Source organism: Paenibacillus tundrae, assembly GCF_030812775.1.
Lineage (GTDB): Bacteria > Bacillota > Bacilli > Paenibacillales > Paenibacillaceae > Paenibacillus > Paenibacillus tundrae_A.
Map to the genome: position 1 here is coordinate 57672 of NZ_JAUSTI010000011.1, position 57671 is coordinate 115342.

40 protein-coding genes (2 of these 40 cut by a window edge) are annotated in these 57671 nt (G+C 43.9%); 38 read left to right on the forward strand and 2 right to left on the reverse strand.

Features of this window, described 5'->3' with window-relative positions:
* The 31 genes from J2T19_RS19150 to J2T19_RS19300 all read left to right on the forward strand — a co-directional run.
* On the forward strand, window positions 1–2573 hold the 3' portion of the coding sequence (locus J2T19_RS19150) for a hypothetical protein (protein WP_307218505.1). Its footprint begins 43 nt before the window's first position; only the last 2573 of its 2616 coding nucleotides appear in the window; its start codon lies off the left edge, out of view; it ends in the stop codon at window positions 2571–2573.
* Between the two features lie 167 nt (window positions 2574–2740).
* Complete coding sequence (locus J2T19_RS19155; RefSeq protein WP_307218508.1) at window positions 2741–3340, forward strand: hypothetical protein; 600 nt, start codon at window positions 2741–2743, stop codon at window positions 3338–3340.
* A gap of 148 nt (window positions 3341–3488) precedes the next feature.
* Window positions 3489–3764, forward strand: a complete 276-nt coding sequence (locus tag J2T19_RS19160; RefSeq protein WP_239293209.1) for an alpha/beta-type small acid-soluble spore protein — start codon at window positions 3489–3491, stop codon at window positions 3762–3764.
* Between the two features lie 255 nt (window positions 3765–4019).
* Window positions 4020–5222, forward strand: a complete 1203-nt coding sequence (metK, locus tag J2T19_RS19165) for a methionine adenosyltransferase (RefSeq protein ID WP_128103769.1) — start codon at window positions 4020–4022, stop codon at window positions 5220–5222.
* Window positions 5223–5426: 204 nt separating this feature from the next.
* The gene (locus tag J2T19_RS19170; protein ID WP_307218512.1) at window positions 5427–9227 is read left to right on the forward strand and encodes an Ig-like domain-containing protein; all 3801 of its coding nucleotides are present in this window, start codon (window positions 5427–5429) and stop codon (window positions 9225–9227) included.
* Between the two features lie 352 nt (window positions 9228–9579).
* Complete coding sequence (locus J2T19_RS19175; RefSeq protein ID WP_307218514.1) at window positions 9580–12939, forward strand: hypothetical protein; 3360 nt, start codon at window positions 9580–9582, stop codon at window positions 12937–12939.
* Between the two features lie 32 nt (window positions 12940–12971).
* Window positions 12972–17660, forward strand: coding sequence for an RHS repeat-associated core domain-containing protein (locus J2T19_RS19180; protein WP_307218516.1), 4689 nt, complete (start codon window positions 12972–12974; stop codon window positions 17658–17660).
* Window positions 17661–17670: 10 nt separating this feature from the next.
* Window positions 17671–18159, forward strand: coding sequence for a WapI family immunity protein (locus J2T19_RS19185; RefSeq protein WP_307218518.1), 489 nt, complete (start codon window positions 17671–17673; stop codon window positions 18157–18159).
* A 137-nt stretch (window positions 18160–18296) separates the two neighbouring features.
* A complete protein-coding gene (locus J2T19_RS19190) occupies window positions 18297–18566 on the forward strand; it encodes a hypothetical protein (protein ID WP_307218520.1) in 270 nt (89 codons plus the stop codon).
* Between the two features lie 277 nt (window positions 18567–18843).
* On the forward strand, window positions 18844–21573 hold the full coding sequence (locus J2T19_RS19195; protein WP_307218522.1) for a stalk domain-containing protein: 2730 nt from the start codon (window positions 18844–18846) through the stop codon (window positions 21571–21573).
* A gap of 47 nt (window positions 21574–21620) precedes the next feature.
* On the forward strand, window positions 21621–22781 hold the full coding sequence (locus J2T19_RS19200) for a sensor histidine kinase (protein WP_128103763.1): 1161 nt from the start codon (window positions 21621–21623) through the stop codon (window positions 22779–22781).
* A 4-nt stretch (window positions 22782–22785) separates the two neighbouring features.
* On the forward strand, window positions 22786–23508 hold the full coding sequence (locus J2T19_RS19205; RefSeq protein WP_056693769.1) for a response regulator transcription factor: 723 nt from the start codon (window positions 22786–22788) through the stop codon (window positions 23506–23508).
* Window positions 23509–23880: 372 nt separating this feature from the next.
* Entirely contained in the window at window positions 23881–24261 is a 381-nt protein-coding gene (locus tag J2T19_RS19210) for a hypothetical protein (protein ID WP_307218524.1), read from the forward strand.
* A 614-nt stretch (window positions 24262–24875) separates the two neighbouring features.
* Window positions 24876–25172 carry a hypothetical protein gene (locus J2T19_RS19215; RefSeq protein WP_307218527.1) on the forward strand — a complete coding sequence of 99 codons (297 nt, stop codon included), beginning with the start codon at window positions 24876–24878 and terminating at the stop codon, window positions 25170–25172.
* An 88-nt stretch (window positions 25173–25260) separates the two neighbouring features.
* Entirely contained in the window at window positions 25261–25449 is a 189-nt protein-coding gene (locus J2T19_RS19220) for a hypothetical protein (RefSeq protein WP_307218530.1), read from the forward strand.
* Window positions 25361–27220, forward strand: a complete 1860-nt coding sequence (locus J2T19_RS28175) for a helicase-related protein (RefSeq protein ID WP_370874905.1) — start codon at window positions 25361–25363, stop codon at window positions 27218–27220. Before J2T19_RS19220 ends, J2T19_RS28175 begins: the two co-directional genes overlap by 89 nt.
* A 44-nt stretch (window positions 27221–27264) precedes the next feature.
* Window positions 27265–28380 carry a ComFC family protein gene (locus J2T19_RS19230; protein ID WP_307218533.1) on the forward strand — a complete coding sequence of 372 codons (1116 nt, stop codon included), beginning with the start codon at window positions 27265–27267 and terminating at the stop codon, window positions 28378–28380.
* 337 nt (window positions 28381–28717) lie between these two features.
* The gene (locus J2T19_RS19235) at window positions 28718–34192 is read left to right on the forward strand and encodes a fibronectin type III domain-containing protein (protein ID WP_307218537.1); all 5475 of its coding nucleotides are present in this window, start codon (window positions 28718–28720) and stop codon (window positions 34190–34192) included.
* 262 nt (window positions 34193–34454) lie between these two features.
* Window positions 34455–34862 carry a TIGR03826 family flagellar region protein gene (locus tag J2T19_RS19240; RefSeq protein ID WP_307218539.1) on the forward strand — a complete coding sequence of 136 codons (408 nt, stop codon included), beginning with the start codon at window positions 34455–34457 and terminating at the stop codon, window positions 34860–34862.
* Window positions 34863–35127: 265 nt separating this feature from the next.
* The gene (gene flgM, locus J2T19_RS19245; RefSeq protein ID WP_128103754.1) at window positions 35128–35412 is read left to right on the forward strand and encodes a flagellar biosynthesis anti-sigma factor FlgM; all 285 of its coding nucleotides are present in this window, start codon (window positions 35128–35130) and stop codon (window positions 35410–35412) included.
* A gap of 11 nt (window positions 35413–35423) precedes the next feature.
* Window positions 35424–35927, forward strand: coding sequence for a flagellar protein FlgN (locus J2T19_RS19250; RefSeq protein ID WP_307218541.1), 504 nt, complete (start codon window positions 35424–35426; stop codon window positions 35925–35927).
* Window positions 35928–35945: 18 nt separating this feature from the next.
* Window positions 35946–37484, forward strand: coding sequence for a flagellar hook-associated protein FlgK (flgK, locus tag J2T19_RS19255; RefSeq protein ID WP_307218543.1), 1539 nt, complete (start codon window positions 35946–35948; stop codon window positions 37482–37484).
* A 24-nt stretch (window positions 37485–37508) separates the two neighbouring features.
* A complete protein-coding gene (gene flgL, locus J2T19_RS19260; RefSeq protein ID WP_307218545.1) occupies window positions 37509–38429 on the forward strand; it encodes a flagellar hook-associated protein FlgL in 921 nt (306 codons plus the stop codon).
* A 15-nt stretch (window positions 38430–38444) separates the two neighbouring features.
* Window positions 38445–39014 (forward strand): DUF6470 family protein, encoded by a 570-nt coding sequence (locus J2T19_RS19265; protein ID WP_251383472.1) that lies wholly within the window; start codon window positions 38445–38447, stop codon window positions 39012–39014.
* A gap of 64 nt (window positions 39015–39078) precedes the next feature.
* Window positions 39079–39546 (forward strand): flagellar assembly protein FliW, encoded by a 468-nt coding sequence (fliW, locus tag J2T19_RS19270; protein WP_307218547.1) that lies wholly within the window; start codon window positions 39079–39081, stop codon window positions 39544–39546.
* 1 nt (window position 39547) lies between these two features.
* On the forward strand, window positions 39548–39793 hold the full coding sequence (gene csrA / locus J2T19_RS19275) for a carbon storage regulator CsrA (RefSeq protein WP_307218550.1): 246 nt from the start codon (window positions 39548–39550) through the stop codon (window positions 39791–39793).
* A 144-nt stretch (window positions 39794–39937) separates the two neighbouring features.
* Entirely contained in the window at window positions 39938–41638 is a 1701-nt protein-coding gene (locus J2T19_RS19280) for a flagellin N-terminal helical domain-containing protein (protein ID WP_307218552.1), read from the forward strand.
* A gap of 124 nt (window positions 41639–41762) precedes the next feature.
* Window positions 41763–42143, forward strand: a complete 381-nt coding sequence (locus J2T19_RS19285; RefSeq protein ID WP_307218553.1) for a flagellar protein FlaG — start codon at window positions 41763–41765, stop codon at window positions 42141–42143.
* 14 nt (window positions 42144–42157) lie between these two features.
* Window positions 42158–43747 (forward strand): flagellar filament capping protein FliD, encoded by a 1590-nt coding sequence (gene fliD, locus J2T19_RS19290; RefSeq protein ID WP_307218555.1) that lies wholly within the window; start codon window positions 42158–42160, stop codon window positions 43745–43747.
* Window positions 43748–43760: 13 nt separating this feature from the next.
* On the forward strand, window positions 43761–44153 hold the full coding sequence (gene fliS / locus J2T19_RS19295; protein WP_251383480.1) for a flagellar export chaperone FliS: 393 nt from the start codon (window positions 43761–43763) through the stop codon (window positions 44151–44153).
* Window positions 44146–44481 (forward strand): hypothetical protein, encoded by a 336-nt coding sequence (locus tag J2T19_RS19300; protein ID WP_307218558.1) that lies wholly within the window; start codon window positions 44146–44148, stop codon window positions 44479–44481. Before fliS ends, J2T19_RS19300 begins: the two co-directional genes overlap by 8 nt.
* 416 nt (window positions 44482–44897) lie before the next feature.
* Here the strand turns inward: J2T19_RS19300 and J2T19_RS19305 are convergent, their stop codons facing one another.
* Window positions 44898–45218, reverse strand: coding sequence for a hypothetical protein (locus tag J2T19_RS19305; RefSeq protein WP_307218560.1), 321 nt, complete (start codon window positions 45216–45218; stop codon window positions 44898–44900).
* Window positions 45219–45934: 716 nt separating this feature from the next.
* On the opposite strand from J2T19_RS19305, the gene J2T19_RS19310 reads away from it, so the two are divergent.
* The 5 genes from J2T19_RS19310 to J2T19_RS19330 all read left to right on the forward strand — a co-directional run bounded on the left by J2T19_RS19310 (window position 45935) and on the right by J2T19_RS19330 (window position 53694).
* Window positions 45935–46132 carry a cold shock domain-containing protein gene (locus J2T19_RS19310; RefSeq protein ID WP_024631599.1) on the forward strand — a complete coding sequence of 66 codons (198 nt, stop codon included), beginning with the start codon at window positions 45935–45937 and terminating at the stop codon, window positions 46130–46132.
* 714 nt (window positions 46133–46846) lie between these two features.
* Window positions 46847–47410 carry a ribosome hibernation-promoting factor, HPF/YfiA family gene (hpf, locus tag J2T19_RS19315; protein ID WP_145051417.1) on the forward strand — a complete coding sequence of 188 codons (564 nt, stop codon included), beginning with the start codon at window positions 46847–46849 and terminating at the stop codon, window positions 47408–47410.
* A gap of 1268 nt (window positions 47411–48678) precedes the next feature.
* On the forward strand, window positions 48679–51183 hold the full coding sequence (gene secA / locus J2T19_RS19320; protein ID WP_251383484.1) for a preprotein translocase subunit SecA: 2505 nt from the start codon (window positions 48679–48681) through the stop codon (window positions 51181–51183).
* 364 nt (window positions 51184–51547) lie between these two features.
* Window positions 51548–52661, forward strand: a protein-coding gene (gene prfB / locus J2T19_RS19325) for a peptide chain release factor 2 (protein WP_307218564.1) whose coding sequence is annotated in 2 segments (ribosomal slippage) — window positions 51548–51619 and window positions 51621–52661 — 1113 coding nt in all. Because the reading frame shifts where the segments join, the coding sequence is not laid out codon by codon here.
* Between the two features lie 121 nt (window positions 52662–52782).
* Window positions 52783–53694, forward strand: a complete 912-nt coding sequence (locus tag J2T19_RS19330; RefSeq protein WP_307218566.1) for a YitT family protein — start codon at window positions 52783–52785, stop codon at window positions 53692–53694.
* Between the two features lie 284 nt (window positions 53695–53978).
* Here the strand turns inward: J2T19_RS19330 and cls are convergent, their stop codons facing one another.
* Window positions 53979–55427: a cardiolipin synthase gene (cls, locus tag J2T19_RS19335; RefSeq protein WP_307218568.1), complete on the reverse strand. Its 1449-nt coding sequence runs from the start codon at window positions 55425–55427 to the stop codon at window positions 53979–53981.
* Between the two features lie 382 nt (window positions 55428–55809).
* Here cls and argC point away from each other — a divergent pair, with 382 nt between their 5' ends.
* Together argC and argJ are read left to right on the forward strand one after the other, a co-directional pair.
* Complete coding sequence (gene argC / locus J2T19_RS19340; RefSeq protein WP_307218570.1) at window positions 55810–56859, forward strand: N-acetyl-gamma-glutamyl-phosphate reductase; 1050 nt, start codon at window positions 55810–55812, stop codon at window positions 56857–56859.
* A 124-nt stretch (window positions 56860–56983) separates the two neighbouring features.
* Window positions 56984–57671: the 5' portion of a bifunctional glutamate N-acetyltransferase/amino-acid acetyltransferase ArgJ gene (gene argJ / locus J2T19_RS19345; protein WP_307218572.1), read on the forward strand. Its footprint extends 551 nt past the window's final position; 688 of the gene's 1239 nt are visible here — the first part of the coding sequence; it begins with the start codon at window positions 56984–56986; its stop codon lies off the right edge, out of view.

Genomic DNA, 57671 nt, shown 5'->3' on the forward strand with positions numbered 1-57671 from the left:
TGGTTTTGAGTTCAACTGCTGGAATTACAGCAGCAGCGAATACTGGTAATAATACTGATAAAACAACTACCAATAGTTCCAATACTACATCTAGTAAACCAGCATCAGAGAACAAGGTAGTACATACGCTAGGGAACTTGTCCCCTGTGAAGGTAACTGCACGTAGTTCAGTTAGATTAACTGACGTAAACATTCTCTCTCAAGATGATGGTAATGTGGTTACGTACACACTGACATATAAGAATAATGATAGCAAACCATTAATGATGCTTGATTACTGGAGCAAAGTGAAAACAAAAGGTGGAACTAGCTTCTCCCCCAAATTAATAGCTAAGGATCAAGAAAAGAAAACTGTCGCTGCTGGATCAAGTGTAGACCTAACCTATACAATGAAGGTTGGACGCGAAGTAAAGCTTAGTGATCTGAACTTCCTGATCGTAAAGTGGGATTTCAGTAAGCCTAACTATGAAAGTACACTCGGGAAATTTAATGTTCCTGCATCCTATAGCATTACAACACCTGTTGGTAAAACAAAAACAGTTCGTCTGAGTGACTCATCTGTAAAAGTGAAGGTATCAGGTATCAAAATTTTCCCTGGGGAAAACAAGAATCAATATGTCAAAGTCGGTGTTAACCTCAATAATATCAGTTATAAATTACTTGAAAACCCAAATATTAAGTGGATTTTGCGCACTCCAAGTGGAACCAATTATCCTTTAACTCCAGATAAAGATAGCGCAAGTATTAGTATTCAAGCTCAAGCGAACAAGACGCTTAGTTTGATGGCATCCTTACCTACATCGGTAAAGTTATTAAAATCAGAACTACTACTGGTGGAAGAACAGGGTGAAGAGAAGACAGTACTGCCTGTAGCAGCACTTCAACTACCAGAAGCAAGCACGTCAAAAGTAGAAACCACAGAAAATGAACCTAACATCATCTCTGTTGAAGGTCAAAGACTGTCAACGTTGCTTGAATCCGCGAAAATACGTGTAAATGACAGCGACTATGATTTAAATATGCAGTTTGTATTGAAAAACGAAGGTAAGAAGGCTATTAAAGTGCCTACTTACACCTTCGAAATTCGTACTGAGGATGGTACCGTTTATCCTATTGATACGAAAGCATTAGATTCGTTGAAGTTGAATCCAGGAGATATCAAGACGATTAAATTGAATACGACGATTCAAGGAATTGGTGATGTAAGTCAAATTAAGTTATATGTAATGAGTCCTTTAGACAAGAACGAGACTACTGAAAATACGAGTCCGTCTAATCCGTTTGTATTTTCTTACCCTGTTGGAGTCTATGCTATCCCAGAGTCTATATCAAGTGGGGACGGTCTAACAACGGAAACCGTGATTAAGAACAATAAAGGCACGTTTGGTGTATCTTTGGGATCGTTACAACGTTTACCTTGGCTAGATAGTGATATAGTTGCGGCAAAAGTTACGATTCGTAATGCTGGGACTAAAACAGTACAGCTTCCAGAGCTTGAAGCGATGTTTACGATTGATTCCGCTCAAATCGACGGAGATAAGAAACTAATCTACACTCAGAACGGAAAGCTCCTTGGGGCGGGTATGAGTACCGAAGCTTACCTATTGACGAAGATACCTTCTGAACTGCGTATGGGACGTTTAGAGGTGAGTCTGAATGAGAAGATAAGTGAAGAAGAAACGAATGAGTGGATTACTCTTAACACATCTGGATTGATTCAACCGGTATCATACGTTGGAGCTGGCAAGACTTACACAACTGGAGCTACGGATAAAGAGACTGAAATGAGTGTACGTAGAACAATCCGTTATCCTGGAACATCTTCAGATACTGTATATACTGAGTTTGAGATGACCAATAAATCACTCCGTCAGAATGGAATTGGCAAATTAGTAGGTTACTTTAAAACGTCAGATGGTCAGTATTACAAAGCAACGTCTAAGCAATCCGAACGTTCTCCTGGGCCGGGTCAGAAGTCAATTGTTACGTTCTCGGTTAAACTGCCGAAGTCAGTTACATTCTCAGATTTGCGTCTGCTTGTAGGTGAAGGTATTGCGGATAGCAAGTTTGTTACTGGTGACGGAGAAGCTACCGCTTATGTGAATGCAATGGCATTCGAGGTACCGCCTACTACTATAAGTGTTCAAGGTAACTTTACTAATATTGATCTTTATCCGTATGCATTAACTGCTAACAGCGTACGTGCTTATCTGGTGGGCAGCAATTCTGTACAAGTCGACATGAATTACACACTAGATCGCAGTGAAGAGATCGAGATGGCTGAGTACGAACACAAATGGATTCTTACCTTTACTGCTCAGAATGGGAAAGTATTTGAGAAAGAACTGACTCCAGGAACAGATGTGAAAGTAGGAAACAATCAGACATTAAGTTGGAGTGTAGAGGATAGCTTCTTCGAAAAATTAAGAGGCGGCTCTTATCGTTTAGCTTTGTATGATCAGTTCCAGGGACAACGTTTGCTTCTTGCTGAACAAGCTTATGGATATGATGTATCCAAGCTACCGAAAGAAGAACCTGAAACACCTGTGGTCCCTGAGGGTGGGGTTGAATAAGGTAATAAAACAAAGTTACTTGTATTAAGAGATTTTAGTTATCAATTGCCAAGCAGGCATCTCAAACCTCGTCTCTAGTGTAACGGAGACGAGGTTTTGCTTGTCGCATCGCGCTTTTTTCTCTATAGTAAATATTAGATAGATTACCAGAGGAGGAACATAGACAGATGAAACCTTATATGAAAGTATCCCTGGCGGCGCTCGCGATTGGTGTTGGCGTGTGGGTTGGGTCGGTATACAGCAACACGGCAATTGGTGCAGGAACAAGTCAGCCGGGAACAGCAGATGATCCCGTGGTGACCAAAAGTTATGTAGATCAGCAAATTCAGCAAGCCTTGGGCGGTAAAATTCCGACAGGTGGAAATACAAGTAGTGGTGATAACAGCAACGCTGGTTCAGGCAATACAGGTGGGGCGGGTACAGGTTCTACTACACCTTCTACAGGTAGCACAGGTGGAGATACGACGCTTCCTCCATTAGTATCCGGTGCTTCGGAATCATTGGAGATTGTGATGGTGAAGCCGGGTCAACAGCTTATCGGTGCAACTGGCGCGGAGTTCATTGTACGTAGCGGTAAAGCTGTGATCGTCAGCGAGGGTACGAATGGTGTAGCCGATCTGACGGACGGGGTAGACCTGACGAATGGTCAAGAGGCGCCGACTAATCATCTGCTTTCTTTTCCAAAGGATGGTCGTGGCATTGCCGTTCTTGACGGTAACAAATACAGCCTGACTGTAATGGTACGCGGCGGATATACTCTGAAATAGATTGTGCATAAGTAGTAGCAATTATTCATGATTATGTATAAACGATTGCGCAGATTAACCAGTTCTAACAAACATTTATACGGCTAGCCAGCCTGCTTCTGGATCAATCTATACCTGTAAACAACCAATAACCGGAGGTGCAGGAACGATGGCTAGAAGCAACCGCAAAGTGGTACCGGAAAGTCGACAAATGCTGGATCAGATGAAGTATGAAATTGCAGCGGAGTTTGGTCTGAATGTGGGGTATGGCGGTAGAGGTAGTCTTGCTGGTGCAGATACTGAATTTGGTTCTGAGCTAGGTGAGATCAATCATTCTTATGGTCAATACAAAGGCTGGGGACATCTGACTTCCCGTGAGAACGGATCGGTGGGTGGAGAGATCACCAAAAGGCTGATTCGCCAAGCAGAGCAGCACTTATTATAGATTTTCTTTCATATCGCGTAGTTTGACACTACTTGACAAATACGATAAGATGACTGTTAGGTATGCAACCTTTTCCATGGTAGGAGAAGGTTGATTTTTTATTGGGGCAATTACCTGAGAAATCCTTATCTTCGTAACGGAGGACCATCCGTCCTCATTCCGACTGGAAAGCTTCGAGGGTACAGTGAACGAACCACCGTAAATGTTTTGTTCGGGCAATCGCCATACTACTCGTTATGGGAGGTTGAAACTTCAATGTCTATTAAAGGCCGGCATCTATTCACATCGGAGTCTGTAACTGAAGGACATCCGGATAAAATTTGCGATCAGATTTCGGACGCCGTGTTGGACGCGTTCCTTGCGAACGATCCTAACGCTCGTGTGGCGTGCGAAGTTTCCGTAGCTACAGGTCTTGTACTTGTCATCGGTGAGATCAGTTCAGCGTCTGAATACGTGGACATTCCGTCCATCGTTCGTAATACGATTAAGGATATCGGATACACACGTGCGAAGTTCGGTTTTGATTATAACACTTGTGCCGTACTGACTTCTCTGAACGAGCAGTCTGCTGATATCGCACAGGGCGTAAACGCAGCTCTTGAGCACCGTGATCCAGAGCAAGTTGCGCGCGAAACAGAAAATATTGGTGCTGGTGACCAAGGTCTGATGTTCGGTTTTGCTACGAATGAAACACCTGAGCTCATGCCTTTGCCAATCGCACTATCCCACCGTATCGCACGCCGTCTGGCTGAAGTGCGTAAAGATGGTACATTAGAATACCTTCGTCCAGATGGTAAAACTCAAGTAACGATCGAATACGACGGCGACAAGCCAGTTCGTGTGGACACGATCGTTGTATCTACGCAGCATGCGGAAGAAACGACGCTTGAGCAGATTCAAAAGGATATCAAAGAACATGTTATCTTGCCTGTTGTTCCAGCTGAATTGCTGGATGAGCAGACTAAATATTTCATCAACCCAACAGGACGTTTCGTTATTGGCGGACCTCAGGGAGATGCAGGTCTGACTGGGCGTAAAATCATCGTAGATACCTACGGCGGTTATGCACGTCACGGCGGCGGTGCGTTCTCTGGTAAAGATCCAACAAAAGTAGACCGTTCTGCTGCATATGCAGCTCGTTACGTGGCGAAAAACCTCGTAGCAGCAGGTCTTGCAGACAAAGTAGAAATCCAGCTCGCTTACGCGATTGGTGTAGCCAATCCGGTATCGATCAACGTAGATACATACGGAACAGGCAAAGTCAGCGAAGAGAAATTGGTTGAGCTTGTACGTAACAACTTCGATCTTCGTCCGGCTGGCATCATCCGTATGCTGGATCTTCGTCGCCCAATCTACAAACAAACTGCTGCTTACGGTCACTTCGGCCGTACAGATTTGGATGTACCTTGGGAGCAAGTGGACAAAGCAGACCTTTTGAAATCTCAAGCAGGTCTGTAAGTCGTATTAGTTTGCTAATCAAAGAGCCTTAGTCCTCTAAAAGGATTAGGGCTCTTTCTATTTAGAGAGTGCTCTAATCCTTTATCTTTACTTGCTTTATTTTCCATATCACTAAAAGAAATCTCTGTTAAATCCGATATACAGAATAAGGTCTGTATAATGAAGATGTAGGTCAATTTGATTCGGATAAGGAGGAATAAGACGGTGAGTACAACAAGATTGGCTCGTAAAGGTATCATTTTTCTACTTGTTTTATTGTTGACTGTTCAGGGCAGTTTAGGGTTCTTGAGTAATAACAATAAGGCATATGCAGCAGAAGATGATCCGCGTTGGGAAGAGATATTATTTGAATCAACCGTTCCAGCAGTGAACGCTGTGGACGTAGATGGTAAGGAATCTTTAGTGATTAACTTCAAAGAAGCGGTTCGAAAGGGGAATTCCGACTTAAAGCTGTACATTGATCGTTATCAAGATAGTGTACCAGAAGAGGTAATCGTCGTTAATAGTGAAAATATTCTAATTGGAGATCCTTCTTCTGACCCGGCAGTTCCTGCTAGTAGTACGGGAACCGGAACACAGGTAACAATTAAACACAAAGAATTACCCGGTGGTACATATTATGTAATGTATGATGCAGGTGCTTTTGTTACGGTAGCTAATAATCAAGGCATAGGCTCTCCTTCATCGGGGCTATGGAAGTTTACGACTAAAGGGATAGGTACAGCAAAACCAACAGCATTTTCCCCTCTGAAAGGTGCCAGCTCCGTTCCTCTTGCTTCCAATATTCAACTTACCTACAGTGAAGCAATTAAGGCAGGCGCAGGTGAAATTCAGATTATGCTGGGAAATAACGTATTCGAAAGGTTCAATGTCAAAGATACCAATCGAGTTCATATTAATGGTAGCTCTATCACAATTACACCATCCAATAATTTCGAGAATAAGGGTACATACTCAGTTGTTGTTCCAGAAGGTGCACTACGAGATGTTAGACAAGGTAATGACGTATCAGCAATTGCACAAGGGGAATGGAGCTTTACAGCGTTTCAATCTGATCCTACTGCATTGACAGTAACGACCTTGTCTCCAGCTAATGGAGCCAGTGGCGTTCCCTTAACCGGAGATTTGCTTGTAACCTTTAACAAGGACTTAGATCAGAGTCTGATTGGAAAAGTTACTTTAAAGAATGCAAATGGTTCTGTAGTAGCCACTACTCCATCATTTGTAAGCTCGAACAAAAGGCAATTGCGGATTACGCCAAGTACAAGTCTTACTAGTAATACTAGCTATTCAGTAGACATTACAGGAGGAGCCTTGCAGGATTCAACGGGTAATTTGTTCGCTGGTTTGAATGGAGCAACATCATGGACATTCCGGACGCTCAGCCCAGATACCAAACCTCCTGTTATTAAGACAGCTAAAATGCACGACAATTCAACCATTCGTTTAACGTATGACAAATGGCTTAGTAGCATTAGCCCGCTGAGCAACAGTTATACGGTTACCGTTAATGGTGAGAATCGGAATGTTAGCTCTACTTACATTTCAGGTGATAGCGTATACGTTGTACTGGACACGGGTGTGGCCGTAGGACAGGTTGTACGGATTGCTTATGTTCCTAGTACGACAGGCAATCGCGTGACCGATCAGTCTTTTAATGCTGCGGCTGCATTTGGCGCACGAGATGTAGAAAATGGGTTGGATTCCGTTATGTCCAAGCCACGAGAAGGCAACGTGTACTACAACACACTTACGCTCTATTATCCTGAGACAGTCTATATTACTTCGAGTGATGCAGCGAGACAATTCAGTGTAACGGCGGATCAGTCGAATGTAGGGATTAATAGCATTTCAATCAATAATAGTTCTGTCGTGACTTTGAATCTCAGTCGCTCCATTACGGATGGCGAAGTAGTTCGTGTGGCGTACACACCAGGCTCCTGGCCTGTAAAAGATACACGTGGGCAAACACTTGCAGGATTCAGTGGTTTCTATGTTCGTAACGCAATTGATACCAAACCGCCTGAGTTCAAGAGCGCAGAGGTCAGTGGTAACAAATTATGGGTTCGCTACAATGAACCACTGAAAACGACAAATAAACCAGCGAATAGCCAGTACTCTGTTCTAGTCGACGGCAAGCCGGTCTTCGTAAATGATTCTGAGATTGAAGACGATCTGATTACGTTAACACTTGCCTCAGCTGTGAAGGATACACAAAATATTTCATTATCATATGTTCCTGGTGCGTTACGATTGACGGATCTGAATAATAATCCTGCAGGATATCTGAATCTAACGCCAGTAACGTATACCTACGGTAACGGCAAAATCCTGTCAGCTACGATCCAAGGAGACACGGTTCAGATTAATTTCCGGGATGCGATCCAGTCTCAGACGGCATTAACGGTTGCTCAGTTCAGTGTCGCATTGAATAATTCAAATGCAACCGTATTGTCTGCTTCTGCTTCCAACTCGGTGGTGACACTGAAATTGGATACATCAACTGTTGGGGTAGGATCTAGCACAACGTCACAGACAGGAACGGTGAGTTATGTCCCTGGCGCTGTACCCATCCGTGATATGTCCAGTGTAACTGTACCAGCGTTTGGGCCACTTACATTGCAGCAGACAACCAATAATAATGGTAGTAGTAACCAGACGGCAAGCCGTCCTGCTTGGTTGACTGAATTAGATGCATCAAACTATGGTCAGCCTCTACTTGTGATGAACAATAACACTGCCTCAGCTGCCGAATCTACGATGTCACGTAATAACCGTTCGACTCGTCAATTCAATATGGATGCAGCGAAATTGATTCAGGCTTTTGAATATGCTTCAACCGTTGGGAAACTTAATCAACCCGTGGTATTCGAGATTCCAGATAGCGAAGCCTCTGCGTTTGTTGGTTTCCCGTTGAATGCATTGACCCAGCTGGCTGCAAACTATCGTACAGGAACGATTGGAGTAAAATATGGTGATCGCCTCTGGACGATGCCATTATCTAATCTAGATCTAGCGGCGATGAGCCGGAGCGTGGGGACAATTGGAGCATCTACTGTAATTACGCCAATTAATACAAGCGTAACAACAGGATCGAGGGGGCCATTTTTCTATGTTCAGCTAGAGACAGTACCGGTACTGGCGTCAGGAACAATGGATGGAATGCTTATCAATTCAGGAGCACAGAAACTTGGTAATAACACGGATGTGTTCATGTTTGCTTTTAATAGTAATAATAATCAACGTATGGAATTGGATACTAGAAGCAATCTGTCTATGAAATTACCTACTAATACGCCTACAGCTACATCAGGGTTTACGTATATCGATCCAATTACTTTAATTTTATCTAATGTGCCTAGTTCTTTTAAAAACACTGCTGATGGACTAGTCATCTCAGGGCAACTGAATGGCAATCAGACAATCGTTCCTGTAAATCATATCGTTAGTTATCGGGATACAGCCTCACACTGGGCAAGTGAGGTCATTAAGGAACTCTCGGCTAAATGGATCATTAGTGCACCGAATGGCTCGTATTACCGCCCTAATGAGAACATCTCACGTGCAGAGTTCGCTGAATTAGTTGCTAGAGGACTAGGATTAAGCGGGGAACCAACCGCTGCAAGTCGTTTTCCTGACGTTCGTAGCGGAAGTATCACAAGTGCCTATATTGGTGCCGCTGCTGAAGCAGGAATCATTACAGGTAATACCGATGGTACGTTCAAGCCAGATCGTCCTATTACTCGTGAACAGATGGCCATCATGATGGTTCGTGCTTTGAATTACGGGGGTAAGCAAACGGTGCTGAACTCTTCATCGACGTCCATTTTATCGAAATTCAAGGACAACAAGAAAATCCAATCCAAGGATTCTGTTTCTAAAGCGGTGCAGGAGGGAATCATTCAAGGGATGACATCGAGAACATTCGAGCCCCAAGGCAATGCGACCCGTGCACAAGCAGCAGTAATGTTGAAGCGTGTGTTGGATAAGTTAGGGTATTTGTAAAAGGTATAGATTAACAAGTAGTAATACCATTCTTCGGTAGAGAAATTTAATCTATAGGGACACTTCAAGGAAGCATATTCCTTGAAGTGTCCTTTTTGTGTTGTAGGTTAGTTTGCATGTCTTTAGTATTTGAACAGTTACAGAAACCCTCATAGTCTGAATGTTTTTTTATGTCTATATGTATGATCAATTCTTGTTATACGAATTCAAAAAGGAGAATAATCCCAGAAAATAAGGACTATCTTACTATTACCTAAAATTAGGATAATGCCGATATTAATTATTCATAATCCATTTGAACATCTTTTTAGGGGTTAAATGGATAAAAAACATAAAGGAGGAATTTGATTTCATGAGTTTTAAAAAAGGTTTTATTGTTTTACTGATGGCTGTATTGTTGATTAGCACCATATATCCGACAACCGGTTATGCCCTTTCAGATCAATCAGATGAGATCATCACAATGGAGACTGACAACGAGGATCTCGATGTCCTTACAGAAGATCCAGCTCTAACAGACGAGGATAACTTGGATGTTACAGATCCGGATGTCTACGAAGAGTCAACAGGTGTAGGCGAATATAATGATGAGTTTGAAGATATAGAAGGAATTTACGAAGAACCAGAGGACGTAAACGAAATTATTGAGGAACCAGAAGGTGCATCAGAGGTAACTGATGGTACATACGAAGAAGATATTTATACTCCTCAATCTATGGCTCTGGCGGCTGAGGATATTTTGATCATGAACCCCGGAGATTCCTATACGTTTACGAATAACGGAAGTGCTGCAAGATCGTTAAGTACGAATGCGTCGACCTCAAGAAGCAGTGCTTACGATTATGTTGTTTATAGACCGGATGGGAGTATTATGGGCGAAAATATGAACTCTATTAACAATTTGTCAGTAGGGTCAGGTTATACAGCTGTAATTACCTCAACGGGGCAAAATCCGTTTACAGTGACAGTTCGTTCAGAATTTTCTTATAGCGTCTCAGCCAACCCGGCAATGCTTAGGGTTACTCTATCCAATGGGGAGAGTTATCGCTATTTCAATAATGGCACTCAGTCAAGAGCTTTAAGTGCTGATACTTCCACAGCTCAGGATAGGAGAATAGACTATGCTTCTTATAAAGAAGATGGTAGTCTCGCGAGTTCAAATTTCCGAACGACGGGGAAACCTTCACTTGCAGCAGGAAACGAAATCATTATTACTGGTGCTGGTTCACAGCCTGTTAGTGTTGGATTTCCCTACGAAGTTTATACCGGTGAGTGGAGCGATGAGCCAGCGTATACTCGAGTGACACTTAGCCAAGGTGAAAGCTACCAATTCACCAATATTAGCAGTAGATCCGATGCACTTCAGAGCGATGGTGCCACCAAAGATAAGCATGACTATGTCGTGTATCTTCCGGATGGTACGGAAAGCTCCACCGGAACGAATACATCCATTAAGCCTACGGTAGCTGCTGGGAGAACCGCTGTAGTGACTTTGGTAACAGCAACACCGGTAACATATGGTGTGCCGTATCGGACATTTGATGTTCAGAAAGCCGGTGGTGATGCCATTACTCGAATTACCGTATATCCCGGTGAATCCGTGATTTTTCGGAATAACGGTTCCTTGGCTAATCCGATAAAAAACAATGCAAGCAGCTCCAATGGAGCCGTTTTTGATTATGTCCTGTATACAGCAGAAGATGTTGTTCATTCAGATGGCTTCAACAAAACTACGAATCCGACCATTCGTTCACAAGGTTATGCAGTCGTGACAGTAGCTGGTCAAGTTCCGATCGAGTTCAGATATACCGATGATTTCTCCGTCGAAGAAAGCATGGAACCCGCCTATCATCGGGTAACACTGAATCAGGGAGAAAGTGTGACATTTTGGAATAACAGTACCGACCGAGAGTATCTCGACAGTGATGCGTCCGTCAGTCAAGGACGGTTATTTGATTACGTAACATATTACCCGGACGGTACTGAGCGGAGCACAAGAAAAGCAACGGCAGTTAGTCCTGTTGTCTTTTATGGAAATAAAGCTGTAGTTACGGGTGTATCTGCGGAGCCTGTGACCATAGGTGCAATTTATACGATTTTTGATGTAGAGGATCGACCAACTGAAGCGCTCAGTAAAATTACTGTGTCACCAGGCCAGTCGGTCAAATTCCACAACGGGGGTTCACTTAGCAACCCGATCCGCAGTAATGCCAAAAAAATAGGTGCAATGTTTGATATTGTCGTGTATAAGGCAGACGGCAGAGCACATAGCGACAAATTCAATAGCAATGTAAGTCTCGCTACCATTCCTTCTGGTGGTGAAGCCATCGTTACTGTAGGTGGAAGTACACCTGTGTTATTTGAATATACGGATGACTTCTCTGTAGTGGATAGCCAGGAACCGGCATATCTACGTGTAACGTTGAACAAAGGTGAAAGCTATGCTTATACCAACATAAGCTCTGATTCGAAGAGGCTACGAAACGATGCTTCCAGCAGTGCGGGGCGAGTGTATGATTACACGATTTACAACGTAGATGAAACAGTATCGAGCAGTAGATCAGCCACAGCAATCGAACCTCTTGTCCTGGGTGGCAAAAAAGTTGTTGTTACCAATGTCTCAGATCAACCCATCACGTATGGTGGCATTTACCGTGTTTTCCGTGGACAAGATGATCAAGTGCCTTCACCAGAAACGGAAATTACAATTAATCAAGGACAGAGCGCAGTATTTACGAATCCGAGTGCACAACCCGCACAGGTTAACCGAGTTGGAGTAACCGATTCTATTGTGGATTTCGTAGTCTACGAAGCAAACAATAAATATCAGTATTTAGTGGTAGGCTCAAGTCTTGATACATGGGAAATTCCAGCGGGTGGAACACTTGTCGTCACTGTACTATCTCCAGAACCGGTAACTATTCAATATAACGTTCCTGTGACAGCTAGTCCTAGTCAGGAGCCAGCGCTCATCAAACGGAGTTTGGAGCCAAACGCCACGATGTTGTTCTCGAACTCATCAACTTATTCATCAGTGCTCTTTACATCTCATGTAGAAGCATTAGCCTATGATTACGTTATACGGGATCAGAACCAAGTGGTTGTAAGGGAAGGTAAGAATGCGGTAGGGTCACAACACATACCTGGAAAGTCTGATATTCAGGTGCATAATAGGTCTTCCCAATCGCTGAAATTTGTAGCTGCTTACCGTCATTTTACTGTCAAGGAAGCAGAGGTCGAGTTTCTGACATTATATGAAGGTTTGGAAACAGCACTGCCTGATAAGCAACAAGGAAACGTGTACTATCGCTTTAATCCTTACGGTACTGGTAAGTATCGAATAGCGATTAAAGAGTCAAAAGATTTTTCCATTGAGCCTTGGCTTGAGTTATATACAGATAAGGAACTAAGCAGTCGATTAGCTGCTTCAGTCGAACAGGAGCAGGTGTATGGGGAACAGTATACCGTGCTGGAGTGGGAACTCGAAGGTGGACAGAACTATTATCTGAAGTTAGGCGAAAAGGATGGGAAACCAGTTCAAGGTGAAATTAAAGCAGCGGAAATGATCATGCGAAGTGATAACAGCTACGAATACGGCTATGGCAATCAACTACTTAAAGTAGTTTTATTTACAGGAGATCAAATTGTATTTGAGTATGACCGTAATGGTAATTTGACGAAACGAACGAAGAAAATCTTCCCGTTTAACTAAACGATTCTCTATAACTAGGTTGAGGTGATGAAGTGTTTAAGAAAATAACGATTATTTGGTTATGTGCGACTTTGATTTTTAGTGGACTTGCTTCTTTTGGATACGGAGGACAAGCAGCAGCGGCAGCAGCAGAAGGAAGGGATTCCCTCCCTTCCGCTACCTACGTTACAATCCATAGTTTACAAGAGCAATTTGGAGTTAAAGAAGACTGGATTGAACAGAAACTAGATCAAGGGTACTCGTTGTATCAACTGTACAAAGCTTTACAGACAGACCGCACAGGCGGCGAGGCTGCTGAGAAGTGGCTGAGAACACAAGAAATCAACGAACCGATTCAAATGGAGGGGCTGCTCCCTTCCAGATCATCGCTGCCTGAGTCATCGCAGTTAAATACATTTTCAACAAATGCGGTTGAAGATGAAGAACCAGGTACCGGGACGACTATAGACCAAACAGGTCTGGATCATGTCGATCTTCGCGATGATGCATCGCTGTATATGGCGTCTTATGGATCCGAATCAATCTCTGCTACTACAGGGGAGATGATGATTCAGAGCACTGACCTTTCTCTGCCTGGACTCATTCCGTTTAATCTAACACGTATCTATGATAGCGCTAGAGCCAGTGGAGAACTTGGTGTTGAATATGATGAAACGACACAAACGTACGCCAATGTGGTTACGCCACGTAAGGAAGGACTCTCTTCTGGATTGGGGCAAGGCTGGCGCTGGGACATCCCTTATATGGAGACGCGCGGAGATAATCAGTATATTCTGATTCCAGGCGTGGGCTATTACCGCTTAAACGCAAACCTGGAACTGGAAGGTTACGTATGGAATGACTTAACCATTAAGCGAGATACGACCGTTACTGTTAATGGCGTATCTAGCAGTTACCGTCTATCCATCCGTAACGGCTACGATTATCTTCTTAATGAAGCCGGGGAACTGTTGCAAATTACAGACGGCTACCGGAACAATGTGAATTTTTACTATACGACTTTGAATGGAAATCAAGTGATTTCAAAAATTGTAAATAGTGAGGGTCAATCACTGACATTTGCTTATGACAATCTGAAGGTTACCGTACAACTAGCTGGGACAGATCGGAAAGTAACCTATACACAACGTGAAGACGATGGGATTCGTATTTTGCGAGAGTTTACGGATGCATTAGATCGGACAACTACGTATACGTACTATTATCCAGAATCCAAATTCAATTTTCTGCCTGAGCTCCAAAATAATCAAAATGCCCAAGGTGTGATGCATACTGCACTATTGTCACGTATTACAAGCCCTTCATCAGCTATAACAGATTATGCATACATTCCTGCTTTGAAGCAGATCGGAGAAACTTCCGCTCATTTCGTATTTAAAGTCAGAGAGAGAAAGAGTCATTTTAGTACAACAGATGGTGAAGGCGTTCTGGACAAGGTTAACTTTGAGTACTCTGAGGAAGATCTTGACAGCTATGGACAATCTGCATCATGGACAACGAAAGTAAAAGCAGAGAACACTGTAGATACTTGGATGTTTTCCAAAACGTTTAACGCTGCAGCGCATCCAGATTTGGTTTATGCAGATAAGCACATGTTAACTGGAGATGACACAACTTTTTCCACGGAGTTCCAGTATGACAGTCAAACGAAGCGAAACCTTCCGATACAAATGACAGAGTGGGTTAGTGAGGGTGGCCGTAATGGCGAAAAACTGAGCACGACTTACACATATGATGAGAACGGAATGGTAACTTCCGAAAAGCTTAGTACGGGGCAAGAATCAGCGTATGCGTATGAAACAGGAAGAACGCCGTACCATTGGATCAAGCCTATTCGATCGACAACCAAGATTAATAGTTCATTGGAGAGATACACCGAAACAACGTATAACAGCCAAGGTACCGTCTTGAAAAGTACAACTAAAAATGGATATGGTGGACAGCTACTCTCTGAATCGGAATTGAAGCTGGACAGTAAAGGAAGAGTTATAAGCACCACAGATAAAGGCGGCTATCTGGCAAAAGACAGCGTAACAACACTAAGTTATGATACGAATGCGGGACATTTAGTCCAATCGAGAACCATCATTGTAAATGATGTGGCTGGCAAAGGAGAATCTTATGTGGACTCCTATGAGTATAATGGTGCCAGTGAATTGACCAAAACAACAGATCCTTCTGGCGAAGCAGAAGTATATCAGTATGATCAAGCAGGACGGATCCTTCAGTCCATACATGCCGACGGTACCAAATCAATGACATCCTATGATGATACCAAAAATATCATTATCAATACTGCACCAGACGGTATAATTACCAAAGAGCAGTACAATCCATTGGGTTTATTGGTTGAAGAACAAACGGCAGAAGCTACTTACAAGTATGCCTATGATCGTGAAGGTAATGTCACAGCTGTTGAAGATGCAGAAGGGAATGTTACAAGGTTTGTAGTTGATGCATTTGGACAAACGACCAAGACACAGTACCCAGATGAGTCAACCTCAACTACAGCCTATAATTTTGTCGATCAGATGGTAACCTATGAGGACGCGGCTGGTAACAAAACCCGGGAGAAAAAGGATCTATTAGGCCGCTTGACAGTGATGGAAGAATATCGAAATGGTGCATACGTTCCATTACAACAAAACGAGTACGATCTGGACGGAAACGTAATAGCATCCATTGATGGCAACGGAGAGCGGACGACTTATACGCACGATGCCATTGGGCAAATAACGACTGCGACTACACCAAAAGAAGAAACAAGTCGCTATTTCTACAGCAATCAGGGTCAAGTAACGCAGGTGGTATCGCCGAACGGACAGACGGTAACCAAACAGTATGATGAATTGGGAAGATTGATCAAGCAGACACCTCCTATTCTGGATGGTTCTGCAACCAGCTACTATTATGATAAACGAAGTAATCTAGTCAAGAAGCAAGATCGACTTGGACAAGTAATAGAATATACCTACAACAGTGACAACATGCTCACTAGCATGATGGCGCCGGATACGAGCGTATCTTACACGTATGATAATGTTGGACGCAGAACATCAATGACTGACGATCATGGCAAGACCACTTACAGTTATCAAGTATCAGATGGTATGTTAGATGGATTAACATTTCCAGATGGAACACAGCTGAGTTATGAAAGTAACACCCAGCAACGTCTAGGGTATACCCTGACAGATGCACAAGGACAAGCATTGCGTGTTCACGGTGAAGTAGATGCTATGAGCCGGGTAACTTCCATGGACATTACCTCAGGAACAACACTTGTGGATCGTATGACGTTCAGTTATGCACCAAACAGCATGTTGGAAAAATTATCTTTTGGTAAAGGACTTAGTACAAGTTACCAGTTCAGTGGATATGATCTATCAGGAGTTACGATCTCTCAAGGTACATCCTCGGTTCAGCAGTTTACCTATGAATACGACGGAAACAAAAATATCACATCCCGGACACAGAACGGAGAGGCTGATCAGTATACGTATGATGAACTGAGCCGGATTCAGACCGAAACGGGTACACTACAGGAAACATACACTTACGACTCTAATGGTAATCGGTACAGTACAGGAAATAATAAAGTCTATGGACTGAAAGATGCGCAGTACACGTATGACAGCCAGAATCGCCTGATTAAAGCAACAGGTGAAGGTAAAACGGTAACCTATAGCTACAACGGAGATGGGTTATTGTATGAACGTACTGAAGGCGAGCAGACGGTTCGGTATTATTATGATGAGCAAGCCAAACTGATGGCGGAAGCAGTTGTAACATCCGGCAAGGCAGAGCTTACTTACGCTTATATCTATGACTTATATGGACAGCTATGGGCTCGGCAGGACAAAAAGACAGGCAAATTAGAATACTACCAGTTGAATGGACACGGAGATGTCATAGGACTTGTGGACGATACAGGTCAAGAACTAAATAAATATACGTATGATATCTGGGGTGGACCGTTAACAACAGAAGAAAATGTGCCAAATATACTTCGCTATGCAGGGGAGTATTGGGATGAGACAGTAGGGCTACAATATCTGCGAGCTCGCTGGTATGACCCAGGCATGGCACGATTCATCGGTGAGGATACGTACGAAGGGGAACTAAATGATCCGCTGAGTTTGAATTTGTATTCGTATGTGCATAACAATCCTTTGAAATATGTTGATCCAAGTGGGCATAGACGTTCTAGTAATAACGAGATAGAAAAAATGGATCATGGTAGTGGTAGTGCGAGCGCTGGTAGATCCTCATCTCAAGGACGAGGCGCTGGCGGGGGGGGGCCTGGAGGGCGTTCTTCAAAGCCATCCACATCTAATAATGGATCAAGTTCTTTAAACCAGAATAAACAAAGTAGCAAAACCACTTCAAATAGTTCGAATTCAGCAGATGCGTTGAGGGAAGAAACACGAGGACTTCAGTCAGCTAAAACAAATCACGGTCAACAAAGAGCTAATCAGAGAGGGTTTAGCGAAAGCAAAATAAAAGATATAAAGGAAAATCCATCTCAGAAAGTTTATCAGTCAGGAGGCAGAACTGTATTTGCGAAGAAAAATGGTAATTTTTATGATGTAGTAATTACAAATTCAAGTGGTAAAGTCATTACAACTGTAGGAGGGAATACTAGGTCGTTAAGAACATGGAAAGATGTTACAAAAATGTTGAATAACCAAGGTGGTTATAGTTCGCTACCGATATTATAGAGGTGTTTAGATGCCAATTATAACTAATAACGAGAATAATTTAACTCTCACTATTAATTTGATCAATAATAAATTTATGGATGTAGATTCACAACGGGAGAGTTTCGAAAACTGGATACCTTTTTCATTTTGTGTAGAAGTGGAGAACCGGCAACTTTGTTTTTTAGAGGACAGCGGAGCTACACTATCTTTGTTTGAAATAAATCTATTAACAAATATGCTAAAAGATATCACTCAACAAAAACAATTAGGGGCACATATCAAACGTCATGAATTCTCAAGTTCTGAATGTTATTTTGATCTTATTTTCTCTGAGACATTTGAGGAGAATCTTGTATATTTGGAAGTTTGGATAAATATGGGGTCTTATTCAGGAGGAGTTTCTTTTGGATATGATAAAGGGTTTAGATTTGTTGTTACCGTAGAAAACTTAATTGAATTCATGATTGGAATAAATGTCCAATTAAATGAAATAATTTCTGATTTAAATTTAAGTTGAAGAAGATGTTGTACTTTGAGAATGATATAAAGTTTCTTCTAAACAAGGCCGCTATTATAGCGGCTTTGTTTAATTTTTAAAAATACTCTTAATACAATTAAGAGGTGGGATTAGGTGGATACTATAGAATCGAAAGAATGATTGAGGGCTTTTGGTACTATTTAAATAACTATAAAGAGGATCATCCAGAGGATTTTAATAAAGATTTTTCAAATGTTGGAATAGATTTAATAAGTATAAAAGTAACTACGATCTCATTAACACTAAATTTTAGATATGATGAGATTGTGGAATATGTGACGTGTTTTCTAATGATTGAATATGAAGGAGAAGAAATAGGAGAGTATGAGTCTTTATTTACCCTCAATGGAGAGGATTTAGATGACTATTTAAGGATATCTAAATAGAATAAAACATGTCTTAAAGTATTTTTATGTGTGACATTATAAAGTACATTCTAAAAGAAACCTAAGCAATTCGTTGAAGCTGCTGTCTGTAATTCAAAGACGGTAGCTTTTTTTTGAATTCCAACATCTCCCTCAATCTTAGGGATGGGCGTAACTTTTTCCTGAAATAGAAGTCTATTAATAGAAGAGTATACTAGAGATCTAGCCTTTTTCTTCATTGTGGTAGAGAGGTGCAATCTCTAAGATTGATATACAAGATGGGAGAGACGTTTCGAACATGCTGGGGAAACGCGAGAAACAGCTGGTAGACGTTAAAGTTAAAAGTAGTAAGGCGAAGAAATGGATGATCGTGACGCTGGCAGGCGTAATCTGGATTGCACCGGTTATGGATGTAGGACAACAGGTCTTGTCTGGAACCTCCTGGCAATCTGTGGCTGCAGCGGCATCTACAAATACAACGAAGCTGGGAGAAGAGATTCTCACTTCCGGTGCGAAACTAATGAAATACAGATATACAACGACACGCTCAGGCTCTAAGGTGAATGTCCTGGCCGACGTTATCCAAGTGGATCTACAGAATCCGTATGTGAAGCTAGATGTGATGACAGGTAAAGGCGGCACGCTGAACACGAAACAGAGCACAGGTGGCATGGCGAAGGAAAATGAAGCAGTTGCCGCGGTAAATGGAGATTATTTCAATGTATCAGGCGAGCTGGCACCGATTGGTGGACAAGTATCTGACGGCGTTCTGATCTCTACACCTTCTGAATTGTCAGGCATGTATGCCCTCACGGTAACCAAAGATGGCAAGCCGATGATTGACGAATATTCTTTTGATGGCTCAGTAAAAGCAAGTGATGGTTCAACCTTCTCTCTGCGTGGGATAAATAAAGAGGACTATACGGTAGAATCCGGCGCGGTGAAGTACAGCCATGCGAACTCGATGTATATTTATACACCAGCCTGGATTTCGGATAAACGTCCAAATGACCCTTCCACCACACCAACTGAGGTACTCGTACAGAACGGCGTAATCACCCAAATATCGGATAAAAAAGCACTGAACATGAAGGTGCCAGCAGATGGGTACATTTTGCGTGCTCATGGAACGGCGGCAACGTGGATCATGAGTCATCTGTCTGTTGGTCAGCCACTCACTGCGGATTACAAGTTAAAAGCCAAAACGACAGGACAAACGGTTGATCCAAGTGATCTAGACATGATGATTGGCGGACATACCATTCTGGTGAATGGGGGCAAAGCGGCAGCGTTTTCCCGTAATATTGCCTCATCAGGAATCGGTGGCATTCGCGCAAGAACGGCAGTGGGATACTCTCAGGATGGTCGTTACGTGTACATTATTGCTGCAGAGAAAAACAGTAACAGTAGCGGTATGTCGCTCAATGAACTGCAATCTTTCATGACCAGTATCGGGGTATGGAAAGGTATGAATCTGGACGGCGGGGGATCGACTACGATGGTTACCCGTCCACTGGGAGAGCAATCGGCAGGTCTTACCTTCAACACAGAGTATGGAACGGAGCAACGTCAGGTTGTTAATACACTGGGGGTATTCTCCACGGCTCCAGAAGGTAAACTGAAAGGCTTCGCCATTAGCGGCAGCAAAACATTGTTAGTGGGTCAGCAAGGAACGTATACGTCCAAAGGCTATGACACGTACTACAACCCGATCGCAACAGGGGATCTTAACTTCTCATGGAAGTCGAGCAACAATGGCATTGTTAGTGTAAGTAATGGTGTGATCAAAGGCGTGAAGCCAGGAACAGCTACGCTGACCGCTTCAAGCAATGGCGCTTCTTCTTCCATTAAAGTCACAGTGCTTGGTGGAAATGAAATTGCTTCCTTGAAAGCTGGATCAGGGCTTGGCTCACTGAAAGCAGGATCAACGATATCTATTCCGGTTACCGCACAGACGAAGGATGGACAGAGCGTAACGGTTCCAGCAGATTCACTCACTTGGGAATTTATCGGATTCAAAGGTAAGGTTGCAGGAGATCAGTTGACGGTATCTTCGGTCAATTCGGGGGCACAGGTTGGTTATGCGATCGGTCGTTATGATGGCTATAGCACAGTTGTAGTCCTCTCTGCTGCTGCGAGTGAGACAATGTGGGAGAATTTTGAGAACGTGAATTATCCCATTAACTTTACTACGAATGCAGCGGGTGTGACGGGCTCAGCAACGGTTGTAAATGGATCAGGCGAGAAGTCAGGCTCTAAGGTGCTTGAACTAGGCTATGATATGACCGCAGGAACAGGTAAAATGTATGCTTATGCACAACTCAACGGTACAGTCGGTAGAGAAGTATCTGCGGCGGCAACCTCCATGTCCCTTGATGTGATGGGCGATAAGAGCTTGAACTGGCTCCGTGCAGAGTTCACTGATGCGAATGGCAAAACTGTCTACGCTGATCTTGCGAAGGCAGTCGATTGGACAGGTTGGAAGAAAGTGAATGTCGATCTGAACGGTCTGAATATTGCTTACCCAGCGAAGCTGAAGCGAGTGTATGTGGTTAATGTGGAAGAAGGTCAGGACGAGCGTGCGATGACAGGAAAGGTTGCTTTTGACAATATTGCCTTCACGATGCCATCTAAATCAAGCGAGGTTGGACTGCCGACGGGTACAGCTTCCTTAGTGCTTGGACAGAAGTCGATGACTGTTAACGGAACGAAGAAAGCGATCGATGCAGCACCTGTATTGAAAAATGGAACTACGTATGTGCCAATTAAGCATGTACTGGATGCATTTGGCGGACAGGCGAGCTGGGATAGCAAAAATCAACGCATTACCGTTTTGCGTGGTGGAAAGTTGATTGATCTGGTGGTTGGTCAGAAAGAATTCATTATTAATGGTAAAAGACAGAGTGCAACTGTAGCTCCGTATGTATCAGGAGGTAGGACTTTAGTCCCTCTTCGTCTCGTTTCCGAGCAACTTGGATTGACTGTAAAATGGGAACAGAAAACGAAGACCGTTACCATCTCATCGTGATATGGTATGATATATACCGGAAACGATAGAAATGGAGTCGAACAAACGTGGATTTACAAGCCGATGCCATAGACCGCGTCATAAAAAACGCCATACAAGTCATGGAAAACAGCAAATATCAAATGTTCGAAATCATGGACTCAACGCGTGAGGAGCTCAAGACCCTCAATGAGGAGCTGAAGTCTGTTCTGAAGGAAGCGGCGGAAACGATCGAGAAAGTAGATCAATTGGAGCTGAACTACCGCCGCTCCCGGATTCGGCTTACCGAGGTGAGTCGTGACTTTGTCCGCTATTCCGAGCATGATATCAAACAGGCCTATGAGAAAGCGACACAGTTGCAGCTGGATCTGATGATTTATCGTGAGAAGGAAATGTATCTCAAAGCCCGCAGGGATGATCTGCAGAAGCGTGCCAAAAATGTGGAGGCTTCCGTAGAGCGTGCTGAAACCATCGGTTCCCAAATGGGTGTTGTCTTGGAGTATCTGTCAGGTGAACTAGGTCAAGTGACCCGGATTATCGAGTCTGCCAAGAATCGACAAATGATAGGTTTGAAAATAATTTTGGCCCAGGAAGAAGAGCGGAAACGTATTGCGCGTGAGATTCATGACGGGCCTGCGCAGATGCTTGCCAATCTAGTGCTTAGGACGGAAATTGTAGAAAGAATGCTCATTAAGCAGGATTTTAAGATGGTTCAAGCCGAAATAGTAGATTTGAAAGGCCAGGTTCGTTCCAGTCTTGAAGAAATGAGAAAAGTAATCTTCAATCTGCGTCCAATGGCACTGGATGACCTGGGACTAATTCCAACGCTTCGTAAGTATGTGCAGGATTTTGAAGTAAAAACAAAAATCCGCGCGCTTTTTGAAACCAGAGGCAAGGAACACCGTTTATCTTCTGCCATGGAGGCTGCGATCTATCGTCTCGTGCAGGAGGGGCTGTCCAATGCGGCCAAGCATGCTTATCCCACTTATGTTGTAGTGGAAATTACATATCAGGCTCAGCTCGTCAAAATTGTCGTTCAAGACAATGGGCTTGGGTTCAAACCGGAGCTTCTTGCGCAGAAAAGCAAGGATCATACCCACTTCGGTCTGATTGGGATGAGAGAGCGGGTTGAACTGTTAGAAGGAAGAATAGAGATCGAATCGGGCGAAAATCAAGGAACCAAAATCGTGATTCATATCCCGACAAACGTGGATAAGGGAAAGGAGTAGCAGGATGGAAAACCGTGATACTGGTAAAACATCAATTAAAGTTCTTTTGGCTGATGATCATCAGCTGTTCCGTGAAGGGCTTAAACGCATTTTGAATATGGAGGACGACATTGAGGTCATCGGAGAATGTGGCGATGGAATTCAAGTGCTCGAATTCTGCAATCAGGAGAAACCAGACATCGTCTTGATGGACATCAACATGCCGATTGAGAACGGGGTTGAAGCGACGGAGAAATTGCGTGAGCTGTTCCCGGATGTCAAAGTGATTATTTTGTCGATCCATGATGATGAGAGCTATGTGTTTGAAACGCTTCGTAAAGGGGCTAACGGATACTTGTTGAAGGATATGGAGGCAGAGTCTCTAATTAATGCGATTCGTTCTGTTCATGAGGGACATGCATTTATCCACCCTAAAGTAACAGGGAAGTTAATTATGCAATTGCGTCGTATGACGTATCTGAATGAAACAGGTGCGATGAGTGAGGGGACTTCCAAAGAGGCAGGCGTGAAGTTTGTCGCTGGCGATAATAACCCATTGACTCGTCGTGAGGCTGAAGTATTGCGTCTGATGGCTGAAGGTAAGAGCAATAAAATGATTGGTGAGTTCTTGTTCATCAGTGAAAAAACCGTTAAAAACCATGTCAGCAGCATTCTGCAGAAGATGGAAGTGGATGACCGCACACAGGCTGTTATTAATTCGATCAAATATGGTTGGGTTACACTCTAATCTTTAGTAATGAAAAGTACCTATGTATGAAGAATGAAATGGTTGATCATAGATTACTGTTCACTCGCGCCTCTCCCAAATATTTGATTGGTTCGCGGGTTAATAGACTTTATTACTGTAAATGAGCAAAGAGTAAAGGTGCAAAGAACATCTGTTCAACGTTGAGCATGGATGAGTAATGATCTAGCCTGTCTTTTGTCTCCAGCGTCGATCGGGGATAAGAGGAGTTCAAGAAAGTCTCTTTGAATACACGATGAGCGATGTGAGTCTTTACATATGCAATTGTAACCCTTCGTAGTGTGCGGCATATACTGCTGTATACAGGGATGTTCGCCATGGGTGAGCATAACCTTCCGAGGAGGTGCAGTTGCCATGGTTGCTCATTTGACTATGATTCTGCTCATATACTTCCTGGCGGCAGTGGCCGTTCATGCGATACACCAGCGCCATCTATCCCGTCCGGAAACCGAAGGCTTCGAGCAGATTCTGCTCATTCCTTCTAATCAGGAACATCGGATCGAAGGTATTGTAAGGGCACTTTGCCGGGAATTGGTCTACCGTGGAAAAAGCTTCACGATGACGGTTGTCGCTGAACGCAAGGAATCGGAGACGGTTCGTATTATTGAGAAGCTAATGCTCAGGCAAGGCATGGAGCTATCTTACCTGTCTGCTGTCCCCTCTGATATGGAACGGGCTCTACAGACGGAGAAGCACGGGGTTCGCTTAATTGACCTACGTGAATCTAAGCTGTGAACAATGTTGTGACCTGGAGTAGTCAGGTGTGATAGATCCGCAGAAAAGATTACAGCCCTAGGCTGTAGTCTTTTTTTGTAATTGTAGTAATTGTAGTCAAGGTTGCTATTAAATTGGGAATGGGTTTTTATGCAATCTATGGATATTGCGCTAAAGAATTGGATGTTGCAGAGCAAAAATATATCGGAATGATTCGATTTAGATCGGTTGTACAATGGACGCTTAAAGGACATGTGCTTTTTGACTTGCTGATATCCAACTGCTATAGACTCATTTGAACTCGGAATTCTTAACTTAAAAGTATAGACGATTTCCTCTGGAAAAAGTTTCGCATAATAATCAGAAAGATTCTCGTTATTAGCTGAATGCAAGGAAGGATAGTGCTGGTGAGCTGATTCCTTGGTTTGAAGGAAAGTAATAGAGGCATTCTTGCCGAATATGTATTTTGCAAATTTGATCTACCTCTTAGTAGCTTGCTCTTCAATAGTTGTCTTATTGTTGCAAGGATGTGAGAGTTGACCGGTGGTAGCAATGTCCATATAATTACTTAATATGGATATGTGTTTGGAATGTGTAGATATATACATAGTGGACGAATTACTGGGGTGAAAGGGTTGAAGCAGTTTTTGATCAGTTTCTTGGTTTTGCTTGGCATGATCATCAGTAGCTTAGGTGTTGATCCAAACGGAACAATTGCCGACGTTGTTCATATGGATGAAGTTGCTACAGGGGAGCAATTTTCCGTAGATGATTGGGATGGGCAAGATGTTCCGGATATATATGGTACCTCAACTGAAACGACATTTAAGTTTATGTATAATGGACGTATGCTTGAGCCTGGAGAGTCTATTCTTGTATGTACTGCCGCTCCAGGGCAGGAATGTCGTGATACGGATGAAGAACAGGAATAGAATAACGAGTGTTTAAAAAAATGGACATGAAGCACATGCGCCGGCGAATAGCTGGGAGAGCATGTGCTTTTTTGTGTCTTATTGAGATGTGAGTATGGATTTGAATGTGTATCTTGATGGGAAAAAGGGAGGGGAACTTGGTGAGAGTGGCTTTGTACGTGTGCAGGGTAGAATTAGGCTGGAGCATGATGTTGTCACTGGACATCCGTGTGGATGTGAGTTGGTGGCTGGAGGGGGCAAGTGGTCGGCGTGTGACTCGTTGGCTGTTGCTACATGAGGCATTACCGTTAAGCCAGGCATCGTGGATCGTAGAACATTTTCGAATGGAACGAGATATGGATCAGTGGCGTGAAGGACAATGGCAGACGTATGTGCGCGGCAAAATAGAATCGTATGAGCGGGCTTCCGGGGAACACGAAGCCCGGCGTAGCGCAGGTAGCGGCAGGCATGAAGCTGCCGCACTGCGGGGTGGGGGAGGCGGGAGGCCAGAGCCATATCCCGCCTGGGCTTGGGCTCAGCTCGAACAGGGCGCTCCCCTGCTAGCTGAGCAATTACACGGCCGCCAATTGCTGGCGGCCGAGGCAGAGGCGCTGCTGGCGGACAACGCCCCGCCGCTTGCCTCTGCCTGGCGCGCGGCTGCGCAGCTCGCGCACCTACACGGGCGGCTAAGCATCGCTGCCGCCCTGGAGTGGCCTGCCACGCGGCGTCGCCGTGCGTGGCTTGGTAGCGCGCAGAGCGCGCCGCGCTGCCGCCGGTGCGGCAGCGTAGCCGAGCAGCGCGTGCCCTGCGCTGCTTGCGGCCAAGCGGCGTGCGCCTACTGCGAGGCTTGCCTCGCGCTGGGGCGCAGCCGTGCCTGTGCGCTGCTGCTGCGTAGCGCAGCGCCTGAGGCCGTGCCCGTACGCGGCGAAGCATCGCGTGGCACGGCCGGTTTTTCCACCGGCGATGATCTGAGCCGGTGGGGGCTTAGCCCTGCGCAGAGCGAGGCGGCTACCGCAGCGCTGGCTTTTTTGGCTCAGCCACCCGCAGGGGGCGAGCCGGGGAGGTTTTTGCTGTGGGCTGTGACGGGAGCGGGCAAGACCGAGATGATTTTCCCACTATTGAACCACATCTTGGAGCGTGGCGGTCGGGCACTTGTTGCTACACCGCGCAGAGACGTGGTATTAGAGCTAGCGCCGCGGCTTGCAAAGGCCTTTCCAGACATTTCGCTCGCGACACTCTATGGCGGCAGCACCGAACGTTGGAAAGACGCCCAGCTCACCTTGGCGACCACGCATCAGCTCATGCGATTTTACCGAGGGTTTGACCTGGTAATTATCGACGAATTAGATGCATTTCCTTACCACAATGATCCTATGCTCGCTCATGCAGCGACGTACTCATGCAAGCCTGACGGGCATTTTGTGTATTTATCTGCTACCCCTCCTGCCAAGCTGCAGCGAGAAGTCGCGCAAGGAAGATTACTTCATGCGAGAGTACCCGTCCGTTTTCATCGTCACCCGCTACCTGTACCTCAGCTATTGAAGATGTCCACAGTCGCTCAGTGCATTCGGCAAGGCAGCATCCCGGCTGCTCTGAAGAAAGGCATTCAGATTTCATTGCAGAGAGATGCGCAAATCTTCGTTTTTGTTACCCGGATCGCGCAGATTGAGGCATTTGTAGAACTGATGCGCCGGACGTTTCCACAAATTCATATCGAAGGAACGTCATCTCAGGACGCTGAGCGTGCCAGCAAAGTTATCGCATTTCGTGAACGCACCATCCGCCTGCTCGTGACCACTACGATTCTGGAGCGGGGTGTTACCATTCCACGGAGTGATGTATTTATTCTGGATGCAGATAACGGACTCTTCGACGAAGCTTCCCTCGTGCAGATGGCAGGCCGAGCAGGGCGATCCATGGATGATCCAGCAGGCAAAGTCGTCTTTGCATCATCTCGCCGTACGCGATCTCAAGTGAAAGCTGTGAGTCAGATCAAAAAAATGAACAGCATTGCCCGGCGCAAAGGCTACCTCCATCCACCATCTAAACAACCAATCCAACAACGTTAGTTCACGGCTGTGCAAAACAATCCAACGACTGGAGGCTACCCCTCATGTCCTATTGGCTCGACGCGATTACCGAACACCTACAGCCACTGACCAAGCGACTGCACCAGCTGCTTGCCTCGCCAGGAGCGACTTGCCTAACCTGTAACACACGATCGCTCCTATCTTCGACGTATCCTGAAATATGCCTCAAGTGTGTGGAGCGAATTCCGTGGATTCGTTCCATCCGTTGTCCGCGGTGTGGTCGGGGAATGGGTTGCCCTGACTGTGCTAGACCGCATATGCAAAACCGCTCCTTCACCTGCAACCGCAGCGCCGTTCAATACAATGAATTAATGAAAGAATGGATTGGCATGTACAAATTCCGAGGACATCAGCGCTATGCCCCGCTCCTTACTTCACTTCTCATACAAGCGTTTCAGGCGATGAGCGAAGAGATGACTGCTACTTTGGCAAAAGAACCCCCTGCCTCTGTGGCGTATCCCGCCACCATTGCCCAGAACCAGGTAGATGCAAACCTGCATCCACCCAAACCACGCGCCCCCCATGAAGGAGGCGCTCACCATAACTACTCGCACACATCGAATGTGCGAGCCAACCATGGAGCAGCGCCCCGCAATCCGCTGTCGCTGCTCCAAAGCTCCAAGCCGCGATGGCGGCCTGACGCGGTAACTTACGTTCCCGTCAGCGCTGAGCGCCTGGCCGAGCGCGGCTTCAATCAGGCAGAGCGACTCGCTGCTGGACTTGCTGCAGCGACCCGCCTGCCCCTCGTTGATCTGTTGCAGCGCCAGATCAATACCACGAAGCAGAGCTTCAAGACACGCGGCGAGCGGATTCAAACGATGCAGGATGCCTTCGCCATCCAGCCGAATGGTGTGGAGCTACTGCAATCGCTGCAAGGGGAGGCTCGCTTCCATTCACAAGTGAATTCAATCCAGCTCCCCGCAACTTCTTCTTTATACGAAGAAGTACAACATTCAACGCATCCGTCATCAACGGGCTCCCTCACTAGTAATCTAAGGCAGCCACTACGCTTGCTACTGGTGGATGACATTTATACAACGGGTAGTACCTTGGATGCATGTGGACGAGTTATTTTGAATACGGGATACGCACTCGACATACCAATTGATATTTACACCTTAACTTTAGCGAGATCTTAAATTGCTATGGATGGTGCGAGGAAATAGATTTGAAAAAAACAGAATTTAAATAGATATAACGTAGTAACTCTTCTTAAAATAATGTGAGTATTACTATCTTTGGAGAGAATATACGTTCTTTTGTTAATAGGGAAGCCATGGGCTCTTATCTTTATTACTTCAATATAATTTTGAAGATAAGTTGTTTGAAGAAATATAAGGATAGAAAACGCCTCAGAAAAAATTTCCATGCAAAAAAGAGGGATTCATATAATAGTGTAGAATAGATAATTCTGCCATTCGGAAGGTGCTAACCTTGGAATTGGCATAATCTATTTATTTGAAGGAGAGAAGAACGGTGGTTGCAGGACGAAGAAAAAATGGGTTTTATTTATGGACTGTCCGTTTACTAGTATTCATGCTGGTATTCGGACAGTTTGGCGTGTACGGGGGAAACCGTGCAGGGGCCGCAGCGAGCGGTACGATTGTATCATCTGATAAAGATTACCGTTATGTCCTTTCACGGCAGGGTGACACACTTAGCGTGAATCAGGTGCCAATTGATCTGGGCTGGGCGAGATCGTATAGTCTCTCCACTACAGGCTATTCGTTCTCAAGAAGCCAATCAATTCGAGGAACTGTACAGGATATAACCAATGTCACTTTTGGTTCGTACACATCCACATATGCTGGCAAAGTGAATAACGCATTTCTCATTGATTTTAATGAGGTGTGGGAGTATTACAGTGTTATGGAATTTAGACAGTATGGAATGGAACCCGGATACTGGAACAACTCCAAAGTGGATGAATTCGGAATGGAAACACCAAGATATGTACAAAGTTATGAAGCAACACAACTTAGTTTAGTAGTCGATGCGGATACAGGTAAAGTAGTCGATTTTGTTTCCAACCTGAATCCATATTACATTCGCAAAGCAGAATCCTTTAATTTTGTGAAAGAAACCGGAACGAAGACACCGATTACTACAGTTCCAGCTATGCCTACTAACTTGGCGGCGACTGCAAGTGATACGACAATTAATGTGAACTGGAATGCTGCTGAGCAAGCAGTGCAGTATGAGATTGAAGAGAATGGCGTAGCAAAAGAACCGTTTTATGGAGTGCAATATCGAACAGCACCATTTAAATCGAATACTACATACACTTATAGAGTGCGTGGGGTTAACACGATAGGGACAGGACAGTGGAGTGAGCCGTTTACATTAACAACTTTACTAGAGAAGCCTGTGCTGAAAGTAAATGCAGAAGAAAGTAAAAATACGATTGAGTGGAAGGCAGTAGAATTTGCAGATCGTTATCAGTTACAGATTGATGGGGGTACACCAATTGAGCTTGGAAATGTAACTTCCTACGTGCACGAAGGTTTAGAAGCTAATTCAACGCACACCTACGTTCTGAGAGCCTTCTCGGCTACCAATGAAAGTGCGTGGAGTAAATCTGTAAGTCAGCTAACGGTACCGGATCGTGCCGATGGATTAAAGGTTACGGACGCAACGTTTAATAAGCTGACTTTGGGTTGGACGGCGGTTAAGGGCGCTACAGGATATGACCTTGAGATCAATGGAGCAGTTACAGCTGTTACTGGAACTACGTATAGCAAAACAGGGCTGACAGCAAATACAGAGTATAGTGTTAGAATTCGACCTAAAAATGCGGGTGGAGCAGGAAGTTGGAGTGATTCCATCACTGCCATAACTCAGATGAACGCACCCGTAATTGAGGCTAACCCTTCACAAGAAGAGATTGTTCTTGTATGGGCAGCGATTGATGGTGCGACTTCCTATGAGGTTGAAACAGATGGAGTTGTTATTGGAGATATTAAGGACTTAATCTACACGCATGCAGGACTTACACCGGGAACAGCGCATAAATATCGTGTACGAGCAATCAGTGAGAACAACATAAGCGCATGGTCAGCGATCAAAGCACAAAATACGTTACCTGGTTCTGTTAATGGACTAGTGGTTAGTGCGGCAACAAATGCAGCGATCACGTTGAAGTGGAATGTTGTATCGGGTGCTACGGGATATGACATGGAGATCGATGGGGTAGTTGTTGCTGTGACAGGTTCTACTTATACCAAAACAGGACTTGGTGCTAATACAGAGCATACCTTCCGTATTCGCTCGAAGAATGCTGCAGGTGCAGGCGCATGGAGTGAGCCTGTAACAAGTCGAACGCAGTTTAGTACACCTGTATTGAAGGCTGCGTCAGAGAATGAGGCTATTACCTTAACATGGCCGGCTATACCGGATGCTACCGAATATGAGGTTGAAGCGGATGGTGTGTTATCCATTGTTACAGAGCCTACATTTACACATCTGAATATTTTGCCGGGTACATCTCATAAATATCGTGTACGTGTGGCCACGGCGAACAATACAAGCGCATGGACAACCGTATTAACGCAAAGTACGCTTCCCGATTCTGTAGCAGGTCTGACTGTGACAACAGCTACGAATACGGCAATAGCGGTGAAATGGAATGCCGTATCAGGAGCGACTGGATATGATCTGGAGATTGACGGGACTGTCGTTCCAGTCAGTGGATTGACTTATAACAAAACGGCACTTGCAGCAAATACAGAGCACACCTTCCGCGTGCGTTCCAAAAACACGGCAGGTGTAGGTGCGTGGAGCGAAGTGATTACAGCAACAACGCTACTTAACACGCCAGTGTTGAAAGCAGCTTCAGAAGAAACAGCTATTCAATTGACTTGGGCCGATGTAGCTGATGCAACAAAATATGAAATTGAGGCAGATGGAATTATTGTAGGTACAGTTAATGAACCGACTTATCAACATATGAATCTGTTGCCTGGCACAGCGCATAAATACCGCGTACGTGCTTTGACAGAAACGAACACGGGCGCATGGACTGCTGTTCTGTCGCAAAATACATTGCCCGGATCTGTGACGGGGTTAAATGTAACTTCGGTTACCAATGTGGCTATCGCATTGAAATGGAACTCAGTTACAGGAGCAACCGGATATGACCTAGAAATTGACGGCACGGTTGTGCCAGTTAGTGGATTGGTGTACACGAAGAATGGCTTGGGGGCGAATACGGATCATACGTTCCGCGTACGTTCCAAAAATGCAGCTGGAGTGGGCGCGTGGAGTGAAGCAATTCTTAGCACAACGATGCTTAATACGCCTGTATTGACAGGTACATCCGAAGAAACGTCGATTACGCTAACATGGCCTGATGTTACCGATGCTACGAAATATGAGATTGAGGCAGACGGAATCATTGTAGGGACGGTAAGTGAACCGACGTACCAACATGGCAACTTATTGCCTGGAACAGCACATAAATACCGTGTGCGTGCGTTAACAGAAGAGAATACAGGTGCATGGACAGCTGTCTTATCTCGAAATACACTACCAGGCTCTGTTACGGGCCTCACAGTTACTTCAACAACAAGCGCAGCCATCGCACTCAAATGGAATGCAGTGACTGGAGCTACCGGTTATGATCTGGAGATTGACGGTACGGTCGTTCCGGTTAGCGGATTAGTATATACAAAGAGTGGTCTGGGAGCCAATACAGAGCATACCTTCCGAATTCGTTCTAAAAATGCTGCTGGCGTTGGGGCATGGAGTGAACTGGTGACAGGTTTAACACAGTTGAGTGTGCCTGTCCTGAAGGCAGCATCAGTGGAGACGGCAATCACGATTACCTGGCCAGAGGTTACCGATGCGACCAAGTATGAAGTGGAAGCTGATGGGGTTGTCATTGGAACCGTCACTAATCCTAAATACACTCATGAGGATCTCCTCCCGGGTACTGCCCACAAGTATCGGGTACGCGCATTGACAGATACCAATAGCAGTATCTGGACAGCGATTTTGACACAAAGCACATTACCGGGATCAGTAACCGGTCTGAACGTAACTTCTGCAACAAGTGCAGCCATTGCACTGAAATGGAATGCAGTGACTGGCGCTACCGGATATGATCTGGAGATTGATGGCACGGTTGTTTCAGTTAGCGGATTAGTGTATACGAAGAGTGGATTAGGTGCCAATACAGATCACACGTTCCGGATTCGTTCCAAAAATGCAGCAGGTGTGGGTGCATGGAGTGATCTGTTAGCAGGTACGACACTGCTTACTACACCAGTTCTGAAAGCAACGTCTGAAGAGACCGCGGTTACATTGACATGGACAGAGGTTAAAGATGCTTCCGCATATGAAGTTGAAGCAGACGGTACCATCGTAGGTACTGTGGATGAGCCGACCTATGTGCATAATAAGTTACTTGCAGGAACTGTTCATAAATATCGTGTTAGAGCATTGACGGACACCAATGCCAGTGCTTGGACGGCTGTCCTTACACAAAATACAATACCAGGTTCGGTATCAGGACTCAGTACCACTTCGGTGACCAATACAGCCATTGCATTAAAATGGAACGCTGTCACGGGCGCAACTGCATATGATCTAGAGATTGATGGTGTAGTGGTGCCTGTCTCAGGTGTGGCTTATACCAAAACGGGCTTGATCACCAACACAGAGCATACCTTCCGGATTAGAGCCAAAAATGCCGCTGGTGTGGGAGCATGGAGCGATGTCATTCAAGCCAAAACACAGTTTAATACACCGGTATTGAAAGCAACATCAGAAGAAACGGCTATTACTATCACGTGGGCAGAAATTAAAGATGCAACGAGTTATGAAATTGAAGCAGACGGAGTTGTAGTCGCTACAGTGACCGAACCTTCATACGTGCATTCTAACCTGCTTCCTGGCACAATACACACGTATCGGATTCGAGTATTAACGGATGATAATTCTAGCGCATGGACAGCTAAATTAACCCAATCTAGTTTGCCGGGTACAGTGTCAGCGTTAAGTGTGAACAATGCAACGACTACCGCAATCGCGATGAAGTGGAATGCAGTGACAGGTGCAACAGGCTATGACCTGGAGATTGATGGTCAAGTCATTTCCGTTTCTAACACAGCCTACACGAAGAGTGGTCTACTCCCTAACACAGAGCATACATTCCGTATCCGCGGCAAAAATGCTGCTGGAACGGGTACTTGGGGTGAGATTGTAACAGCCTATACTCAGCTTAGTGTACCAGTTGTCAAAACGACTTCAGAAGAAACAGCAATTACTTTAAACTGGGCTCCGATTGCAGATGCAACAGCATATGAGATTGAGGCAGATGGAGTCGTTGTAGATCGTGTGAGCGAACCGACATACACGCATCGTGATTTACTTGGTGGAACAGTTCATAAATATCGTGTGCGTGCATTAACAGAAAATAATAGCAGTGCATGGACAGCTATTTACTCTTCAAGTACATTGCCAGCAGTGGTAGCTGGATTGAGTGTAAATACAACGACAGCAAACGGAATTACTATACGATGGAATGCAGCTACAGGAGCAACTGGTTATGACCTTGAGGTTGATGGTGTTGTTGTAGCTGTAACAGGAACAACGTATTCACGCAACAACTTTACACCGAACACAGAACACACCTTCCGTATTCGTGCCAAAAATGCGGTTGGTGCAGGTGCTTGGAGTGAAGCTTTGATACAGACTACACAACTTGCAACCCCTGTTCTCAAAGGTACCGCGGACAAAACAAGTGTTTCATTGACATGGGATGCCATTGCGGGCACGTCTTCGTATGAGATCGAAGCAGATGGACAGATTGTCGCAATTACGACGGATCCATCATGGGTACACGTAGAGTTGTTGCCTTCAAGTCTTCACAGATACCGCATCCGGGCATTAAATGAGCAAAATACAAGCATCTGGTCTTCAATACTCAGCGTGAGAACGACGTTGAACTAACGTCCATACTGTCTTGGATGTTAAGTTTTCCCTTGATATTGAGGCTGGGTGGTACTTCTTTTTATAGAAGTTTCACACATACGCAGGATAAATTTATGAAAGATTAGATTAAAACATTTGAAAGAGAGGAATAAGGTTGCGTAGTTATGCACCATATTCCTCTCTTTTATTTCGCAAAACCCTATGGACTTGATGTGAGAAAATAAGGTAATCTATATGTATTATCCAATCGGAATGAAAGTGTGAGAGGGGCGTTTAAGCGATGAATCTGGGTAACTGTCCTCGCTGTGGTAGACTATATGCAATAAATATCCGGGAAGTTTGCACAAACTGTATTAAAGAAATAGAGGTAGAATACCAGACTTGTGTAGACTATCTACGTGAGAATAAAGGTGCTAACATTCAGGAATTGTCTGATGCAACGGACATTTCGATTAAGCAGATCACCAAGTTCATCCGTGAGGGACGAATTTCCATCGAAAACGCCCCGAATATGATGTATCCTTGTGAAGTATGCGGAACCTTGATTCGTGAAGGTCATATGTGCGATTCCTGCCGTAGCCGATTGACCAAAGACTTGGCTGGAGCAGCCCGTGAAGTAGGTCAGAAGGAGAACAATAATATAGGCGGACGAACCTATAATGCTGTCGACAAACTGCGCGATTCATAGGAATCAGGGCTTAATTACAAGTTTTGCTATAACAAATGTTTTGGAACGTACCGATAAACTTATTAAAGATTATCGGTTTTTTTTATTATCCTAATGATTTGATAACGTAAAGATAAAGTAAGAAAAACGAATATCGATGTAAACCAAGGAAGAAAGACCACAATGTAGTAGTAGTTTTTCTGATGATTAGAGAATCTTCGGCATGGCTGATAACGTAAAATTCTATAATCTAAAAAATTCTAAGGTGGAAGGAAGTGTAGTTCACATGAAGATCAATGAACCAAATCGAATTGGTGCTATCAATTCATATCAGAGGAACGTTGAATCCAATCAGCAGGCTGAGGCTAAGAAAAGCCGCCGTAAGGACGAGGTATCCATTTCTCCGGAGGCGATGAAGATGCTTGAGGAACAAGGTCGTACACAGGATGTGGGGCGTTTGGAGCGTATCCAACAGTTGAAAGAGCAAGTGAGCTCAGGAACATACCAGGTAGACAGCAGTAAACTTGCCGACAAGTTGCTGCCGTACTTTAAGTCTTTTGATAAGGAATAGGTGATTATGTAATGGCAGCACTGGACAGATTAATTGCAGTATTGCAGCAGATGGAACAAAGTCACCGCGACATGCTGGCACTTAGCGAGATCAAGAGACAGGTGATCGTCAAGAACGATGTGGATGAACTCATTGCCGTTCTGAACAAGGAATCTAGGTTTATGAAGCAGCAGGAGCCATTGGAGACTGAACGACAGCGTGCTGTGCACGAACTGCTTCAGGAGCGGGGAATCAAATCCATGTTGAATCTGAACATTACCGAAATTTCCAAATTGATTTTTGATCCGGCTGACAAGCAGCGATTACTCGAGGTTCAGAAGAAGCTTGCGGGAACATTACAAGAATTGAAGGGAATTAACCAATTGAATCAAAAGCTGATCGAGCAGTCCTTGATGTTTATCGACCTTTCGATGGACATCTTCGCTTCAAGACCAGAACAGGATGCCACATACCAGCATCCTGCCGATAAGAACGGCAATCCAGGGCGAATCGGTCTGTTTGACACGCGCGCCTGAACATTAGGGGGAAACTAAGTGGCATCTACATTTCATTCAATCGAAACGGCTAAACGCAGTTTGTTCACACAGACGACAGCTCTTAGCACGACAGGCCATAACGTAGCGAATGCGAATACGGAAGGGTACTCACGTCAGAAGGTAAATATGCAGGCAGCCATTCCTATGGAGCCGTTTGCATTCTTGCACTCGACAACACCAGGACAGCTCGGTACAGGGGTGGAGTTTGACTCTATCACGCGTGTACGTGAGAAATTCCTCGATGACCAATACCGCAATGAGAACACCAACTTCGGAAGCTGGTCCATCCAACGTGATACCTTGGAGAAGCTCGAAGCGATTGTAAATGAACCATCAAATACAGGCTTCCGAACGGTAATGGATAACTTCTATAAATCATGGTCTGATCTGAGTAAAAATCCAGAAGATGTTACAGCACGCCGAATTGTAAAAGAAACGACGCTAGCTTTGACGGATGCGATGAATCAGATCAGTCGTCAATTGAATGCACTAAGTGAGGATTTGGATAGTAATATTGCAGTTAAAGCTAATGAGATCCAGGGCTACCTGGGGAATATAGCGAACCTGAATAGTGCCATTGTGAAAGTCGAGTCGCTAGGTGACAATGCCAACGACTTACGTGACCAACGTGACTTAATGGCAGATAAGCTATCCAAAATTATGAATATTACAGTTACAGATTCTCCACAAGGCTACCAGATTCAAATGAATGGACAGGCGCTTGTTACAGGTGGAGCTGTACAGGTTCCTGTAGATCCAGCCTTTTTGAACACGGCTTATACAGCGGGAACCTTAACTAATGGTGAAGTTCACGGCATGATCAAGTCCAGAGATACATTGGTAAGTGATTATCGGAAGCAAATGGATGAATTGGCGAATACACTCGCGAATGGGGATATCGAAATCACACTTCCTGCAGGATCGGTTGTACCTGCTACGAATGCCTTAGGACTTGCTGGTGGCGCTTTAGCGACAGATACGAAGGTGACTGTAAAAGGACTCAATGGTCTGCATCAGCTAGGGTATACGATGGATGGTACAACCACCCCAGGTCTACCTTTCTTCACAGCAATGGACGGCGGAACAACCATTACTGCTGGAAATATCTCGCTAAACGCAGAAATTCTGGCTGATCCGAACAAGATTGCGACTTCACTTCGCACAACAGATGCTTCTGGCACGGAGACTGTAATCAAAGGGAACAACACACTCGCCATCTTGCTTGCTAATCTGAAAGATACACCGATGAAATCAGCAGATGGTTTGCGCAATGCAACCATTGGTGCTCAATTTAGTGCAATTGTTGGACAGTTAGGGGTACAGTCTCAAGAAGCTGCGCGTCAGACATCTAACTCGGAATTTTTAGTAGAACAGGTGGACACTCGTCGTCAATCCGTTAGTGGTGTGTCATTGGATGAAGAAATGGCTAATATGATCAAATTCCAGCATGCCTATAGCGCATCTGCACGCTTTATGACCACATATGATCAACTGCTTGATAAATTAATTAACTCTACCGGTATGGTAGGCAGATAATAGGAAGGAGTGACTTAAGAATCCATGAGAATAACGAATAATATGCTCAGTTCACAACTGCTTCTGAACCTGAACCGTAATGCACAACAGATGAATAATACACAGACTCAACTTGCAACAGGTCGTAAAATCAACAAGCCTTCTGATGATCCTGTAGGGATTACATACTCCCTTCGGTATCGAGCTGAATTGTCTTCTAATGAACAATTTCAGAAAAATGTAGATAGTGCAGTATCCTGGCTAGAATTCAATGATACCGTAATGAATCAAGCGGGTAATGTGGTTCAGCGTCTGCGTGAGTTGACGGTTCAGGCATCGACTGGGACGAATCCTCAGTCCGCACTGGATAGTATCAAAGAAGAGGTGAGTCAACTTAAGGAACAGCTTATTGATATTTCCAACAGTAAGCTTAACGGCAAGTATATATTTAACGGTGAAACCTATGACGTGAAGCCTTATGATTTCCCGACTAATGCAGATGGGACGATGGATACAACTACAGCTACATCAATCATTACAGATAAAGGGAAAATTAATTTTATTGTTGGTGAGAGCGTACAGCTACCGATAAATGTGAGTGGAAATGAAGTGTTTGGTACTTCTACGGAAGAAGATAATTTATTTGGTATCATGAACAATATCATGAAGGCATTGGGCAGTGGTAACAAGACAGAACTTTCCAATCAGTTGGGAAATATCGATAGTCGTATGGATAAGATGTTAGCGATCCGTTCTGAAATTGGTGCAAAAACGAACCGTGTTGACTTGATGGCAGGCCGCTTAGACGATTTGGGCATAAACTTAACGAATCTTCAAGCCAAAGTTGAGGATGCTGATTATGCGGAACTTGCGATGCAATCTAAAATTCAGGAAAATATCTATAATGCTTCCTTGTCAGCGGGGGCCAAAATCATCTCTCCATCGTTAGTAGACTTCCTGAGATAGAAGGAGGATGTATCTTTGAGTACTCTTCCAATTGTTCAAATTAGAACAACGCCATCGTTATTAAGTATAGATGCCGATCTTGGCCAATTTTCTATACGTCAGCCCAAAGCAGATGTGCAACTCAATACTAAACCTTCTAAATTAACGGTAGAGAGTCATCCTATTCGACTGAATGTAGATCAATCCAAGGCGTTCTCTGCATACACTGGCGGAAATATGATAGATATGAATGCGAGGATATATTCAGGTATTGAACAGCAATTCCTGCAAAATATGGCCAATCGCGTACAACAGGGCAATCAATTGGCAGCTATTCACAAACCGGGTAACACGATTGCTAATATCATAGGTACGGACTGGCAACCACAGCCTTTCCCTGAGACTCGAACTCCTGCATCATTTGATAACGTAGATATTCGTATTGAAACAAGACCGCCTGATATTCGTTTTCAAGCCGCTGTCTCAGAAATGAATGTTACGGTCAACAGACCTGAGATTGAATACCAGAGGGGAAAGCTCGATATCTATGTTAAGCAGTATGCATCAATTCAATATACTCCACCTACTGTAGATATGGGGTTATAAGATATAATGTAGAGCTATAGACGGTCTCTGATACAGTCCTCTATGGCTTTTTTCTAATCAATTTTTGCCGAGGGAGGCGTTTGTCATTCATATCCAAACAAGCATATGGGGAGAAATAGAAGTTAAAGAAGAAGATATATTTAAGTTTCCTAAAGGTTTACCGGGATTCGAGGAAAAAACAGAATTTACATTAATCCCATGGGAGGATACGCCTTTTAGTTATTTGCAGTCGATACAAGAGCCTGGACTTTCATTTTTGTTAGTAAGTCCATTTGTGTTTATGCCTAGCTATAGTTTTGAACTGGCCGACATAGACAAAGAAGAGCTCGCGATTGAAGATCAAGTCACTGTATACACAATTGTTACAATACATTCTCAGGCGAATAGATCTACAATGAATTTGCTAGCACCGATTGTTTTGAATCCTGAAAATCGCCTAGGTAAACAGGTTATACTTCATCAATCTGGTTACGAACCACGCCATCTCATTTGGGCTGAAGAAGAGAAGACCTCAGTGAAGGGTGGGGTATAACATGCTGGTTTTATCACGGAAAAAGGGTGAATCTATTATCATTCAAGATAATATTGAAGTTACAATATTATCTGTAGAGGGTGATACGGTGCGTATTGGAATTTCAGCACCTAAACATATTGATATCTTCAGACAAGAAGTATATCAATCTATTCAGGAGACAAACAGAGAGTCTGCAACACCTCTTGCAGCTAACGTTGAAGCATTTATGGAACGTCTTCGAAATAGTGGCAACAAAAAAGAATAAAAAAATTCCAATTTGCTATAAACACTTGCTCTCCTCCTGTCGATATATAATTTAGACGCTGCTTCGGCAGGGCGGCCGACCTTAATGTCGCGGCGTTTACCACAAGGATGTGGTACTAACTTATTTTCAGGGAGGAACTATCTAATGATTATCAATCATAATATCGCTGCGTTGAATACGCACCGTCAGCTGAGTGTAAACTCCGCTAACACAAACAAAAACATTGAAAAATTGTCTTCTGGTCTTCGTATCAACCGTGCTGGTGACGATGCTGCTGGTTTGGCAATTTCCGAAAAAATGCGTTCCCAAATCCGCGGTTTGGATCAAGCGAGCCGTAACGCTCAAGATGGTATCTCTTTGATTCAAGTAGCTGAGGGTAACTTGAACGAAACTCACTCTATCCTACAACGTGTTCGTGAATTGGCTGACCAATCTGCCAACGGAACGAACACTGCAGAAGACCGCAAAGCTCTTCAAAACGAAGTTAGCCAATTGAAATCTGAGATCGACCGTATCGGTGATACTGCAGAGTTCAATACACAAAAATTGTTGAATGGTAACTTGAGTGGTGCTGGTGGTTCTAACGGTATTAACCAACTATCTGGTTCCCAAGTATTCAAACAAACTGCAGGTACTTTGACGGGTGCTGCCGCTGGTGGAGTAGCAACTAACACAGGTGGAGCAGAAGAGCTTAAATTCGACAAAAAAGATGCAATCGTAATTGATGGAAAAACTATCACTGTCGACTGGAGCAAGCACTTAAGCGAAGCGGATAAGGCTGTATTGACAGGTGACTGGTCAACAACTGCAATGGATGCAACTGCAAGTGGTAAAATCCGCGATGTATTGCAAAAAGCAATCAATGCATCTATTGATGATTCTGGAACTGGTGTAGAGCACGTTAAAGTGACTGACGCAACTCCAGGTACGTTCAAAATCGAAAGTGGTTCAAAAGGGACTTCTTCGAAAGTTGAAAACTACTTTGGTGACGGTGCTAACCTCACAGCTAAACTTGCAGATGGAACTGATGCTGCAGGAAGCGGTTCTGTATTAGACGTGTTCATTGGTGCGGCTGCTGAGCAAGCAGGTGCAGTAACAGTGGCAGCTGGAGAGAACAAAGTTCTAGATGCAATTGTTCCAGCTGATAAATTTAGCTTTAGCATCAATGGTGAAACTCGTACAGTTACGGGTCTCAATGCTGCTGCTAATTCCGATGCTAAAGCGTTGGCTGATGCTCTGGCAACAGCTATCAATGCTCAAATTCTCGATATCAACACTAAAGGTGGATTTACTGACACCGATAAAGAAATTAAAGACGTTGAAGTGAAAGCTGAAAACGGTCGTTTGACTGTAACTAGCCCAAGCGGAGTAATTGATTTCGGCGAACTTGCTAATGGTGATGTATTGTCTAAACTTGGTCTTGATCAAGCTTCTCGCGAAGCTTCCGGTACGGGTGCTGTTTCTCTGCAAATTGGTGCGAATAAAGGTCAAAACCTTACATTCTCCATCAACGATATGAGATCCAACGCGCTGGGTATTTCCGGTGTAGATATCTCCAGCCAAACTGGAGCACAAAATGCTCTGACTAAATTGGATTCCGCAATTTCCAAAGTGTCTGCTGAGCGTTCTAAACTGGGTGCTGTTCAAAACCGTTTGGAGCATACAATCAACAACTTGGGAACAACTTCCGAGAACTTGACTGCTTCCGAATCCCGTATTCGTGACGTAGACATGGCAAAAGAAATGATGGAACAAACAAAAAACAACATCCTTGCACAAGCTGCACAAGCAATGTTGGCACAAGCAAACCAACAACCGCAAGGCGTTCTGCAATTGCTTCGTTAATCTTCACTTTAGTAAAGCTCCGGAATATTCCGGAGCTTTTTTTATTTTTGTTAGCATTTCCCTAAATATATATTTGATTGTAACCGATATATACTTTAAATAAGCTTGGTTGGAGGATAGGCTCATGAATGTACAGCTTTCTCTATCCGCTTCAGGATCAGTTAGCGGACAACCCAGATCTGATGCTTCAGTAACGGGTGATTCAGTAACCTCAACACCTGCTATAAAGAATACGAAAGAGATGAATTTAAAAGAGCTACAAGGTGCTAATGTCTCGATTGCTGATGAACATTTAATTAAAACGATTGAGCGTGCTGTGCAGTCTTTACAGGGTCCTCAGACAACCTTAGAGATAAGTGTGCATGAGAAAACTCATGATATTATGGTAAAAGTTCTTAATAGAGATACGGGTGAGTTGATTAGAGAGATTCCACCAGAGAAGACATTAGATTTAGTTGCTAAAATGATGGAAATTGCCGGATTATTAGTTGATGAGAAGATATAGAGAGGGGATAAGGTATGGTAACTCGTATTAATGGTTTTTCGGGTATGGATATTGATAGTATGGTCAAAAGTATGATGGCTGCCAAGAGAGTTCCACTCGACAAAATGAATCAGCAAAAACAAATCTTAGAATGGACAAGAGATAGCTACCGAGAGATTAATAGTAAGCTAGTTGAGTTTAGAACCAACAAACTCGTTGATAAGTACGGGAAAAGCGCAGCATTGAATACGAACAAATCAGTTATTAATGGTAATACAACAGCAGTTAGGGCAGAAGCAGGGCCTTCAGCTACAGGAATAGACATGAAGGTGAGTGTAACACAACTAGCTTCTAACAAAACTGTGGAGACAAGGGGTGTGGGGCAGAGCGTTTCTAGCTCCAAAACTCTTGCTGACCTGAAAATGATTAGTGATGGTGTGACAGATCCTGCAGTATTAACCGATGCTGATCGCGAGACTTATAACAAGGCAGTGTATCCATTAACAATTGGTGGGGTTACTTATGAGGACGATAATGGGGAGCCATTGTTTAATGGAACTACGTCCATCGCAACTCTAGTATCCACAATTAACGGTAACTCTAAGTCAAATGTTACTGCTAAGTTTGATGAAATTACGGGTAAATTGATGTTTACCTCAAAAAAAGGTGGTACTTTAGGTAATACAGATGAAATAATCTCAAGTGGTGATAATAGCACATTGAAATTATTTAACCAAAGCTATGATTCTGTTAACGATCCTACAGAGTTTGTTGAAAAGACAGGGAAAGATTCTATATCGTTAGTTAATGGTGTTGAATTTAAAAATAATAGTAATAGTTTCACGGTCAACGGTGTGACTTTAACTTTATTAAAAGAAACATCCAGCACAGTGGGTGGTGTTACAACTGATACACCCGCTGAGATTTCAATCCAATCAGATACTGAAACGGCAGTACAAAATATTAAAAATTTTGTAGAAGATTATAATTCGCTGCTTAATTTACTGAATTCAAAAGTAGATGAAGCCAAATATCGCAATTTTGCACCTTTGACGGATGAGCAGAAGTCGGCCATGAAAGACGATGACATAAAGAACTGGACAGAAAAAGCAAAAAGCGGACTTTTGAAGAATGATGACATTCTCCGAAGCACAATTTCTTCTATGCGTAGCATTATCTCAAGAGAAGTTGTAAATTTAAAAGAAATTGGAATTAATCTGGGAGATTACAATACCAAAGGGAAGCTAGAGCTAGATGAAGCGAAATTGAAACAAGCACTGGCTGCTAATCCACAGAAAGCAATTGATTTACTCCAAGGTCCTGCTAGTGATTCGGAAAGTGGGATTTTTGATAAATTAGCATCTAAAGTGACGGAATCTCTTGAAAGTATGGTAAAAAGAGTAGGTACTAGTAGATATTCGACGGATCTGACGACAACATTTAATGAGCAAAGTGTCATGGGTAAGAGGCTTAAACAGTACAATGATAGAATTAGTGTTATGTTGACCAATTTAAACAATGCTGAAACACGGTTTTATAAACAATTCACTGCGATGGAAACAGCTATGAGTAAACTCAGCAGCCAATCCTCTAGCTTGTTTTCAAGCTTGGGAATGAATTCTTAAAGAGGGTGAATACATGATTAAATCTCCTTATGATAAGTATCGGCAATCTTCAGTTCAGACATCGTCTCCTTCACAACTTGTTGTTATGTTGTATGACGGTGCAATACGATTTGCACGTACTGGTATTGAAGGTTTGAAACAAAATGATTATGAAGCGACTAGTCTTAACTTGGGTAAAGCTCAGACTATTATTAGCGAACTTATGAGTACCTTGGACAACTCCGTTGAGATTTCAAAGGGATTGTATTCAATGTATGAATATACTAATTATCTCCTAGTACAGGCTAATATTCAGAAACAACCTGATAAAGCTGAAGAAGCCATAGGGTATCTTACAGACTTACGCGAAACATGGATACAGGCTTCTAAAATAGCTGTATCGCAGTCAGAGAGTGCACATGGATGATTTAATAGCAGAGTTAGAACTATTAAACTCTAATATAATAAGTGAATTGTCAGACGCGAATTATGAAGAATTGGTTGAATATGTGGACAATAGAGGAATAATCATTCAACGTATTCAAGACCATTTAAACAATGTTTCTATTGATCCAGCTCAGAAGGCAAGAATTGTTGCGTTAACAGACCATGACGATGCTATTTTAAGCCAAATGAATTTACTTCGTGTTGAGGCTCAGGATTGGCTTATGAAGCGTAACCAAGCAAAGGCTCAGCGTAGTGCATATGAGAGTGACTTCTCACCTGAGAGCATTTTAATGGATAGAAAAAAATAAAAATATATAGAAACAAAAATGAGCGAATATAAAGGCGCACGTTGTGGCTGCTTCCCCTTAGATATCTAAGGGGATTTTGTTATGCCAACAGTCAGGGGGAATTCCATAAGTTTAATCTAAATTATAATTAATATCGCGATTACACTTTACCCTGATAAATCGTAAAGAAAGCGTGTGAGATTCGTTTGTAGATCATGACATATCCACCCTCTCTTCGTTCAAATACTCCTTATTTGCCTTACCTAGCCATAACTTTACCGTGTGGGGATACAGATAATGTTGCCCCGGAAACAGATTGGATACCATGACTCTTGAATTATTATTCAATTGCAGATAAGAATCAAAGGCGATGGCGTGTTGTGGGTAATTAACCAACCCAATTGAGCTGTTTTCTTTAATTAACGTTAGCGTTCAGATTATTCCATGCTCATCTCGACATGCAGTTCCCCAGTAATCACTCGATCCAAATGCCACCACCACTCCTCAATGGGTTTACTTGGATCGTTGAAAGAGTATACTGGTTTCATATAGTTATAAAGCTCTTTACTACGATTAAGTAACATTTGATCATATTTATGAAGTAATTGCAGATCAGTTTGCTCCAGTTTATCTCTATTTCTATGAAGATCACTACGCATGCCGAAAGTATCCAGATATTCGAAAGAGCTCACGTCAAGCTCATCTTCCATATCAACTCCATAGAGTTGAATCATTTTTTTTAATCCATTATTCCACATCCTTAATTTTACCTATAAATTTGGCATTGATTTCTTCCTCAAGATATTTAGTATAACCCCGATCCGAAGGAAAGGCGGTTTCCATCATACCATCTTCACCTACCATAACAATCCACGTTTTATCACCAAAGATATAATACTTTTGTGGGAAATCGGGTTGCGAGTACTCATACAGATCATCCTCTTTATTATTGAAATTTCAGTGATTTTGGAGTTATAGTTTTCAGTCGCCAATATCAACAGCTGTTCCGATAGTATTGCTATATAACATATTTGCGGCTGTTTCGAAAGGATGCTTGATAACATTCTCTCCAAATGCTGTCCATTCCTCTACCTTTGAATTGAGTTGGTCTGAAGCACCTTGGGTAAAATAATAATCTCCTTCATTAGATCTATTGGAATTTCTATTCTGGTCGTAACAAGCACCTCAATAATTTAATATACTACCTCTTATATCATTTTAATTGTTGTTATAAGAAACAAACGCATATATATTTTGTATACCTTCCAGAGGGTAGAATTATGTTTGAAAAAAGTGAGTTCGGGACAATATTACAGCATTCATCACAATCTCTGATTAATCTACAAAAAAATTCCAAGAAAACATTTTCTTTACCAATTGACAATGGATAACTTTGGATGGTATCATCTGAGTTGTGGGCAGAGGTTAAGGCCGAAAGCTTCACTTCATTTGATGACGAAGGGAATGTTAGTGCATGCAAGGTAAAGTAAAATGGTTCAACGCAGAAAAAGGTTACGGTTTCATTGAAACTGAAGACGGCGGCGACGTATTCGTACATTTCTCCGCAATCCAATCCGAAGGCTTCAAAACTTTGGAAGAAGGTCAATCCGTTGAATTCGACATCGTCGAAGGCGCACGTGGACCGCAAGCAGCTAACGTAATCAAATTATAATCATCCGGTTAATCCGACCTACATATACGGTTAGATGGTTACCAAATTGAATTATCGCTAGCATAAGGCTCTGGCATGTCCAGGGTCTTTTTTTTGTTTTACTAGATTTGCGAAGAATTGCATACTAGATCCATAGACTTTACTAAAATGCATTAAAGAGATTATCCCAATATCACAACACATCGTACAAAATACACCTTACGTTATATCACATCAAATAAGAAAGAAACAGTAGCAGTCAGCAGTGGTGTAACTAGTAGAATTCATTTGAAAACATAAGATCCGAAGCGCGGGATTAATCATATCTAATCTCTCTATTTCTTTATCTATCAGCAGTTCCAAGAAATACAAATTCATAGATTCGGTGATACCTCTATTAAGAGATTTTCTCTCGTCCTAGTGGTCAGCATATCTGTTAGCTTGTCCTTTCAATGGTTCATTACTTTATTGGATTCAAAAGATTGAACAGGTTCATTTTACATATAAGATTAAATACGCTCAAAAACGGTTAATTACATCATCAAGCGCCTAATAAGACTTTCCATGTAAATAAGCGATTATGGCTAAAAATGATGAAATATCGCGAAATATGGCGTTAAACCCATGTTGGTAGATGTGGCTGGAGTAGATGTCATTATTCGGTCACCGGGAGTTTTTACATGGCGCTTACATTCGTGCTATAATGAAGTGGCAAAGTAAAAGGAGGAGTGCCCTATGAATTTAAGTATTCGAGGTCAACAAATCGAGGTTACCGATGCTTTGAAAGATTATGTCGACAAAAAGTTGAGTAGACTCGAGAAGTATTTCGATGCACCCCTTAACTCTGACGGTGCTGTTACACTGAGCACGACTAGAGGCCTGCATACGGTAGAGGTGACGATCCCACTCAAAGGCATTGTACTCCGTGCAGAAGATGAGAGCGATGATATGTATGCTTCCATTGACGCAGTGGTGGACAAGCTGGAACGTCAGATCCGCAAACATAAAACAAAAGTCAATCGTAAATTCCGTCAAGAAGGCAGCCTGAAAACTCTCTTTGTTGAAGACCCATCAGGTACAGTGGCTACCGCTGAACTGGATGCAGAACCCGACGATGATGATTATGAAGTGGTTAGAACCAAACGGTTTATGTTAAAACCGATGGACGTGGAAGAGGCAATCCTCCAAATGAACATGGTTGGCCACAATTTCTTCGTTTTCTCTAACATCGATAATGAAGAGGTCAGCGTTGTATATAAACGGAACGATGGCAAATACGGTTTGATTGAGCAAGGCTAATCTTACCTTCCATATGAAAGTTACGAATACGTGATTAATGAATGATTCGAATAACATGTGAATGAAGAAATATCCGATAAATGAATATAACGAGGAACAGACTGGAACAACGTGGTTCCGGTGCTGGACTGAACAAGAGCCTCCATCCTTACGGGATGGGGCTCTTTCGTGTCTAAAGCGATCAAACAGATGACGGAAGCCCACTGCCTACAGTGCGTGTTCATAAGGGTCGGTTTTCAGTACCTAGAAGAGGGATGAAGATAGAAATGGAGTAGCGGAGTGTAGGCGAAAACTACATGAGCACTACGTGTTACCTACAGAAACAAGCTTCGTAAGCAATCCACTTAGTTCGGCTGAATTCCATATTCGATGCTGAGATGCTGTTAGGCACCCTTCGTAATTAAAAGCGGACTTTTTGAACAACCTCTTAAATTCAAGGAAGAGACAGGTTCGTGAAACTATTTGTCATGTTGTTGCGTTTAATAGATTATACGTGATTTAATGCAATCAATCTTTAGGTGCTACATTTAAGACTGGAAATAGAATCACTAGGTTCAATAGAGCCAATAGATTTAAAAGATCAATTTGTATACACTCAACCACTAACCCACAAACTGGTTTCTTTCCCAATCGATTCACGAAAGTTTTGATTTTTCGAACTGAGATGGAACATCCGACGGTGAAGTTTACGGAAGCCAATATTACTGTTCAGATCCAATGCGTGTGATAATAATCTTTTACACATGAATGTGGAATTGATATCTAAGATCTCCAGTAAAAAATGGGATTATGGCGATTATTCGCAAAAAATGAAATAGGTGAAGAGTCCGCTTCAGCTAACGGCTATGATTTTTGGCACTTTTTGTCCACGGTTATGTGGCCAGAACTTCAAAGAAGTGTGCTGTGGCGTGTTGCGGCGTCCCTTACAAACTGTTACAATTTATACAAAGAGAATCATTGTCCTGATGAAGAATTGTCAACGAATGATCGCTAATCATAATCAATGACAGGCACAGCACCATGAACATGATTCGCAAGGCTCGGATTCCAGCTTGTCTCATAATCTGGTTCCTGGTTGAACACCGAATCACTTCATGAGAACGCTTGGCAAGCCTGGAGTTGATTCAACTAATATTATTTTCACTCTTATAATTTGAACTCAAATTATATCGTTTGTCACCCCCGGGCAAGTGGATGCAATATCCATCCGATGGTGTCGCACGGCGGCAGCAGGGGGTCTATTCTGTTTTGCACGAAAGGGGTATACCATGCTAGGACTTGTCAAAAAGATCTTCGGCGACATGAACGAACGTGATGTTAAACGTCTGATGAAGACGGTCGATGTGATCAATAAACTGGAACCACAATTTCAGGCTTTGTCTGATGAACAACTGAAATCCAAAACGGAGGAATTCCGTGCCCGCATCGAAAAGGGTGAAACAACGGATCAGCTCCTCCCAGAGGCATTTGCAACCGTGCGTGAAGCATCCCGCCGAGTTCTCGGTAAACGTCACTATGACGTACAGATGCTGGGTGGTATTGCTCTGCATGAAGGCCGGATTTCCGAGATGAAGACGGGTGAAGGTAAGACATTGGTAGGAACGCTGCCTGTATACCTGAACGCGCTTATGTCCAAAGGTGTTCACGTGGTTACAGTCAATGACTACTTGGCACAGCGGGACAGCGAAGAGATGGGACAGATTTATGAGTATCTGGGCATGACTGTAGGTATTAACCTGAGTGGTATGGATCACGCGTTGAAGCAGCATGCGTATGCATGTGATATTACGTACGGAACGAATAACGAGTTCGGATTTGACTATTTGCGTGACAACATGGTGCTCTACAAAGAACAGATGGTACAGCGTCCATTGTTCTTCTGTATCATTGACGAAGTAGACTCCATTCTGGTCGATGAGGCGCGTACGCCACTGATCATCTCCGGACAAGCACAGAAGTCCACAGACTTGTATTACGCAGCAGATCGTTTTGTGAAACGTCTCGTTCCTGAAGAAGACTTCACAGTAGATATTAAAGTGAAATCCGTAGCTTTGACTGAGGCGGGTGTAGCAAAAGCCGAAAAAGCTTTTGGCATTGAGAACTTGTATGACCATGCCAATGTAACGCTTAACCACCATATCGTACAAGGTTTGAAAGCAAACGTGATCATGCGTCGTGACGTGGATTATGTCGTGAGTGACGAAGAAGTCATGATCGTCGATGAATTCACAGGACGTTTGATGTCTGGACGTCGTTACAGCGATGGATTGCACCAAGCGATCGAAGCGAAGGAAGGCATCGAAGTACAGAACGAGAGTATGACGCTTGCGACGATTACATTCCAGAACTATTTCCGTATGTATCGTAAGCTTGCTGGGATGACAGGTACAGCGAAAACCGAGGAAGAAGAGTTCAAAAAAATCTACGGCCTCGAAGTATTGCAAATTCCAACGAACCGTCCTAACAAACGTGATGATATGGCGGATGTTGTTTATAAGAGCATTGATGGTAAGTTCAAAGCGGTTGTAGAAGAGATCGTAGAACGTCACAGCAAAAACCAGCCGGTGCTGGTAGGTACGGTGTCCATCGAGAACTCAGAGCGTCTCTCGGATATGCTGAAACGCCGTGGTGTACGTCACCAAGTACTGAACGCCAAGTACCATGCGGAAGAAGCCGAGATTATCTCAGGAGCTGGACAAGCCGGTGCAGTAACGATTGCAACCAATATGGCTGGTCGTGGTACGGATATTATCTTGGGTGAAGGTGTGGCAGAGGTTGGCGGTCTTCATATCATTGGTACAGAGCGTCATGAATCACGCCGGATTGATAACCAACTCCGTGGACGTGCAGGACGTCAAGGTGACCCGGGTTCAACACAGTTCTATCTGTCACTGGGTGATGAACTCATGAGACGTTTCGGTGCAGACAATGTATTGAACATGATGGAGCGTCTAGGCTTTGAAGAGGATCAACCGATCGAGAGCCGGATGATTACACGTGCAGTGGAATCGGCACAGAAGCGGGTTGAAGGTAATAACTTTGACGTACGTAAAGTCGTTCTCCAATATGATGATGTCATGAACCAACAGCGTGAAATTATATATAAACAGCGTCGTGAGGTGCTGGAGTCTGAGAATATTAAACAAATCGTTATGGATATGATCAAACCATCCATTGAACGTATTGTAGAAGCTCATTGTAGCGACGATATTCCGGAGAACTGGGAACTGCAAGAAGTTGCCGATTATATGAACAGCAAATTGCTCGACGATGGCTCTGTTACTAAAGATGAGCTGTGGGGCAAGGAAGCTGAAGAGATCATTGAGTACTTGTTCGAGAAAGTACAGACCAAGTATAATGGCCGCGAAGAGCGTATCGGTGAAGAGATGGTTCGTGAATTCGAGAAAGTCGTTGTGCTTCGTGCAGTAGACAGCAAGTGGATGGATCACATTGATGCTATGGATCAATTGCGTCAAGGTATTCACCTTCGTGCATACGGTGGTACAGACCCACTGCGCGAATATCAGTTCGAAGGCTTCGAGATGTTCCATCAGATGATCGCTTCGATTCAAGAAGAAGTAGCGACATATGTGATGAAAGCACAAATCGAGAGCAACCAGGAGCGTCAAGCTGTTGTTGAGGAAAGCCAGATCTCGACCAGCGGCGAACCTGCTGAGAAGCGCCCGGTGAAAGTGTCCGACCAGATCGGACGTAATGATCCGTGTCCTTGCGGCAGCGGCAAAAAGTTCAAACATTGCCACGGTCAAGAATAGTATGTAAAAATATATAGGTTTAAATAATTTTTTTACATGAGAAACGAAGAGGACAGAGAAAACCTGAAGAAGCAGAGTGTTCGGCTGAAAGCTTTCTGCAAGAAAGCTACATCGGAAGCATAAGCTATCACCGGATTTCCCCTTTTAGAAAAGGGATCAAAGAAATCTGGGGATAACAGCGATCGGAAGGTTGTTCTGTCATTGAAGTGACTAATGTAAATAGGATTTAGTTTGAACCTAAATCAACGAATGTCCTATGGCTCCTTGTAGTCAGGTATTCTTTTGAATTGGGAGCACAGGCTGCCCGTTCAACTGTAATGCTCTGATAGCGAGGAGCTTATCTTAATGAAAAGAGGAATCTGACATGATCGATCCAAGCGTGAAGCAAGATCTGCGTGAAATAGGCAAGAAACTAACAAACCTTAGGGGGTCTCTTTGACTTAGATCTGAAGCAAGAGATGATTGAGAACTTTGAGGTGAAGATGTCTGCTCCTGATTTTTGGGACGATAACGAGAAGGCACAAGCAGTCATTGCTGAGATGAATGCGGTGAAGGGGTCTGTTGATCAATACACCAAACTGCAGCAGGATTACGACGATGCCCTGATGATGGTGGAACTCGCTGATGAAGAAGGCGATGAGGATCTAGCCGCCGAGGTTGGCAACAGCGTCACAGCCATCGTAAGCAAGCTTGATGACTTCGAGCTTCAACTATTACTAAACCAGCCATATGACAAGATGAATGCCATCTTAGAGCTGCATCCAGGCGCCGGTGGAACAGAGTCGCAGGACTGGGGGCAAATGCTGCTTCGCATGTACACCCGTTGGGCTGAGAAGCGTGGCTTCAAGGTCGAGGTTCTGGACTATCTTCCGGGAGAGGAAGCCGGGATCAAGAGTGTTACACTGTCCATTAAGGGACACAATGCCTACGGTTATTTAAAAGCCGAGAAGGGTGTACACCGACTGGTGCGAATTTCACCATTTGATTCATCCGGACGTAGACATACGTCATTCGTCTCCTGTGATGTGGTTCCCGAGATTGATGATACCGTTGAGATCGATATTCGAACAGAAGACCTCAAGATTGATACGTATCGTGCGAGTGGTGCGGGTGGACAGCATATCAATACGACCGACTCTGCCGTGCGGATTACACACATTCCAACAGGTGTAGTTGTAACGTGTCAGAATGAACGTTCACAGATCAAGAACCGTGAGCGCGCCATGACGATGCTTCGTTCGAAATTGTATGAGCGTAAAATAGAAGAGCAAAAACAACAGCTGGATGAAATCCGAGGGGATCAGTCGGATATTGCTTGGGGCAGCCAGATTCGCTCCTATGTGTTCCATCCCTATAGTATGGTAAAGGATCACCGTACGAGCGTAGAAACAGGGAACACAGGAGCAGTAATGGACGGCGACCTCGATGCATTCATCGATGGTTATTTGCGCAGCCAGATTAAAGTAGAAACTGATTAAACAAAGTTCCTGTATGGACCGGATACGTGTAGGCGTATGCTGGTGTATACAGGGGCTTTTTTTTGAACATACACAAGTCATTTTACATTAACTGATAAGACAAAAGGAGAACACGATCACCATGCAACAGCAACAACCATCACATCAACACCCTAACCGCAAGAAGAGAATAACAACTCTGATTCCTTTGAATGGGCCATGGCGGAACGTTGTGGATACAGCATCTATTATTTTGGGGTCGTTCCTCATTGCGGTAGCATTTAATTTATTTTTATTACCGAACCAGATCGCATCAGGCGGGGTATCCGGTCTGTCGATCTTGGGTGATGAGTGGCTCGGGCTTGAGCCAGCATATACCCAGTGGGCCATTAATATTCCGCTCCTGATCGCTGGTTTCCTTCTAATCGGTAAGCAGTATGGTATCCGGTCTGTACTAGGTAGTATCGTTCTACCGCTGTTTGTGTATCTTACGAAAGACTGGTCGATACCCACGGCGAATCCATTGTTAGGATCGTTGTACGGCGGAATAGGGGTTGGACTTGGTATTGGGATCGTATATCGGGGTAGAGGGTCAACGGGTGGTATGAGTATACTGGCAAGGATCGTGCAAAAATATAGTGGACTGAGTTATTCGATCTGTGTTGTGATCATGGACGCTACGGTCATTATTATGGCTGCCTTTGTATTGTCATTAGAACAATCCTTATATGCACTGATTGGCTTGTACGTTACAGGTAAAGTCATTGATGCTGTTGAAATGGGACTCGGCTACTCCAAGGTGGCGTATATTATTTCTAACCAGATAGAGCCGATAACAAAAGTTATTCTTGAAGATCTGGATCGTGGATTGACGAAGCTGGAGGCCAAAGGTGGTTATACCGACGATCAGCGAACGGTATTGATGGTTGTGGTTGGGCAAAATGAAGTGCCAAGACTGAAAACATTGATCCGATCCGTAGATCCATCCGCTTTTGTCATTATTAGCAATGCACATGAAGTTCTCGGTGAAGGTTTTAAGAGAGAAGAGATATGAGCCAACTGGTGAACGGTGCAGCAATCGATTTTAATGAATCATGAAATGAAACACATTCTAATATTACACACAAACAGGGACATTCTGCACCAGTATAACTGGGCGGAATGTCCCTTTCTTCAATCTCAAGCGTTTCACACATTACCTATAGAGCGTACATCTGTGCATGAGCTATTTTTTTTACATTACACACACTATAGATTGCACACCACATCACATCACATCGAATCCGATATTAAGCACCATACACATAATTAATACTTACTACCACTTACTACCACTTGCTACAGAATAGGCGACAGAAGGCGAGATATCGCTTCTTTGAAGCGGATTTTGATGCTCCGTTTGTTGTACTCTTCCATCGTCAGCTCACGGGATACAAGAAGATCATGCTCGAAGGTATGCACAAGCGCGGTTGCAATCGTCTCATCATACATAAAGGCATTTACTTCAAAGTTTAACCGGAAACTGCGATAATCAATGTTCGCTGTACCAACGGATGCCACCATGCTGTCTATGATCAGTGTTTTGGCATGAATGAAGCCGTTATCGTAGACAAAAGCCTTCGCTCCGACCTTCAATAGCTCACCAATATACGAAAGTGTGGCCCAATACACGAAGGCGTGATCCGGTTTGTTTGGAATCATAATACGCACATCGATGCCAGATAGGCAGGCAAGCCTTATAGCCTCAAAGACACTTGCATCTGGGATAAAATAAGGCGTCTGAATGAGGATGGAATGTTTCGCTCCATTGATCATTTTCAGATAACTGTTCTTGATATGCTCCGTTTCGGCATCAGGGCCGCTGGAGACAATCTGCATTGCGATCGTTCCTGTTCCCTCGATATGAGGAAAATGTTCCGGCACATAAGGTGTGTCATGCTGCTTCGATGCTTCATTCCAGTCGAGAAGGAACCGAGTTTGCAGTGCGTGTACTGCATTGCCCGTAATTCTCAGATGCGTGTCACGCCAATATCCAAACTTGGAGTTCAAGCCGAGATATTCATCCCCTACGTTAAAACCGCCAGTATAACCAAGGTTACCGTCAATAATGACCATTTTTCGATGATTCCGATAGTTCATACGCAGATTAATTAAGCTGAATTTGGATGGGAAAAAGACTTCCACCAGACCGCCCGCTTCGCGCAGCTCTTTGAAAAATCGATTCGACACACGCCGCGATCCAAGCGCATCGTACAGCAATCGAACTTTGATGCCTTCTTTTGCTTTCCGAATGAGCGTGTCACGAATACGTTTACCCAGGCGATCCCCCCGATAGATGTAATACTGCACATGAACATGATCCTGCGCAGCTTCGATATCATCCAACAATCGTTGGAATTTATCCGTGCCATCGGTGATAATCTCAACCTCATTATCCTCGGTTAACAAAGCGCCATTTTGCTTCAGGTTCATGTAGATCATATCCTGGCTGTTCTCGGTCACTTTGTTGTGGAAAGGTGTTCGATTGCTCTGTAATTGGGCAAGCTGTGCCTCAATCCGTTCCTCCAGCCCAAGCTTCTTGCGATCTTTCCATTGGAAAAGTCGGTAACGGGTCAAGTTCTGCCCTGTCAAAAGATAAAGTACAAATCCGAGCACGGGAATAAAATTCAGGACAAGCAGCCACGCCCAGGACGAACTTGCATCCTTACGCTCGAAGAATACGACCGCTGCCGCAAAAATAATATTCAAACCCAGGAGTACAATAAGTAAGATGGATTCAATATGCACTATAGACCCCCATGTCGCCAAAATGTCTTGTCATAACTCATTGCAGGAAGACTTTCGTTATGAATGAAAATTTGTATGTAATCTTCCTATATAAGAGGTTGTTCAAAAAGTCCTTTTTTGATGCTGAAAATAGACCCTATTGCACCCTCACTACTACGTATTTTAGCAGAAGTATTCGGGTTCGTCCTCTGCTGCTCGAAAGATATGTTCGTGAATCATGAAAATCCATGTGAAATTGATGGTAGAGTGTTGTATTTATATAACTAGAGTCGTATAATAATACACAAATATGCATAGAAGCGACGGAATTATCGTGTGTTCGTCTTCCCTTAGACGAGGGCATGGTTGAAGTAGCGCATACAACGAGATTGGGGGAGCGAGAGTGAATAACAAATTAAGAGTGGCAATCGTCGGTTCCACCGGCTACGGCGGGGTGGAACTGATTCGTTTTTTACAGCATCATCCGCATGTTGAAATTACTTCGGTAATCTCTTCATCCAGCAGTGGTGAGTCCATCGCAGTTGGGTTTCCGCATTTGACGGGCGTGATTATCAGGCCACTTGATGGCGTGGATCCAGTGGAGATCGCAGGACGTGCAGACCTTGTGTTCACAGCGACTCCGTCCGGTGTAAGTGCGAAGCTTGTTCCTGGCCTGCTGGAAGCAGGGCTGAAAGTCATTGATCTGTCTGGTGATTTCAGAATCAAGGATGGAGCGGTGTACGAAGAGTGGTATAAACATCCGGCTCCTTCAGACGAACTATTACAACAAGCGGTATACGGTATGTGCGAATTGTACGGTGAAGAAGTGAAAGAGAAAGCATTCATTTCGAACCCGGGCTGTTATCCAACAGCGACATTGCTCGGATTAGTCCCTGCGGTGCAAGCTGGCTGGATTGACCCTTCAAGCATCATTATCGATGCGAAGTCGGGGGTATCGGGGGCAGGACGGGGAACGAATCTGGCGTACCATTATGCAGAGATGAATGAGAATTTCAAAGCCTATAAATTAAATAAACATCAACACATCCCAGAGATTGAACAAGTGTTAGGTCATGTTGCTGGATCGCCAGTAACGGTTACGTTTACGACACAGCTTGTGCCAATGACACGTGGAATTATGAGCACCATGTATGCAAGTTTAGTTGGAGAACATACAGATAGAGAACTGGTGGATCTTTACCGTCAGTTTTATGAAAACAGACCTTTTGTACGTGTACGTGAGCCAGGAATCTGGCCATCAACAAAAGAAGTCACTGGATCGAACTACTGTGATATCGGATTCTCCGTTGATCCACGTACAGGTCGCTTGACGATTGTTTCTGTCATTGACAACTTGGTAAAGGGCGCATCCGGCCAAGCGATTCAAAATTTGAACCTGATGATGGGATGGGAGGAAAACCTCGGGCTGAACATGACACCAGTATATCCATAAGATTGGAGGGTGTATTCAAGAGCATTTCTTATTCGTTGCTTTTTGACACGCATCCAGTAGGGATACGGAGTTATGTTATAGCGTACAATCGGTATGGAGCCGAACGCGAGACGGGGGATAATATATGGGAGCAAATGTAGGGCAACAGTCATTTACAATAATGGAGAACGGAACGATTGTAACTCCGAGCGGATTCACTGCCGGCGGACTGCACTGTGGATTGAAAAAAACATCACGTAACGACATCGGAGCTATTCGCTGCGACGTGCCAGCAACTGCTGCGGCAGTATACACAACGAATGTGTTTCAAGCTGCACCGCTAAAAGTAACACGTGAGAGCTTGAGCAATGGACGCCTTCAAGCGGTCATCGTCAATAGCGGCAATGCGAATGCATGTACAGGACAGCAAGGCGAAGAAGATGCGTATGCAATGCGCTCTGCGGCTGCGCGCGAACTTGGTGTAGCGGAGGAAGATGTGGCTGTTGCTTCTACAGGAGTCATTGGTGAGTTGCTGAAGATGGACGCGGTTCATTCGGGAATTACGGCACTTCCGGCACAACTGGGCAAGGAAGCCAATGAAGCGGAGCAATTTTCACAAGCGATTCTAACGACGGATTTGGTGAAAAAAGAAGCCTGCGTCTCCGTTGTTGTGAACGGTAAGACGGTTACGATTGCAGGAGCAGCCAAGGGGTCGGGTATGATTCATCCGAATATGGCGACCATGCTGGCGTTCATGACCTCTGACGCGGTCATTGGTGCTGAAGCGTTGCAGCGCTTGCTACGCCAAGCAACGAACCACACGTTCAACATGA

Excerpts from the sequence above, each read along its gene's own strand:
- J2T19_RS28175 (WP_370874905.1), top strand. The coding sequence starts at position 25,361 with ATGTTGTCACTGGACATCCGTGTGGATGTGAGTTGGTGGCTGGAGGGG.
- fliS (WP_251383480.1), top strand. The coding sequence starts at position 43,761 with ATGATTAAATCTCCTTATGATAAGTATCGGCAATCTTCAGTTCAGACA.
- J2T19_RS19175 (WP_307218514.1), top strand. The coding sequence starts at position 9,580 with ATGAGTTTTAAAAAAGGTTTTATTGTTTTACTGATGGCTGTATTGTTG.
- J2T19_RS19210 (WP_307218524.1), top strand. The coding sequence starts at position 23,881 with ATGGTTGCTCATTTGACTATGATTCTGCTCATATACTTCCTGGCGGCA.
- J2T19_RS19160 (WP_239293209.1), top strand. The coding sequence starts at position 3,489 with ATGGCTAGAAGCAACCGCAAAGTGGTACCGGAAAGTCGACAAATGCTG.
- J2T19_RS19205 (WP_056693769.1), top strand. The coding sequence starts at position 22,786 with ATGGAAAACCGTGATACTGGTAAAACATCAATTAAAGTTCTTTTGGCT.
- J2T19_RS19240 (WP_307218539.1), top strand. The coding sequence starts at position 34,455 with ATGAATCTGGGTAACTGTCCTCGCTGTGGTAGACTATATGCAATAAAT.
- J2T19_RS19280 (WP_307218552.1), top strand. The coding sequence starts at position 39,938 with ATGATTATCAATCATAATATCGCTGCGTTGAATACGCACCGTCAGCTG.
- fliD (WP_307218555.1), top strand. The coding sequence starts at position 42,158 with ATGGTAACTCGTATTAATGGTTTTTCGGGTATGGATATTGATAGTATG.
- J2T19_RS19285 (WP_307218553.1), top strand. The coding sequence starts at position 41,763 with ATGAATGTACAGCTTTCTCTATCCGCTTCAGGATCAGTTAGCGGACAA.
- J2T19_RS19305 (WP_307218560.1), bottom strand. The coding sequence starts at position 45,218 with ATGTGGAATAATGGATTAAAAAAAATGATTCAACTCTATGGAGTTGAT.
- J2T19_RS19300 (WP_307218558.1), top strand. The coding sequence starts at position 44,146 with ATGGATGATTTAATAGCAGAGTTAGAACTATTAAACTCTAATATAATA.
- J2T19_RS19190 (WP_307218520.1), top strand. The coding sequence starts at position 18,297 with ATGATTGAGGGCTTTTGGTACTATTTAAATAACTATAAAGAGGATCAT.
- J2T19_RS19250 (WP_307218541.1), top strand. The coding sequence starts at position 35,424 with ATGGCAGCACTGGACAGATTAATTGCAGTATTGCAGCAGATGGAACAA.
- J2T19_RS19155 (WP_307218508.1), top strand. The coding sequence starts at position 2,741 with ATGAAACCTTATATGAAAGTATCCCTGGCGGCGCTCGCGATTGGTGTT.
- secA (WP_251383484.1), top strand. The coding sequence starts at position 48,679 with ATGCTAGGACTTGTCAAAAAGATCTTCGGCGACATGAACGAACGTGAT.
- J2T19_RS19310 (WP_024631599.1), top strand. The coding sequence starts at position 45,935 with ATGCAAGGTAAAGTAAAATGGTTCAACGCAGAAAAAGGTTACGGTTTC.
- hpf (WP_145051417.1), top strand. The coding sequence starts at position 46,847 with ATGAATTTAAGTATTCGAGGTCAACAAATCGAGGTTACCGATGCTTTG.
- metK (WP_128103769.1), top strand. The coding sequence starts at position 4,020 with ATGTCTATTAAAGGCCGGCATCTATTCACATCGGAGTCTGTAACTGAA.
- flgM (WP_128103754.1), top strand. The coding sequence starts at position 35,128 with ATGAAGATCAATGAACCAAATCGAATTGGTGCTATCAATTCATATCAG.
- J2T19_RS19230 (WP_307218533.1), top strand. The coding sequence starts at position 27,265 with ATGTCCTATTGGCTCGACGCGATTACCGAACACCTACAGCCACTGACC.
- flgL (WP_307218545.1), top strand. The coding sequence starts at position 37,509 with ATGAGAATAACGAATAATATGCTCAGTTCACAACTGCTTCTGAACCTG.
- J2T19_RS19330 (WP_307218566.1), top strand. The coding sequence starts at position 52,783 with ATGCAACAGCAACAACCATCACATCAACACCCTAACCGCAAGAAGAGA.
- J2T19_RS19185 (WP_307218518.1), top strand. The coding sequence starts at position 17,671 with ATGCCAATTATAACTAATAACGAGAATAATTTAACTCTCACTATTAAT.
- J2T19_RS19195 (WP_307218522.1), top strand. The coding sequence starts at position 18,844 with ATGCTGGGGAAACGCGAGAAACAGCTGGTAGACGTTAAAGTTAAAAGT.
- csrA (WP_307218550.1), top strand. The coding sequence starts at position 39,548 with ATGCTGGTTTTATCACGGAAAAAGGGTGAATCTATTATCATTCAAGAT.